Genomic DNA, 56,518 nt, shown 5'->3' with positions numbered 1-56,518 from the left:
TCTGATCAAGCTTGGTAAATAGAGTTCAAAAAAAATCCCCACTAATTACTTAGCAGGGATTTGTGTATAAGAGACAGCCCCGGTGGGTGGCTTTGCTCAGGACTATTTGCCCAGAATGCGGCTTAGTTCATCGTCCGCAGACGATTGACCGCCTTTGATACCGGCTTGCGCCAGGCGTTTTTCCAGGTCGCTGCTGGACTCTTCACTGGCCAGCTCTTCCGCCGCTTCCAGCTCGGCATTACGTAACTTCTGCTTTTCCTGAATACGGCTTAATGACTCGGTCGCCGTTTTCATTTTGCTGTTAGCACCCATATGGCGCGACGATACGGCCACTTGTGCTTTCTGAACACTTTCAGTGGCTTTTACCATATCAACCTGCTGCTCTAAGCGACGCAGGTTGGCTTTCGCCTGTTGAATATTGTGAGACAACTGTTTTTCAGACTGCTTGAACTGGTCGAGGTAGTTTTGCTCCTGTTCGCGCTCTGCTTTCAGTTCAGAGACTTTCTGCGCGCAATCCAGCGCCAACTGGCGGTCGGTATCGGCAGCCTTTCTGGCGTGGTTTTCATATTCAGAGATAGACGCGTTATAGCTGTCTACTTTCTGTTGCGAAAGCTTGCACTTCGCCAGTATTTGCGTGCGTGCATGATCTGATTTTCTCAGTTCTTCCTTCGCTTCACGGATTTCCTGCTCCAGGATCCGAATTGCCTGGCTGTCTACGACAGATTGTGCCGCTTCGTTTGCGCCACCTTTTACTGCAGTCACTAATTTTTTCCAAACTGACATTCGCTTCTCCTTAACCCGATTTATTTAAGATGGGTTTCGTATGCATCCAGAAACGAGGCTACGTTCTGGAACAGGGTTTCAACTTCAATAATAATGCTTTCTGCTTTTGAGTGAGCACTAAGCGCGCCAAACGCGGTGTAGTATTCTTCGCCGTTTATGGTTGATATCCCGACCGTGGTCAGAGGAAATACCATATGCGTCGATAAGATCTCATGATCCAGTGCGGCTTTGTCGGCGACCTGGGTGGAAGAAAACAGCAGGCTTTCTACCAGAATTTGTTCGCCGCTGATTGCCAGCCAGGCGTCAATGCCGTCCTGGTTTGCAATAAGTAAACAACCTTCTTCGCGAGTCACAACATAGTCGTCGTACTCTTTTAACAGGGATTCAAGCTTGTCCAGATCCCAACTCATAGCGTCTCTCCTTTACGTTTGAAGCGAAATTGTCGTGCTCACTGTAACCACAAAATCGTTGCACGCCAATATTCACGCTTGCAGTGTAGAACTATTCTGACATAATCGTCAATAACAAATAAGCTCTTTATGTGTAAAAAAGTGTTTCTTTGTAAATTATACGTCACAAATGGGGTTTTTTAGAATGGGTAAAAATGACTGGCGACAGGTGGTTCAGCGCGTAGTGAAATCTGAAATGTCTATGCGTGGCGTAAAATATCAGGGCCTGAGCGAGCGGCTGGCTGAAATAGGAGTCGATCAAAGCGCAGACAACCTGCGAAATAAAATAAATAAAGGTATCATGGGCGCTGACTTACTTTTGCAGGTAATGATGGTGTTAAATGCCCGTCCGCTCAGCACTGAAACGTTGCGTGAGATACTCAATGACCTTGAATGACGGGCATAAAAAAGCCCAACCAAAGGGTTGGGCCAAAAGGAAAGGGAAATGTTTGGGAGAACATCATCACTATCTGACTAAAGCTTAACCGTTTAAGTTAGGCTTGCCTAGTTTTTGTGCGTATAGAACCTGCGCCGTAGGTATGTAAATTAATACCAGGGTGTTTGTGTCCCGGTTTTTGTTTTTAAGTTTTTGAATTTTAAAGTACATAATGAAATTAAAAGATTTTAGCTTCGAGCTTCCTGAACATCTCATTGCCAAGTATCCAACAGAAAAGCGTGCCGACAGTCGGTTGTTGCATCTTAATGGTATAAGTGGTCGCACCAGTCACCGGCAATTTAAAGACATGGTAGAGCTGGTCGAGCCGGGCGATTTGCTGGTGTTTAACAATACCCGGGTTATGCCGGCGCGTCTGTTAGGAAAAAAAGAAACCGGCGGTCAGGTAGAAGTGCTGGTAGAGCGTATATTGCCAGACGACACCGTACTGGCACATGTGCGGGCGAGCAAAGCCCCAAAACCGGGTACAAGACTGCGTCTTGAAGACGCTATCGACGCCGAGGTGAAGGGCCGTGACGATGCCCTGTTCCTGCTTAACTTTCTTCATGATGAGCCTGTGTTGAGTCTGCTGGAAAAGCACGGCCATATGCCCCTGCCACCGTATATCGACAGGCCGGATGAAAACAGTGACAAAGAGCGTTATCAAACGGTGTATAACGCCAAGCCGGGTGCAGTAGCTGCACCGACGGCCGGCCTGCATTTTGATGATGACATTCTGGCGGTTTTAAAACAGAAGGGAGTAAATCTCGCGTTTGTTACTCTGCACGTGGGAGCCGGCACATTCCAGCCAGTGCGCGTTGATGATATCGAAACGCATAAAATGCACTCAGAGTACGCGGAAGTGCCGCAGGATGTTGTCGATGCGATCCTCGCAACTAAAGCCGCGGGCAAACGCGTGATTGCAGTGGGTACCACATCGGTGCGCTCGCTGGAGTCAGCGGCGGTTGCTGCAGAATCGACGGCAAATATTATTATGCCGTTCTACGCCGACACCGATATTTTTATCTACCCTGGTTTTCGGTTTAAGGTCGTCGATGCCATGTTTACCAACTTTCACTTGCCAGAATCGACACTCATGATGCTGATAAGCGCGTTTGCCGGTCGCGACAATGTGATGAATGCCTATCAGGAAGCCATCGAGAAGGAATACCGTTTCTTCAGCTATGGTGACAGCATGTTTATCGAGAAAGCCTGAGACTTTCGATTCTTCAAAACAGTGTGGTGCGCTGGTAAGAGTGTACTTATAAGATTGGCTCTTTTAGTCACTGTGGCGGATAAATGCGCCAGAGCTTAAGAATCTCGCGATTGAGGGCATGATCTGTCGACGATTACTGGTATAATCGCCGCCAAATTTTTTCTATATCGTCGACCCGACGCGCAAAGCGCATAACGATGGGATCAAACTTACATGCAATTTGAGCTGTTAAATACAGACGGAAACGCCAGACGTGGCCGCCTGGTTTTTGAGCGTGGTGTGGTAGAAACACCCGCCTTCATGCCAGTGGGCACCTACGGGACCGTAAAGGGGATGACCCCGGAAGAGCTTACCGACAGTGGCGCGCACATCTGTCTGGGCAATACGTTTCACCTGATGTTGCGTCCGGGAACGGGCATCATTAAGCAACACGGTGATTTACACGATTTCATGAACTGGGATAAACCTATTCTCACCGACAGCGGTGGCTTTCAGGTGTTCAGTTTAGGCGACTTGCGCAAAATTACAGAGGAAGGCGTGACCTTCCGTTCGCCTATCAATGGTGAAAAAATTCTGCTGACGCCGGAAAAATCGATGGAAGTGCAGCGCGACCTGGGCTCCGACATCGTCATGATTTTCGACGAATGTACGCCATTTCCCGCCACAGAGCAGGAAGCGCGCCTGTCGATGGAGATGTCATTACGCTGGGCTAAGCGCAGTAAAGACGCGCATGGTGATAACCCGTCAGCGCTGTTCGGGATCATTCAGGGCGGTATGTATGAACCGCTACGCGATATTTCGCTTGCCGGCCTGGAAGACATCGGCTTCGATGGTTATGCCATCGGCGGATTGTCTGTGGGTGAGCCGAAAGAAGACATGATCCGCATCATTAATCACACCGCGCCACGAATTCCGGCTGACAAGCCACGTTATCTGATGGGGGTTGGTAAGCCTGAAGATATCGTTGAGGCGGTTCGTCGCGGAATTGATATGTTCGATTGCGTGATGCCAACGCGGAACGCCCGTAATGGCCATTTGTTTGTCACCGAAGGTGTGGTAAAAATCCGCAACGCGAAACATCGCAACGATACCTCACCGCTGGATGAAAATTGTGATTGTTACACTTGTAAAAATTATTCCCGCTCATATCTTCATCATTTAGATAAGTGCAATGAGATATTGGGCGCAAGGCTGAATACCATTCACAACCTGCGTTACTACCAGAGGGTAATGCAGGGGCTTCGCGATGCCATCGCAGCAAATGAGCTGGATGCCTTTGTGAATACTTTCTACGAACAAAAAAACATGCCGGTACCGGCGCTATAACAAACGTTATTTGGGGAGCAACATGAGTTTATTTATTTCTAATGCGTACGCACAAAGTGGTGGTGGACAGCAAGGTGGTGGCTTTGAAATGCTGATCATGCTGGCTGTGTTCGGCCTGATCTTTTATTTCCTGCTTTACCGTCCGCAGGCAAAGCGTGTGAAAGAGCACAAAAATCTGGTGTCATCTTTGAGCAAAGGTGATGAAGTACTTACCCAGGGCGGTCTGGTTGGCCGCATCACAAAGGTGTCTGACGACAAGGATTTTATCGAAGTGGCTCTGAACGATGATAACAACATTGTTGTTCAGAAATCCTCTGTTACTGCTGTGCTGCCAAAAGGCACTATGAAGTCACTGTAACTCACTTCGCGTCGGGGCCGGCAAATCGTCGGCTTTCGGCAAAAAGGAATATTCTGTGTTAAACAAAAATACAATCTGGAGGGTGTTGGTGGCAATCATTGTGATTGGCATGTGCGCACTTTACGCCCTACCAAATATCTATGGCGAAGATCACGCCGTACAAATTTCCGCAGGCCGCGATGCCACTGTGACTGAACAGATGGTGGCGCAGGTCGAGCAAGCGCTTGAAGCAAAAAATATCACACCAAAGCGCATCGAATTTGAAAATGAACAAATTCTGGTTCGTGTTAACAATGGCGATACGCAACTGGTTGCCCGTGAAGTGCTGGAAGAAGCACTAGGGGAAGACTATTTCGTTGCGATGAACCTGGCACCGGATACCCCAGCCTGGCTGGAAGAGTTAGGTGGCACACCCATGAAGCTGGGTCTGGATCTTCGCGGTGGTGTGCACTTCCTGATGGAAGTGGATATGACCGAGGTCATGACAAAGTCTCTGGAAGATGCACAAAGCGATTTCCGAACCGCCCTTCGTGAGGAAGGTCTGCGCTATCGTGCCGTATCGCTGGAAGATGATTACATCGACATTAAATTCCGCGATCAGGAAACGCTGGAGAGCGCAGAATTTTTCCTGCGTAACCGCAACCGCGACCTGACTTTTACTGAAATGGATGACCTGGTTCTGCGTGCGGTATTTTCTGAAGCCAAGCTGGCAGAAATCCGCGATAACGCGGTAAAACAAAACATAACCATCATCCGTAACCGGGTTAACCAACTGGGTGTGGCTGAGCCGGTAGTACAGAAACAGGGTGCCGATCGCATCGTGGTGCAGTTACCTGGTATTCAGGATACTGCACGTGCAAAAGAGATCCTGAACGCGACGGCCACGCTGGAATTTAGAATGGTCGACCAAAAGAATGATATCCGTGATGCGCTGAATGGTCGCGTGCCTCCGGGCTCACAAATTATCGATAACCAGGAAGGCGTGCCGCAGTTGCTGGAAAAACGCATCATGCTGAAAGGTAACCACATCGTGGATGCCAACAGTGGTGTGGACGAGTACGGTTTGCCTAATGTTAATATTTCTCTGGACTCAGAAGGCGGTAATAAGATGTCCCGCGCCACCCGCGGCAACATCGGCAAGCCAATGGCTACCGTGTTTATCGAGTACAAGGCAACCGACGAACGTAACGAAGATGGCAAACTGGTATTTGAAAAATATGAGCAGGTCATCAGCGTCGCGACAATCCGTGCCCAACTGGGCAGTAAGTTCCAGATTACAGGACTGGATTCGCCGAAAGAAGCCCGTGACCTGGCGTTACTGTTGCGTGCTGGTGCGTTGATTGCGCCAATTCAGATTGTTGAAGAGCGTACGGTAGGGCCAAGTCTTGGTCAGGAAAATATTGAACTGGGTATGCAAGCCATTATCTGGGGTCTGGCCGCCGTTCTGGTTTTCATGCTGATTTACTACAAAGCCTTTGGTGTGGTAGCTAACTTTGCGCTTATCACTAACCTGGTGATGATTGTGGGTATCATGTCGATGATCCCGGGCGCTACGCTGACGCTGCCGGGTATGGCTGGTATCGTACTTACTGTAGGTATGGCGGTTGACGCCAACGTACTTATTTTTGAGCGGATTCGTGAAGAGCTGCGCGACGGCAGAAGCCCGCAGCAGGCAATTCACCATGGCTACGACAGCGCTTTTTCTACCATTCTTGATGCGAATATTACTACCTTCATTGCGGGGCTGATTTTGTTCGCTGTGGGTACCGGGCCAATTAAAGGCTTCTCGATTACCCTGATGATTGGTATCGCAACGTCTATGTTTACCGCCATTCTGGTAACGCGTGTGATTGTTAACGCGGTCTGGGGTGGACGTAAACTGAAAAAATTGGCGATTTAAGGAGAACACCATGCAATTATTAAAGTTATCCGAAACCGTCAATTTCATGCGCCTTCGCATGCCTGCGATGGTGCTGTCTACCCTTCTTATTCTTGGCTCACTGGTGTCTTTAGGCATCAACAAGCTGAACTGGGGCCTCGATTTTACCGGCGGTACGCTGATTGAAGTTGGATACCCAGAGGCCGCGAAGCTGGAAAGCATTCGTGATCAATTAAACGCTGCAACCTTTGAAGACGCTATTGTGCAGAACTTTGGTAGCAGTCAGGATGTGCTCATTCGTATTGCACCTCGTGAAGGCGTTAAAGCGGCGACGATTGGCGATCAGGTACTAGCGGCATTGCGTGCCGATGGCACCGACGTCGACATGCGCCGCATCGAGTTCGTTGGTCCGAATGTCGGTGACGAGCTGACGGAGCAGGGCGGTCTTGCAATGTTGGTCGCGCTTATCTGTATTCTGGTTTATGTAGCGATGCGCTTCGAGTGGCGTTTTGCATTAGGCTCGGTCTCTGCATTGGTGCATGACGTGATCCTGACGCTGGGCCTGTTCTCTGTACTGCAAATCGAGTTTGATTTGACCGTATTGGCTGCGGTGTTGGCAGTAATTGGTTACTCGCTTAACGATACGATTGTGGTATCAGACCGTATTCGTGAAAACTTCCGCAAAATCCGTAAAGGTGAGCCAGAAGAGATCGTAAATATCTCGCTGACCCAAACGCTGAATCGTACGATTATCACCTCATTGACCACCGTGCTGGTGTTACTGGCGCTGTTTTACAAAGGTGGTGCATTAATCCACGGTTTCGCCACAGCGTTGCTGTTCGGTGTTATTGTGGGTACGTACTCGTCTATTTATATCGCAAGTTCGGTTGCACTGGCATTAGGTATCAGTAAAGAAGATCTGATGCCGCCGCAGGTGGAAAAAGAAGGCGCGGATTTAGATCCGATGCCTTAACCGCCCTGTGCCACAGTGTTTAAAAAAGCCGCATTTATGCGGCTTTTTTTATGCCTGCGCCTGCGCTGCGTAAAAGGGGAGGGAATACTTTTCCTTACATTCAGGCGTTTGATGTGATTTGTCGCCAGCGACTTTTGCGGTGAAAACTGCAAAGTCCAACCGATGGTGATTATTCACGTTGACAGTGTAAGACGTTGTCATTTTCATACTGCATAGATGTGCGACTCCGCGTACTATTCCACATACAACAATGATGCGTTGTCCGATAGGCTATTAACGCGTCAATGCAGGCGTAAAGCACAGCGCCTGTGTACTCAACAGGTTTGTCTTAACGAAATCATCTTTACTCCACTCAGGTAGCGGGGGATAACGCGGCCTTCAGGGTTGACCTGTATCGACGGGAAACCGGTAGCGTGTTGCCAGAGGTTAACGTAACAGTGCCGTCACCATTTTCCTCATACTGAATGTCACGAATCACACCGGCGTGCGCGGCATACGAGCGATGAATACGGTAAATCAGGTGTTTACCTGCCTGCTCACAAAAGCGTTTCATCGTCATACGTAGAGGGTAAACCCCTTTTTCGGTGTGCAGGTTTACATAATTCCCCGCGGCTTCTACCCAGTGGATGTCTGATACTTTTACCAGGAACTCGCGGTTGAGCTTTTTCACCAGCAGGTTCTCGGGCAGGACTTCCGGATCACTTATTTCGTCTGGATACTCTTTATTCACGGGGAGCGCCTGACCGATAAGTCGGCGGTAGGCGAAACGAACCAGGTAATAGAAAATCACCATGGTAATGTAGCCCCAGAGGTCTTTTCGGTATTCGTAAAAGAATTCCCGTAACAGCGGGCCAAACTCGTAACTCCGCTCTGACATCAGGTAGACCGCTTTGCGAAGCATGACCATCAGAAATACATGACAGACAGAAAACACAGTGGCCAGCGTCAGGTGAATGAGCAGAAGCCTGAAAAGAGGTAACGACGTCACAGAGAGTCTTCTGAAAACCAGCACCAGTGGTATCAGCAAGACTGTGGTACTGACAGCACTGGTGTATTCCCAGACATAAGGCTCCCACAGAGCGTGGGTATTATTTTCAGATCGGGTGAATTCAGTCCAGGTAGATACCGCATTCACAGTGTTGTTTGTCATAAAATACAGAAACGCGAGCCCGATAGCCATCCAGAGGTGGTGCTTTTCAGTTCGTCTCAGAAAATGACTGATTTTTTCGTCCCAACTGCCCACCGCTTATCACCTAATCCCTATTTTTCATCACTTTAGCCTCGCCGTAGTGACGATGCTCGCTGCAAGCTTGCAGTGTCATTCAAGCGGAGTTTTAACGATGGATCAAGATGATTTAGCGGTTGGAAAACAAAAAGAGCGGTTTCATGCGTTGGATAATTTGCGTGTGCTCGCGTTTATGGTGCTGATTTTGTACCACATAGGGATGTTCTACGTGCTTGAGTGGGGCTGGCATATTAAGAGTCAGAATCAGTACGGCTGGCTACAGGATGTCATGCTGCTGACTAATCAGTGGCGAATGTCGTTATTGTTTCTGATATCAGCAATGGTGCTTGGCGTGCTTTTGGGACGCTACTCACCGTGGTCTGTCATCGGTGAGCGTTCGCGTCGGCTGTTGCTTCCGTTACTTTTCGGCATGTTTGTCATTGTGTCGCCGCAGGTATATGTAGAAGGAACGGTGAATGGTATTTTTGATGTGGCTTTCTTTCAGTTTTACGCTGAATATATTAACCCTGCTACGAACTGGCTTCCGGAGCACCAGTCTATCATTGGGCTCTTAACGTGGAATCATCTGTGGTTTTTGCCTTACCTTTTTTGCTACAGCGTTATCATCGCAGTCTGCTACCCGCTACTTGCTAAGATGGTTTCAGCCTGGCCTGCGTTTATGGACAAGCTGCGCTATTTTCTGCCAGTCACCGTGGGCTTAACCATACTGATATGGCTGGCGCTGAGGCAGCAATATCCAACTACCCATGATCTGGTAAACGACTGGTACAGCCATGCAAAGTACTTTTTTGTGATGTTGATCGGCTTTGTTATTGTCCGTCGACCGGCGATCTGGACGCAACTAATGCTACGTCGTCGGGTACTGCTGAGTATTGCTATGGCGATGTATGCGGTGATCATTGCGTATCGGCATGACGCCTTCGGAAGCCTTACAGAGGCTGAGCAAAGTTCCCCCGACTTCCTGTTGATGGTAGCGGTCGTTGTTGTCACAAATCACTGGTGCTGGCTTGCCGCAATTCTTGGTTACGGTAAAAAGTATTTGGGATACTCCGGTGCACTGACGCGTTACCTGAACACCGCGATATTGCCTTACTATCTGCTGCATCAAACGTTAATTGTGGTTTTTGCTTATTGGTTAATGCCGCTGACACTGCCGGTATGGCTGGAGTTTTGTCTAATACTGACGTTCACGGTTGCCGGGTGTGCCGCAGGTTACGAACTCGTGCGCAGACTCTCCTGGTTAAGACCATTTTTTGGTCTTAAAGGTACGGCTACCAAACAGGTAATACAGCCTGACAGTACTCAAACGGCAAACGCGTTGGCTGCCAGTGATGGACGCTCTGCTTAGCCGAAGCGTGTTGAAACTGAATGGTAAGAGTAGTGTGATACGTAATTGATATTGTGAAAGGTGATTACGTGGGAGAGCACACTTTGTTGTGATGCGTACAGAACGAAAAAGAGCGGCTGGTGCCGCTCTTTTTAGAGAGTGTTGACCTTTTTTCATATTTCATGCAGTCGGTCAGTTTTGCATCAGACAATCGCGAATGAGCGTAGTTTAGTGGGTCTAAATAAGCGAATTTGTGAGCAGTATGATGCAAAACTGGCCACTGCCCGAAGGGTTGGGACTAAAATGGCTGCTAACTGCGTTGTCGCTGACTTATTTGGATTGCCAAACGGCGTCAACGACGCCTTGTTTTCAATCATTTTAGTCACCAACATAAATAATGAACAAAGGTCAACACTCTCTGGGAAATGACTTATTTGAGGTGTTTTACCAGGCCCTGAACCACTTTGGCAGAGCCGGCGACAATCTCACCTTTGAATAGTGGGTCGTTACCGCCTTTAAAGTCGGTTACCAGACCGCCTGCCTCGCGAACCAGAAGTTCACCTGCTGCAATGTCCCATGGCTTGATTCCGCGTTCCCAGTATCCGTCATGACGACCGGCAGCAACATAGGCCATATCCAGTGCTGCGCTGCCAGCGCGACGAATATCACCACATTCGTGGAAAATTTTATTCAGGCCTAAGGCAAACTCGCCGAAACGGGCTTTGTCTTTAAACGGCAGTCCAGTTGCCAGCACGGTTTCCGACAAATCTTTCGGCTTGGATGCACGGATACGATAGCCATTTAGCTGCGCGCCTTTACCGCGACTGGCAGTGAACAGCTCACCGCGAATAGGATCGAAAACCACCGCCTGATCGAGACGGCCTTTATACAGAAGTGCAATAGAAACGGCAAAATGAGGGATGCCTTTTACGAAATTGGTGGTACCGTCCAGAGGGTCGATAATCCATTGGAAATCACTGTCTTTGCCTTCCGTCTCGCCACTTTCTTCGCCTAAGAACGAATGATCAGGGAAAGATTGCTGAATTTTATGAATGATGGCTTTTTCAGCCTCTTTATCGATTTGCGTAACGTAATCGTTACTGCCTTTTGATTCAGTTGCTAATTCGCTGCGGTTTTCAAAACCACGGGCAATAAGAGTTCCGGCAACACGCGCAGCGCGCACCGCAATATTCAGCATCGGATGCATAGTCATTCCACCAATTGTCAAAGATCATGAGAAACGGCAACTGTGTGCCTTTCCAAAACGCGCGCAGTGTAACAGACGCGCTTTGATTTGCAACTTAAATAGGGTAGCGTAACGCAAGCCTCAAAAGAGCGGGTAGGGTATGGGAAGACTACTGTTTTTACTGTTTTTGACTGCATTAGGTACTGCTACCTATTTGTTTGCCGGGAAAGAAAACCAATCGGTGTTTTCCTATCTTGTTGAAGACTACCTTGAAAATACAGATGCAAATGGATTACTGCTGGGAAGCTCTACACTTGCTAATATTCACGAGCAATATTTGCCGTCCTGTATTAATTGGTCCAACCGCGCTGTCGGCAACTCAAAAATATCGCATACGACGCGGTATATAACATTTGCGCCGCGCAATAAGAACGTGAGCAGAATTGTTTTGTATGTCGGAGAGAACGATATCGCGTATGGTATATCGGCGGAAGAGACCTATCTCGCGTTTTCTGCTTTAATTGGCCGAATAACGGAGAAATACCCGCGCGCGGATATTTTTGCCATTCTCATAAAGCCTTCCCCTGCCAGAGCTGATCATTTTGAAGCGTTTAATGATTTTAATTCCCGGGTTGCCAGAATGGCCACCGAAGTTCCCTCGCTATCAATACTGAACATTATGACAAATACTCGGGACACAAGACTGTTTGGCAGCGATGGTATCCACCTGAATGTCAGAGGTTATCTGAAGCTTCACTTCGAGCTAAATAAGGTTTGTTATGACTGAGCGGATGCATTATCTCGATACGCTGCGGGCAGCAATGATGGTGATGGGAATTGCGTTCCATGCAGGCCTTATTTACTCTGTAAACAGTAACTGGATTGTTACCGATACATCACAAAGTGAATTAATAACCTGGATTACCTATTGGCTTCATGTTTTCAGAATGCCTGCATTTTTCATCGTTGCGGGATTTTTCTGTGCGTTTCTCTATCACAGAGTTGGTAAGCAGGCATTTATTAAAGCGCGTCTTAGCCGATTAGGTATCCCACTTGTGGCAACGGCAATCACGCTAAATTTGGGGCAGTTTTTTATTGTACGCCAGCTTACCGCTGAAAACGCCTCGGTTATCAGTTTTTTCACTACAGGAGAGTATCTCCAGCATTTGTGGTTTTTGGTAAACCTATTGATATATACGCTGCTGTATCTCACCGCGGCACAAATTTTTAAGGTGGCAGGAAAAAGCATTCTTAAAAAGATAGCAGCACTGACTAGTCACATGCCGGCATATCTTCTTGCGTTACTGTTACCCGTCGCGACACTTGGCATCTATGCTTCGAATAAGGTTGGCTTTCCGCTATATTCCACGGTTTTCTCCGCTGTCAGTGTTTTCATGGTAATGCTTTACCTGCCCTATTTCCTGTTTGGGCTGGCGATATATTATAGTCCTGAAATGTACCGAAGATGGATTACGGCACCTTTGCTACCAGTAGCAATCTTGTGTGTGTGCCTGTTTGCTGCACAATCGGTAATCGAGCGAACTCTGACTGAGGAAACGATGGTTTACGAGGTGCTAAGCGTGTATCTCAGTACATCGCTCAGCTGGTTGATGAGTGCTCTCATTTTTTCCGTCTTTTACCGGTACTTTCAGCATCCTTCTGCGTGGGGACGACGGATATCCGAAGCATCCTACACAATATACCTTTTTCATCATGTTATTGTGATTGCGCTTGGGATCGCATTCCTCAACTGGCAGGTTCCTGCGCTGATAAAATACGTGACAATATGTGTTGCCACTTTTTTCATCACGATAGTGATACACGAAAAAGTGATAAATCAAAACCGGGTACTTAAGTGGACTTTTAGTGGAATTTGGGTAAGTCGCTACCTACGCGCAAGCCATAGGGTGAAACAAAGCAGATAGCCATCTAGACCGCCATATGCTACTATCCGCCACCATTGAAACAAGTAACGTGGCGAAAAAGACCATGCTAGACAATATCCGCATCATACTGGTGAACACTTCTCATACCGGCAACATCGGTTCTGCCGCGCGGGCAATGAAAACCATGGGCCTTAGTAGCCTGTACCTGGTTGACCCGGTACAAGCGCCAGATGGCAAATCCAGTGCGCTCGCAGCAGGCGCCGGCGATGTGCTGGCGAACGCCAAAACTGTGTCGACACTGGAAGAGGCTGTAGCGGATTGCGGTTTGGTCATTGGTACTTCCGCGCGCTCCCGCACGCACTCCTGGCCGATGCTGGAGCCACGGGAATGCGGCGTGAAGCTGATCCAGGAAGTCAGTCAATATCCGGTAGCGCTGGTGTTTGGGCGTGAAAATAACGGTTTGACCAATGAAGAGTTACAGCAGTGTCACTTCCACGTATGTATTCCGGCCAATCCGGAGTACAGTTCGCTGAATCTGGCGGCAGCAGTGCAAACCCTGTGCTATGAAACCCGTATGGCGTTTTTGGAGCAACAGCGAGGTGAAGTCGCAGCCGAAGGTGAATCTGAGTATCCGCTTAACGACGATCTCGAGCGCTTCTATGTACACCTTGAATCGACACTAAAATCTACCGGTTTTATTGTGGAGAATCATCCCGGTGTAGTGTTGACGAAGCTGCGCAGGCTATTTAATCGAGCGCGTCCTGAATCACAGGAGCTGAATATTCTTCGCGGTATTCTATCCTCTGTCGATAAGTCGATTAAAAAAGAGTAGACCATGTTTTCCAGAATCAAAGACGATATACAAGGCGTATTTCATCGTGATCCGGCCGCCAGAAACACCTTTGAGGTACTGACTAACTATCCGGGACTACATGCCGTCTGGTTGCATCGCCTGAGTCATAAGTTATGGAAACTGAACTGGAAATGGCTGGCGCGCTCACTTTCCACCTTCAGCCGCTGGCTTACCGGCATTGAGATTCATCCGGGCGCAACGCTGGGCCGCCGTGTTTTTATCGACCACGGCATGGGGGTGGTTATTGGTGAAACGGCAGAAATTGGTGATGACGTTACCCTTTATCATGGTGTCACCCTTGGCGGCACGAGCTGGAAAGCCGGAAAGCGGCACCCCACATTAAAGAACAATGTGGTAATTGGCGCGGGCGCAAAAGTGCTCGGACCCATTACGATTGGCGAGGGGGGAAAAGTTGGCTCTAACTCTGTGGTAGTGAAAGATACGCCTGCCGGTTCAACGGTAGTGGGCATACCCGGGCGTATCGTGGCAACGGCAGAAAATACTTCCGAAAAAGACAACGACAAACGCAACAAGATAGCGAAAAAATACGGCTTCGATGCGTATGCCGTGGCAGTAGATAACCCCGACCCGGTCGCCAACGCGATGGGGGTAATGCTGGAGCACATGCATATGATGGATTCCAAAGTGGAAGAGCTTTGCAAAGTTATCCAGTCGATGGGTGGAGAAGTGTGTACGGACAACCTGCACTCGATTACTGCTGAAGATTTCGCAGAAACCGGGATTTCGCCGGTGGTGCGCGACAACCTGAAAGACCAGCAGGAAGCATTCGATCCCAAGATTTAGTGTGTGTTCTCAGGTCGTGGACGCCGTGAATTGTGCCTTTCTGACCGTGTAACAGCGCTGTTGCCTGCCATACCTTTTCGATATTTTGTGGCGTCTTAATACTTGACTAGTTTACTGGGGTAAATACTTGACCAATTTACTCAGGAATGGAACAATAACGCCATCTTTAAGAGATGGAGCTACGTGATGAAATTAACCTCTAAAGGACGCTATGCCGTCACCGCAATGCTTGATGTCGCCCTGCATTCTGCGCGGGGGCCGGTGCCGCTGGCTGATATTTCTGAGCGTCAGGAAATCTCCCTGTCTTATCTTGAACAACTCTTTTCCAGGCTGCGTAAAGAAAAGCTGGTCGACAGTGTGCGCGGGCCCGGTGGTGGTTATCTGCTCGGTCGGGATGCCACAAAAATTGCTGTAGGTGAAGTTATCCGTGCAGTGGATGAAAGCGTTGATGCAACACGCTGTCAGGGGCAGTCAGACTGTCAGGGCGGCGAGCGTTGTCTGACACATAGCTTGTGGCAGGACCTAAGCGACCGCATCAGTGTGTTTCTTAACTCAATTACGTTGGGCGAACTGATGGACAAGCGCGATGTGAAAGAAGTCGCGGGTCGTCAGGACAAAAACAAATCTTTAGCCCATCTTACTAACGATATCGAAGTCAGTATTCAACTGTAATGCAAAAACCTATCTATCTGGATTATGCCGCGACGACGCCGGTCGACCCGGTGGTTGCGGAAAAAATGGCGGAATGCCTTACCCTGGAGGGGAATTTTGGTAATCCGGCTTCCCGTACCTATCGCTTTGGCTGGGTAGCTGAGGAGTCTGTGGATATCGCGCGAAATCAGGTGGCCGATCTGGTCAACAGCGATCCCCGTGAAATTGTGTTTACATCGGGCGCGACAGAATCGGACAACCTTGCGATCAAAGGTGTCGCAGAAGCGTATAAGGATAAGGGATGTCACATTATTACGGCTAACACCGAGCATAAGGCTGTGTTAGATACCTGTGACGCGTTAGCTGCGAGAGGGTGGGAAATTACCTATCTCGATGTGGACGAAGATGGATTGATTTCCGCCGAACAGCTTAACGACGCAATTCGCCCGGATACCGTATTAGTCAGTCTGATGCATGTGAACAACGAAACCGGTGTAGTTCATGACATCGAAGCACTGGGCCAGGTTTGTCGCAATCACGACGTTTTCTTTCATGTCGATGCTGCGCAAAGTGCCGGTAAGCTCCCTATCGATCTGTCGGTATTGCCTGTCGATTTGATGTCATTCTCTGCGCATAAGATATATGGACCAAAAGGCATTGGTGCGCTGTACGTTCGTCGTCGCCCGAAAGTCAGGCTGGCTGCGCAAATTCATGGCGGTGGTCACGAGAGAGGCATGCGCTCCGGTACACTGGCGACCCATCAAATTGTCGGCATGGGTGAAGCATTTGCCATCGCCACACAAAAAATGGCTACCGAGTCGCAGCGCATTCAGACCTTGCGCGATAGGCTTTGGACAGGGTTAAGTCAGCTTAATGATATTTATCTCAATGGTCACCCAACAAACCGTGTAGCCGGTATTCTGAATATCAGTTTCGGTGGGGTTGATGGGGAAAGCCTGATCATGGGGCTCAATGATATTGCCGTGTCGTCCGGCTCAGCATGCACCTCAGCAAGTCTGGAGCCGTCTTACGTATTGGCGGCAATAGGACGTAGTGCAGAGCTGGCACATGCAGGTATTCGCATGAGCATCGGCAGGTACACTACAGAAGATGATATAGATTATGTGATTAGTAAAATCACAGATGTCGTCACCCGTTTACGCGCAGCATCAGAACAGCGCGAAACAGCATAATATGCACGTCTGATATAGGGACTATTCAACCTGAGTCGTTGAATAATAATGACGAATGGGGCATCATCCGCCGCGCTTTAAACGTGACCGGAACGCCCTCCACAATAATACGAAGCGTGGCCCGTCTCTTTACAATCCAGAGAGCGGTTAAATACTTGAGCAATTTAGTCAGGTATTTTACAATATACGTTAAGAATTTTATGAACTGCTTTTGTTCCGAAGCCCGAAACACATAGCTTCGGCAATCCTTCCGGCAAGACCGTTACGGCCGGGTTTGAAAAAGCAGTGAACGCAGGCAAAAAAGTGAGATCACAACCATGAGTGAACAGATCGAACAGGCGTTAGAGCGAAAATATGATGCCGGTTTCTATTCAGAGATCGAAGCGGATACGTTTGATATTGGCCTGGACGAATCCGTAATTCGCCGCATTTCAGAAGTGAAAGGGGAGCCTGAGTGGATGCTGGAATGGCGTCTGAAAGCGTATCGCTCCTGGCTTGAAATGGAAGAGCCGGACTGGGCTCATGTGGACTATCCAAAAATCGATTATCAGGCGATCTCTTACTATTCTTCACCGAAAAGTATGAAAGATAAGCCGAAGTCGCTGGATGAAGTCGATCCAGAACTTTTGCGCACCTATGAAAAACTGGGCATTCCGCTGCACGAACAGGAAATGCTGGCGGGAGTGGCAGTAGATGCCGTATTTGATTCGGTGTCTGTGGTAACTACCTTCCGTGAAAAGCTGGAAGAAGCCGGCGTGATTTTCTGCCCGATTTCAGAAGCAGTTCATAAGTATCCCGACCTGGTGAAAAAATACATCGGTTCTGTGGTGCCTCGCACCGATAACTATTTCGCTGCGCTTAATAGCGCGGTATTTACCGACGGCTCTTTTGTTTACATTCCAAAGGGTGTGCGTTGCCCGATGGAACTGTCTACGTACTTTCGAATTAATGAACAAAATACCGGCCAGTTCGAGCGCACCCTGATAGTTGCTGATGAAGGTAGTCATGTCAGCTATCTGGAAGGCTGTACCGCTCCTCAGCGCGATGAAAATCAGCTGCACGCTGCGGTTGTCGAGCTGGTGGCGATGGACGATGCAAAGATTAAATACTCGACCGTACAGAACTGGTACCCCGGTGATGAAAATGGGAAAGGTGGTATTTATAACTTCGTTACCAAACGCGGTATTTGCCACACCAATGCCAAAATATCCTGGACACAGGTTGAAACTGGTTCGGCCGTCACCTGGAAGTACCCGAGTTGTATCCTTAAAGGAGACAACAGTGTTGGCGAGTTTTACTCTGTGGCATTAACCCGAGGCCGTCAGCAGGCGGACACCGGAACGAAGATGATCCACCTGGGCAAAAACACGCGCTCGACCATTATTTCCAAAGGTATTTCTGCAGGAAAGAGTAACAACGCGTATCGCGGCCTGGTGAAAATGGGGCCGAAAGCCGATGGCGCAAGGAACTTTACCGAGTGTGATTCTTTGCTTATTGGTGATCAGTGCGGTGCACACACTTTTCCATATATCGAGAGCCGCAACCCGTCGGCCATTGTTGAACACGAAGCGACCACATCAAAAGTGAGCGACGAGCAGTTGTTCCTGTGTCAGCAACGGGGTTTGGATACTGAAAAAGCAGTATCCATGATTGTTAACGGCTTCTGTAAAGAAGTATTCAAAGAGCTGCCAATGGAATTTGCTGTAGAAGCCGGCAAACTGCTCGAAATTAGTCTTGAAGGTTCAGTGGGGTAATAATGCTTAAAATCAGTAATTTACATGCAAGCGTAGAAGATAAGGTCATCATTAAGGGCCTCGATCTGGAAGTGAATCCAGGTGAAGTACACGCTATCATGGGCCCGAACGGGGCCGGCAAAAGTACTCTTGGCTATGTGTTGTCCGGTCGTGATGGCTACGAGGTCACAGACGGCAACGTTACCCTGAACGATGCGGACCTGCTGGAGTTAGAAGTAGAAGAGCGCGCTCGTGCAGGCCTGTTTCTGGCATTCCAGTACCCGGTAGAAATTCCGGGCGTCAGCAATATGGAATTTATGAAAGAGTCGGTAAACGCCATGCGTGAACAGCGTGGTGAAGAACCCCTGACGGCTGCTGAATTCCTGAAAAAAGCCAAAGCCGCCTGCAAACAAGTGCAGCTGCCGCTTGATTTCCTGAAGCGTGGAGTCAACGAAGGCTTCTCCGGCGGCGAGAAAAAGCGTAATGAAATCATGCAAATGATTTTGCTTGAACCGTCGCTGTGTATTCTTGATGAGTCAGACTCTGGTCTGGATATTGATGCCTTACAGGTAGTTGCGGATGGCGTAAACAGCCAGCGTGACGGCAAGCGTAGTTTCATCGTGGTGACCCACTATCAGCGTCTGCTGGACTATATCAAGCCTGACTTTGTGCATATTCTTGCCGATGGCAAAATTGTAAAAAGCGGTGATGCCTCACTGGCGCTGGAAGTTGAGAAAGGCGGTTACGCATTTCTGGGAAAAGCGTATGAGGAGACCGAAGCATGAGTCAATGGCTAAATCAGGTCATTGAGCAAGCGAAGCAGGTAGATGATTATCTGGCTCCGGTACGTCAACAGGCCTTACAAACGCTTGTCAACGATGGCTGGCCAGGACGACGTGACGAAGCCTGGCGTTTCACACCTCTGACCGCAGTGACCGATCGCGAAAGTCAGTTAGCAGGCGCACAGAAAGCGGCGCAGGCACCAGACGTTGAAGGTCTGAATGCTATCGATCTGGTTTTTGCTAATGGCCAGCTCGTGACAGATCTGAGTGACATCACCTGGCCTGAAGGCGTAAGTGTCAGCACGCTGGCTGAAGCGGGTGAGCATGAGGCCGCGGTTGCCAGTGTATTTGGACAGGTGAAGCCTGCCAGACACTTATTCGGGTTGGTAAATGACGCATTATGCCAGCAGGGTATCTTTATCGACGTGGCAGAGAATGCCAATGTTGAAACGCCCATCCGGATAGTGAATCTGGCTACCGAAAACGTGGATGCGCACACGCGAGTGTTAGTTCGACTTGGGGAATCCTCAAGAGCGACAATTATCGAGCACGGTACTGGCGATACGCAAAGCCTGACAACGGCATTTGCAGAATACGACATCGCGTCGTCGGCGCACCTTGAGCATTATCGATTCGTGATGTTTACCGGCGAGGCAACACAACTCGGTGGCAGTCACTTTAAACTTCACGACAAGTCAGAACTAAACAGTACGTTTGTTGGCTACGGTAGTCAGTTATCGCGGGTTGATGTGGATATTCATCATGCCGGTGAGTTTGCTGACGCCAAAATGAATGCGATCTATCTGCTTGCAGAGGGTGAGTTATTCGATTTACACAGCACGATAGAGCACGCCATGCCAAACGGTACGACAGAAGAAAATGCGCGTGGTGTCATCGGCGACCGCGCGCGCGCCGTTTTCAATGGTCGCATTCATATTCACCGCGATGCGCAGAAGACGTTAGCCGAACTTAACAATCGCAACCTGTTACTGTCGCGTCGTGCACTTATTAATACCAAGCCTGAACTGGAAATTTATGCCGACGATGTGAAATGTGCCCATGGTGCAACGGTGGCAGAAATTGATGAGAGCGCGCTGTATTACCTGCTCACTCGCGGCGTTACCCGTAGCAAAGCTCTGGTTATGCTGAACTTTGGTTTCATACAGGAGCTGGTTAATCAAATGCCAAATGCCGCCTTGCGCGAATGGCTATTGCCGGTTCTTAGTGAGCGCTTCGCCCGGATGGAGGTGAAATGAGTCTGGACGTTCAGGCACTGCGCGCGCAGTTTCCTATTCTTGAGCAACAAGTAGACGGGAAACCTCTGGTTTACCTGGATAACGCGGCGACAACGCAAAAGCCGCAAGCGGTTATTGATGCGATCATGGCGTTTTACACGCAGTGTAATGCCAACGTGCATCGCGGCGCGCATCATCTGTCTGACGAGTCCACACGACGTTATGAAAAAGCCCGCGACAGTGTGGCGTCTTTCATTAACGCAGGAACGCGTGAAGAAGTTATCTGGACCAGCGGCACAACGGAAGCAATCAATATTGTTGCGAATGGCCTGGCGCAAAAGCTTAACGCTGGTGACGAAGTTGTTGCCACAGAGCTTGAACACCATGCGAATTTGGTTACCTGGCAGCAGGCTTGTGAAAAAGCCGGTGCGACGTTAAAAATCGCCCCGATTTTTGACAGTGGTGAATTGGACGTGGATGCGTTTGAGTCATTGCTCACTGAAAATACAAAACTGGTGGCGTTTCCACATGTGTCCAATGCATTGGGCACAGTCAACCCCATCGGTGAACTTACCCGGCTGGCAAAGAAAGTTGGTGCCTGGGTTCTGGTAGACGGTGCTCAGGGTATAGCCCATGGTGGTGTCGACGTTCAGTCTATTGGCTGTGACTTCTATGCGTTCTCCGGCCACAAATTGTTCGGTCCTACCGGCATTGGTGTGCTCTGGGGGAAGAAAGACGTTCTGGAAGACTGGCCAGTCTGGCAGGTCGGTGGTGAGATGATCAGCGATGTGACTTATCAAAGCGCCACCTGGGGGGCATTGCCCAACCGATTAGAGGCCGGAACACCCAATATTGCCGGGGCAATCGGCCTTGGCGCAGCCGTTGAATGGTTTCGCGCTCTGAACACCGATGATGTGCAAGCGCACGAGCAACAGCTACTTGCCGCAGCAACGGAAAGGGCACAGGCGCTGGATGGAATGCGCATTATCGGTACAGCACCGGATAAAGTGGGTGTGCTGTCGTTCATGTTGGGGGGGGCACACCCTGCAGATGTCGGGTTTATTCTTGACCGTCAGGGCGTAGCCATTCGTACCGGCGATAACTGTGCACAGCCGTTAATGAAGCGTTTTGGGATCCCCGGAACCGCACGTGCATCGTTCTCGATATACAATACGCTTGAAGAAGTGGACATGCTGTTCAGCGCACTGAAGAAAGCAAAAATGATGTTGGCCTAAGGAGGTAACATGACAGTTGAAACTTTTACCCCCAGCACGCAGTTGATTACGCTCACTGACAGTGCGGTAAAGCATTTTGAGAGCAAACTGGCTGACAAACCAGGGCAACTTATTCGTTTATCAACCCGCGTGAGTGGCTGTACCGGTTATGCCTATGTGCTTGACTTTGCCGATGCGGCTGAAGACGGCGATGAAGTGTTGAGTGTGTCGGATTCACTCACAGTGGCAGTAGCCGCAGACGCAACAGACTTGCTGCGAAACACAGAAATTGATTATGTCAAAGAAGGCGTCAACGGCATCATCAAATACAATAACCCTAACGTGGTCGACGAGTGCGGCTGTGGCGAAAGCTTTAACGTAGGCTAAACAGTCAGTCTTTATGCAACAGAAAATGGTGGTCACCGAGCGTGACTGTAAAGCGCGACTGGTTCCGGCCGGTGATAAGAAAATTATCCCGGAAGGCGAGTTTGTCAACATCACGCAGGATTTGGGCGGAAATTATACCGTTACCTGGCGTGGTAATATGTATCGAATCGACGGTACAGACGCAGATGCCATAGGTCGTCAGCCACAAAAGCTCGACTTTCCTGCTCCTGAAGATGGCAACATAAGCGAGCAGCAGGTATGGGATGCACTTGAAACGATATTTGACCCGGAAATTCCGATTAATCTGGTTTCGCTGGGGCTTATCTATAAAGTGGAAATTGATCAGTCTGCAAAAGCAGTGAATATCGATATGACACTGACCGCGCCAGGATGTGGCATGGGTCCGGTGTTAGTAGGCGATGTCGAATATCGTGTCGGGTTAGTCCCCCACGTTGATGCCGTAAACGTTGAACTTGTCTTCGACCCACCGTGGTCGCGTGACATGATGAGCGAAGAGGCACAGCTGGAAGCGGGTCTGTTCTTTTAAGTCCCGTTCACGAACTATTACAATAGCCTGGTTCGAATTACAGGAAAGAGTATGCAAATACCAAGCAGCGAAGAAATCATTGACGATTTAGCCTTTTTTGACGATTGGGAGCAGCGCTACCAGTACATCATTGATCTCGGGAAAGGTATTCCTGGCCTGAGCGAAGACCAGCGCACGCCTGACCGCCTGGTAAAAGGGTGCCAAAGCAACGTCTGGTTAATTTCCGAAACCAAAGACGGCAAGATTGTGTTTGATGTAGACAGTGATGCAGTGATTGTTCAGGGATTGCTGGCCCTGGTGCTGGCCGCGTATAACGATAAATCGCCTAAGCAAATCCTGGACTTTGACATCAATGGCTATTTTGAAGCGCTGGATTTAGAGCGTCACATTACGCCAACACGCGGTAACGGACTTCGCGCTATCGTGGCGAAGATCCAGGAACAGGCGCGACAAGCAATTCACTGAGTCTGTCAGGCGTAGGGCTGAAAACAAATAGTATCAGAGACTTGTCTGGTGAAAGGCAAGCCTGCCTTACGTTACTAAACAGACTGACTCTGGTCTTAAACCCGAATCTGCGGGCTGTTCACAAGAGTAGCAGCCCGGTTTACCAGCCTCGTCATTCGCGCCATTGTCATCGGTTTGACACAAATATCATGTTATAAACAACTGCTTACGAGGGAAGGCACAATCGGCGCTGGTCAAGTGGATGAGAATTGCCTATAATTCGCGGCCAAAAATTTTTACACGACTTATTGAGGACAGAAAAGCATGGCTCTAGAGCGTACTTTTTCGATTATCAAGCCTGATGCGGTAGCAAAAAACGTAATCGGTGCAATCTATAACCGTTTTGAATCTGCGGGCCTTCGCATCGTAGCGTCTAAAATGATCCACATGAGCAAAGAACAGGCTGAAGGTTTTTATGCAGAGCATAAAGAGCGTCCTTTCTTTGGTGCGCTGGTTGATTTCATGACGTCTGGTCCGGTAATGGTTCAGGTTCTTGAAGGCGAAAATGCGGTTGTGAAAAACCGTGAAATCATGGGCGCAACTAACCCGGCAGACGCTGCTGCGGGAACACTTCGTTCTGATTACGCTGAATCAATCGACGAAAATGCAGTTCACGGTTCTGATGCACCAGAATCTGCAGCTCGTGAAATTGCTTACTTCTTCTCTGAAGAAGAAATCTGCCCTCGCACGCGTTAATTCGCCAGGCTAAGCAGATGAAAAAGGAGCCAACGGCTCCTTTTTTTGTGCCCGCGGTTTTGTTTACGTTCACGCTCGCTTCATCGAGCTTGAATATCGCGCTGGAGAAAACTGTGGTGGGGAGTCTTACCTGGCTTGTGATATTGCCAGAGCCTGTTTTCCTGCTTTCTCTGTTACGCGTGCTGTGATAGAATTTGCGACCAATTTTTGAGCAGTAACAAAGACGCATCGAGCCTTTCTGGGTCGAACGGACAGTCGTCACTCAGGTACAGCGTAACCTGATGATGCGCTCACGTATTTTCGGTTGCCACTGATTTTCTTTATGAGCATCAGCAAATCAGACTGAAACTAAAAAGGGGCTACACTTGTCACAATATCCACAGTCGTAGTGACGTTGTGGCGTGCGTCGTGAATCCATTTTTCGGACAATGTGCTATTACGTTGTCAACTAAGGTAAAGGTAAGGTCATCCAGACAATGTCGAAGACAAACTTGTTAAATTTAAATCGTGAAGGGTTGCGAAAGTTCTTCAAAGACATCGGCGAAAAACCGTTTCGAGCTGATCAGCTTATGAAATGGATTTATCAGCAGGGTGTCAGTGATTTCGACGAGATGACCAACCTGAATAAAGGGCTTCGCGAAAAGCTGAAAGCTGAATGCGAAATCGTGGCACCGGAAATTGCGTATTTCCAGGAAGCCAGCGACGGCACGATTAAATATGCTCTGACGTTGCAGGGTGGCCAAGAGGTAGAAGCCGTGTGGATCCCGGAAACCGACCGCGCCACGTTGTGCGTATCTTCGCAGGTTGGCTGTGCACTGGAATGCACGTTTTGCTCGACTGCGCAGCAAGGCTTCAACCGCAACCTGTCGGTAAGTGAGATCATCGGTCAGGTCTGGCGGGTTGCTACCCACCGCGGTTTGTCTAAAGACTCGAGTAAGCGTCCGGTTACTAATGTCGTCATGATGGGGATGGGAGAGCCGCTGCTTAACCTGAAAAACGTGGTGCCTGCGATGGACATCATGTTGGACGATTTTGGCTTTGGTTTGTCCAAGCGTCGGGTAACCTTAAGTACTTCAGGCGTCGTACCGGCACTGGATATGCTTGGCGACCAGATAGATGTGGCACTGGCAATTTCACTGCATGCACCAAATGATGAGCTGCGAAACGAAATTGTTCCAATCAATAAAAAGTACAATATTGAGACGTTCCTTGCCGGCGTCCGTCGCTATCTTGAAAAATCCCGCGCAAATCAGGGCAAAGTCACGATAGAGTATGTTATGTTGTCTCACATTAATGACAGCACAGATCAGGCGCATGAACTGGCGAAAGTGCTGAAAGAGACGCCATGTAAAATAAACCTGATCCCGTTTAATCCGTATCCGGGATCGCCTTACACCTGTTCGAGCAACTCGCGTATCGACCGCTTCGCTAAAGTACTAATGGAGCATGGTTATACGGTGATGGTGCGTAAAACCCGTGGCGATGATATTGATGCAGCGTGTGGTCAATTAGTCGGTGATGTGGTCGACCGTACCAAAAGAATGTTGAAAAAACAGATGAAGGGCGAAGCGATATCGGTAAAAATGGCACAATAATCAATAAGAACCGAGGAGTAGGTGTCGTATGCGAATAGCATTGCTGACGCTAGTGATATTCATGGCGGGCTGCGTGAGCCAATCGCAGCCTGGGAATCGATACAACGATAATTTTGACCGACAGGAAGCGGCAAAAACCCGGATCTCCCTCGGACTCACCTATCTTAAAAATGGCAGCTACTCCCAAGCCAAAGCGAATCTGGATAAAGCGCTGGAGTTTGCCCCACGCATGGCTGATGCACATTACTCGCTGGCGTATTACTACCAGTTGGTCGGGGAAAACCAGCGCGCTGAAGATGCATACCAAAGTGCAATGGATCTGGCACCGCGCAATGCTGATATCGCCAACAGTTACGGTGCGTTTTTATGTCAGACCGGCCGCTACGATGATGCGAAATCGTACTTTCTGAAGGCGGTCAACAGCCAACGCTACTCAAACAGTGCTGAAACCTACGAAAATATGGCGCTGTGCGCGCAAGGTCAGGGCGAAACTGACGATGCGATTGAATACCTCAATACTGCGCTGAACTATCAGCCCACACGGGCAAAAAGCTTATTTCTTCTGACAGAACTCTATGTTGGCTTAAATCAATGGGACGAAGCCAAAGCATCACTGCGCAAGTTGGAAAAAGTCGGTCGTGTCAGTCCGGAGTCCCTGTGGTTAGCAGTGAAAATTGCTCAGGGGCAGGGCGATCTGGAAACGTCGAAAGGCTACGGTGATATGCTGATGACCATGTACCCTACCAGTTCGCAGGCAAAGGCATACCAACAACAAAAACTGACATTGCCCGCGCCGGTCGTGAACCGTAAATCGAAAAACCGGGTTGTGGTTGTGGATGCTGAGCCAGACATGGATAAAACTGTTGAGGACGCTCAGGACGCTCAGGACGCTCAGGACGCTCAGGACGCTCAGGACGCTCAGGACGCTCAGGACGCTCAGGACGACGCTGCGCGCGCCGAGGCTGACGGCGGCAAGCAACAATCTGAAACCGCGAGTGACGCGCCAGCAATGACAGATACCTCAGACGAGGCCGGGTCAAAACAGCCAGCTGAAACCGCGCGGGTGACAGAACAGACACCGCCGGCAAAACCGAAAACTAGCCAGCAACGTGTCGCAAACGAAACGACGGGCTCTCCGGAAGAAGCAGAAGCGCAGCAAACGCGTTTTCATATTGTGCAGAGAAAAGAGAATTTGTACCGTATCTCGCTGAGATATAACCTGAAAATGGACACGTTAAAGGAATGGAACAACCTTGATGATTCTGGCGCGATTTTTGCCGGAATGAAGCTTTGGTTAATCCCACCAGAGCAGCAGGAGGAAGAATAAGTCTGATGGTGTCAGAACAAGAACAAAATACAGACGTACAGGAAACCAGCGACGCGCCACAGGCAAGTCCTGGAAAGTTATTACGAGAAGGGCGCGAGGCCCAGGGACTGAGTCAGCAGGATATTGCGAGTAAGCTGTTTTTAAAGGCCTCGCAGATTGACGATATCGAAAATGACCGCCTTGATGACAGCATGTCAGTCACCTTTACCAAAGGCTACGTGCGTAATTATGCCAAGCAACTGGGCTTAGACTCTCAGCACGTGGTGGACGAATTCGAGCGGTGTCATAACACCCCGAAATCGTCTGCCAAATTGCAAAGCTTTTCCCGACGTGTCGCTAAACAGGCACACGATGATCGCTGGATGATGGTCACCTGGGTTATCGCCTTACTATTACTGGGCGGCGTGGTAGCCTGGTGGTATCAGCAGTCAGGTGATGAATCGCTAACGCAGGAATCGGTATCTCAGAGTGAAAACACGGCTGATGTGTATGAAGATGACGATGCTACGCCTCTGGGCGGAGATAATACGGTAAGTGATGATGGCTTGGGCGGTATCGAGCCGCTTGGTGGCTCTGGTACCATGAATACGAGTCCGGCGGAAATCGATGAACCGGATGAGTTGGTGAATCCGGTTGATGACGCTGCCGGGGCTGATAGTACTCCAAGCGCGCCAGAATCAGGCGAGCAAGCCGCGGCATCAGATTCTGCTGCTACAGACACTAACCAGACCGTGGTGGACGCGTCTGCCGCTACCGACGCTCAGGACGCAGAAGCCGACACATTATCAGCAACTAGCGCACCAATCAGCATGGTATTTACCTTCGGCTCAGACTGTTGGGTGAATATCGAGGATGCTACTGGCGAGGCGATTGCCTACGGCGTTAAACAAGCTGGCCGGGTGATGTCGATACAGGGCGTACCACCGGTTGAAGTTACTCTTGGCGCACCGGATAATGTGCAAATAACCGTTGATGGCGAGCCGGTCGACATGTCTTCGTATCAAAATGGTCGAACCGCCAGGCTCTCGCTTCCCACGCAGGAATAAAGATGTTTTCAGAAAGTCCTATCAAGCGTAGAAAATCTACCCGCATTAACGTTGGCAGTGTGCCTATTGGTGATGGCGCACCTATTGCCGTTCAGTCAATGACAAATACACAGACCACGGATGTTAAAGCGACAGTCGATCAAATTAATCGGATCGTTGCCGTTGGTGGTGAGATTGTTCGTGTTTCTGTACCTACCATGGATGCCGCAGAAGCGTTCAAACAGATCCGGGAGCAGGTCTCTGTGCCTCTGGTTGCTGATATCCACTTTGATTACCGTATTGCCCTGAAAGTAGCGGAATACGGTGTGGATTGTCTGCGAATTAATCCCGGCAATATCGGCAACATGGAAAGGGTGCGTGCCGTCGTCGACTGTGCTCGCGACAAAAACATCCCTATTCGCATTGGTGTGAATGGCGGGTCGTTAGAAAAAGACCTCCAGGAAAAGTATGGCGAACCCACACCGGAAGCATTGGTAGAATCTGCCATGCGCCATGTTGATATTCTCGACAAACTTAACTTCGATCAGTTTAAAGTCAGCGTAAAGGCTTCTGATGTATTTTTAGCCGTTGGCGCATATCGTCTTCTGGCCAGTAAAATTGACCAGCCCTTGCATCTTGGTATTACCGAGGCCGGTGGCCAGCGCGCTGGTGCCGTCAAAAGTGCCGTGGGCTTAGGCATGCTACTTTCTGAAGGGATTGGAGACACGCTACGGGTATCGCTGGCAGCCGATCCGGTAGAGGAAATCAAAGTTGGTTTCGATATTTTGAAATCACTTCGCATTCGCTCGCGAGGCATTAATTTTATTGCCTGTCCCAGCTGTTCACGTCAGGAATTTGATGTCATTGGTACCGTGAATGCGTTAGAGCAGCGCCTTGAAGACATTCTGACACCCATGGATGTGTCGATTATCGGCTGCGTAGTGAATGGACCGGGTGAAGCGGAAGTGTCAGACCTTGGACTTACCGGTGCCAGAAATATGAGCGGTTACTATGTTGATGGCAAACGCCAGAAAGAAAGACTGAGCAACGATGATCTGGTAGACCAGCTGGAAAGCCGGATCCGGGCGAAAGCCGCCAGGTTAGATGAAGCCAATAAAATTGCGGTTTCGGTTAAAGAATAAACGAATGTAACCTTGCGCCGCAGGATCCTCACCTTAGAGGGCGGCGGCGATTGTTGTTTGTGCGTAATGCCCCTATAATGCGGGGCTTTTATTTATATGCGGTATGAGATTTTTACGTGGCTAAAACTATCCAGGCTATTCGTGGAATGAATGACTGCCTGCCGGAGATTTCCGGCACATGGCAGAAAGTAGAATCTGTATTGAGACAGGTTGTCGCTAGCTATGGCTATCAGGAAATTCGCACTCCGATCGTCGAGAGCACCGATCTTTTCAAGCGCTCAATTGGTGAAGTTACCGACATCGTCGAAAAAGAGATGTACACCTTTGAGGATCGCAATGGCGATAGCCTGACGCTACGTCCGGAAGGAACGGCCAGCTGTGTGCGTGCGGGAAACGAACACGGCCTGCTTTATAACCAGCAGCAACGCCTGTGGTATCTTGGGCCTATGTTTCGTCACGAGCGTCCTCAGAAAGGGCGCTATCGTCAGTTCCACCAGTTTGGTGTAGAGGCCTACGGTTTAGGCGGCCCGGATATCGATCTGGAAGTCATTTTACTGAGTGCACGCCTGTGGAAGGCATTTGGTATCAGCGACAGTGTCACGTTGCAAATCAATACGCTGGGCTCAAATGAAGCGCGTCAGGATTATCGTGATGCTCTCGTGGACTATTTGAAGGCCCGCGCTGATAAGCTGGACGACGATTCGTTGCGCCGGCTTGAAACCAATCCTCTGCGTGTACTGGACAGCAAAAATCCGCAGGTACAGGAAGCGATAGCGGATGCCCCGTCGCTGATGGATTACCTGGATGACGAATCGAAGACGCATTTCGAGACGCTTTGTTCACAGCTGACTGCAGCCGGCATTGCTTATGAAGTCAACCCTCGTCTGGTGCGCGGGCTGGACTACTATAATCGCACCGTGTTTGAATGGGTAACCGACAGTCTCGGCGCTCAGGGTACCGTGTGTGCCGGCGGTCGCTATGATGGTCTGGTTGAGCAACTAGGCGGTAAAGCGACACCAGCGGTGGGATTTGCGATGGGTATGGAGCGTTTGGTGCTGCTGCTTACCACCCTCTACCCACAAGCGCAGGATGATTCGGCAGCTGATGTGTATGTCACCGCGTTAGGCGAAGACGCACAGGCTTACGCTGTGACGGTGTCTGAGGCGCTTCGCGATAAGCACCCGGAGGTGCGTGTAATGATGCATTGTGGTGGCGGCAATCTGAAAAAGCAGCTGAAGCGTGCGGATAAAACAGGCGCCAAACTGGCTTTGATTCTGGGCAGTGAAGAAGCAGAACAGCAAACGGTAGTGGTAAAGCCACTGCGTGACGGCAATGAACAGGAAACGGTGGCGCTTGAGAATATCGGCAGCGCACTGGCAACGATTTTAAATTAATACGTCTTTCGCCAGCGACAGGCTGGTCAGGAATTTCGAGAGGAAAAGATGGAACAATTCGCGACAGAAGAACAACAGGTAGAAGCGATTAAGCGATTCTGGAAAGAGCACGGTACCGCAATTATTGTGGGTGCGGTGCTTGGTCTGGGTGGCCTGTGGGGTTGGCGTTGGTATACCGACAGCCAACTGGAGGCACAGGAAGCGGCTTCTGCCGAGTATCAGACAACGGTAGAAAAGCTGGGGCAGGAAGGCGCTAACGCAGAACTGGACGCGTTTATTAAAGCGAATACTGACAGCGGCTATGCCGGTATCGCCTCACTGCTGGCTGCACGCCAGTCAGTAGAAGACGGTGATTTGGATGCCGCAGCATCACACCTGAATATGGTTATCACCAATGCTGATGATCCACAGATGAAGTCTATTGCTGGTATTCGTCTTGCCCGCGTGCAATTAGAAATGAACCAACTGGATGCGGCGCTGTCGACATTGAATGATATTAACGACGACGCATTCGCTGCGCAGATCGCTGAAGTAAAAGGTGACGTGTACGTTCGCCAGAATAAAATGGACGACGCACGGATGGCTTACACTTCTGCACTGGAAGAAAATGCGAATAACCCACTGCTGCAAATGAAGCTGGATAATCTGGCTGTTGCAGCGGGTTCATAATAATAACGGAGTAATCGAATTGTCTCTGAAATCGTGTGACCGTAAGGGTCGACTTACACGCGCTATCGGCATGGCAGCAGCCATGTCGTTTACCTTGTCAGGCTGTACCACTATCTCAAACTGGTTCGCTGACGATGAAGAACTGGAAATTCGAATTTTAAAGCCTATCGAGGCGCAGTTCTCTCCAAAAGTAGAGTGGGATACTGACATCGGGAGTGGGGTGGATTATTACTTTTCACGTCTGCGTCCGGTGTACGCGTATGACAAACTGTTTGTTGCTGACCGTCATGGCGATATCCGCGCATTAGAGCTTGAAACCGGTGATACGATCTGGGAAAAGGACCTGGCGATATTCCGTGACACGGGCTTCTTTTCCGGCATAAGTAAGATCTGGAGCAGTGGTGAGTCAGCCAAAATCGGTGGTATTGCCGTTGGTGACAACAAAATGTTTGTGGGAACCGAAGATGGACTGGTTCTCGCTCTGAATGCTGAGACCGGCGAGCCGTTGTGGAATGCCTCTATTCCCGGCGAAGTCCTGGCGCCGCCTGCACTGGAGGAAGGCATTCTGGTAGTGAACACCGGTGCCGGTGTGCTGTTTGGTTTCAACGCTGAAACCGGTGAAGAGCTGTGGCGTCATGAAGGTGATACGCCGCCGCTGACGCTGCGTGGCATTTCTGCGCCGGTAGCTGCGAATGGTGGCGCACTGATAGGAACCTCTACCGGTAAGTTGCAGGTCACTATTCTTGAGTCCGGTGTGCTTGCCTGGGAGACGCAAATTGCGACACCGTCAGGTGCCACAGAGCTTGAGCGTATCGTCGATATTGATACCACACCGTTAATGTATGGCGGAATTGTATACACGATTTCCTACAACGGTACGCTGGCTGCAGTAGAGCTTCGCAGCGGCCGCATTATCTGGAAGCGTGAGTACGGCGCTTACCGCAATGTGTCGTTGCAGGGCAACGAGCTTTTTGTGGTCGATAATAATTCCAACGTCTATGCGCTTGATCGCAGAAACGGCGTAGAGCTGTGGTCGCAAAGCGCGCTGAAAGGACGCTCACTGACGTCTGCTGAGCCGGTTGGCGATTATGTTGTGGTAGGGGATAACTGGGGTTATCTGCACTGGATTAATGCTGAGAATGGTAAAATCGTTGCGCGTCTGGAATTAGGCGGAGACGACGAAGATGAAGCTGTCTTCACTACGCCCCTCAAGGTGGGCGAGCGTCTTATCGCAGTTACCCGCGATGGCGTAATCGCTTCCATTAAAACCCCGCAATAACCTGAATCGTTTGCGCTGCTGACGAAGCAGCGTGAAGCAGGTATAATTTTATTCAATTCGGACTGGCCGCGTAGAAGTACGCGGCCAGTTTGTTCATTTTTGTATTAGGATCTTTCAATGTTACCCGTAGTGGCTCTGGTAGGCCGCCCCAATGTGGGCAAGTCCACCTTATTTAACCGACTCACCAATACCCGCGATGCGCTGGTGGCCGATTTTCCGGGATTAACCCGGGACAGAAAATACGGTCAGGCGACCTTCGAGCAACGCCAGTTTATCGTGGTAGATACCGGCGGTATCACTGGTGACGAAGAGGGTATCGATGCACACATGGCTCAGCAGTCGCTGCTGGCGATCGAAGAGGCAGACGTGGTGTTATTTCTGGTTGATGCCCGTGCCGGTATGCTGCCTGCGGATCAGGGAATTGCCGACCATCTGCGCCGGATGGACAAAGAGGTGTTTCTGGTTGCCAACAAAGTGGATGGTATCGACGGTGACAGTGAAAGCGCTGAGTTCTATTCGCTGGGTCTGGGGAATATACATCAGATAGCGGCAGCACATGGTCGCGGTGTGAGTCAGCTGATGACCAATGCACTACAGCCGCTGTCCGAGCATTTCCCAGAAATGCACGTGAAACCTAAGGGCGAAGAGCCGGAAGAAGACGCAGAGTCACAGCTTGAACGCCTGCAAAAATTGCCGATTAAACTAGCCATTGTTGGCAAGCCAAATGTTGGCAAGTCGACGCTGACAAACCGCATTCTCGGTGAAGAGCGTGTGGTGGTTTACGATATGCCCGGGACCACGCGCGACAGTGTATATATTCCCATGTCCCGCGATGACCGTGAATACATCCTGATTGATACCGCAGGGGTGCGAAAGCGTCGGAAAATTACCGAGGCAGTGGAAAAATTTTCTATTGTGAAAACACTGCAGGCCATTGAAGAGGCAAATGTGGTGTTGCTCGTGGTGGATGCGCGGGAAGGCATCTCCGATCAGGATCTCAGCCTGCTGGGCTTTATCCTCAACTCTGGTCGCTCACTGGTGCTGGCCGTGAATAAATGGGATGGCCTGAACACGGATATTAAAGATGAGCTCAAGCGAGAGCTGGACCGTCGCCTGGGCTTCATTGATTTTGCCCGGCTGCATTTTATCTCGGCACTGCACGGTTCAGGGGTAGGGAATTTATTTGAGTCGGTGCAGGAAGCTTACAACAGTGCCACGAAACGAATAAATACCTCCATGCTGACACAAATCATGGAGATGGCGCAGGAAGACCATCAACCGCCGCTGGTACGTGGTCGTCGCGTTAAAATGAAGTATGCTCACGCCGGCGGCTATAATCCACCGGTTATTGTGATCCACGGTAATCAGGTAAATGATCTCTCTGCGTCTTATAAGCGCTACCTGATGAACTACTTCCGTAAAGCCCTGGATGTGATGGGCACGCCAATCCGGATTGAATTCCGCGAAGGGGCCAACCCGTTTGAAGGCAAAAAGAACCAGCTCACGCTGGCCCAGCAGCGTAAACGCCGCCGGATGATGGACTACCACAAGAAGAAATAATACGACCGGATTTATCACTACGAACTGGAAAGGGCGAAGTAAGTGTGTAGGTATTTCGACTCGCACTTCGATACAGTCTTTTCCCGACATTTTTCCGAATGTTGGTTTCGTAACAAAGACGGTGTGAAAAGCGGACAAAACCTGTCCGCTTTTTTGTTTTTATCTGCAAGAGAATCGGTCTGGTTGCCTCAAACCCAATGCGTAAAAGTGTGAGCACACATCTTGATAGCCTGAACAAATGATGAGGTGCCTTGCAGAGGGTGTGTTAGGACAACTACAAAAGATGACATGGCAAGGTAAACGCGCAGGCTTAAATGGCAGAATATGAACAGATTTTGGTGTGCGTAGCTACTGTACGGCCGTCTGCTGAGAAGCCTGCATTTCCCTTATCGCTGCCATCAGTTTTGATGGCTCAGGGACGATAATTGACGGCATGGCTTGCTGTACCAGCGAGTCAGAGACGCGCCGGGGAAATGTTGTGGTGATTTTTATGATCTTATCCTGCTGACGAAAAACATAAGTACTGGCAAACAAACTTTCTGCGTTCTCTGATGTGGCGGTTAACGCCATGACTTTACCTTCCGCTATCCGGTCAGAACCGGCTATCGAAAAAGGCGTGATGCCACCATCATCATCCAGCGTCATGTCTCGCGCTGAGGCAACGTCTTTCGCCTGGGCCAGATCTTGTTGTAATTCTGAATGCAGTAACGTGTCATCCGATTGGCTTAACGGCGATAAGATAGGATAGACACTGATATCCAGTAACGCATTCTCATATTGTGGGTGCAGATAGCGGCTGATAACACCTTTAAAGGGATCATGATAAAGCTGCGTGTCATCTTTAATGAAGTCACCAATCTGGGCTGGCAACTGCATATTATCGAAGTAGTTGCTGGCATCCAGCGCACTGTAAAGGTAGCGGGCACTGAACACGTCATTGTCGCTGACGTCCTGCCACCATCGCGTAAGCGCGGTTCTGGCGATGTCCTGGGCGTTCTGCTCGGTCAGCGCAGGCACGGTGATGTCAAGCAGCCGGGTATCAATTTCAACGCCACGCCACTGGACTGTAACTTCGGTAAAGTTGCGTACATAGACCGGTGTAGACACGGTGCCCATAGATAGGGCGCTGATTGTACTTTGCCATGGCGTGCCGTCAGCAACCGTTGCTGACTGATTCGAGATGAGCAGCTCGTAGTCACTCCCAGAGGATGATGGTAGCACAGCGGTAAACCAGTCCTGCTCTGACAGAACATCTAAAAACTGTTGCGGGGAAATCGGGTCGTCTATACAGGCTTGCTTTTGCCTGTTAACGATGCGGCAGGTTTCAGACGCGTTGTTGCTGGGATAAGTCGAGAAAAAGGCAACAGGCGCCCGGACTTTATGTCCGGTTTGCTGATTGGCAGTAATAAGCTCATCGCCCACGAAAGACGGCGCACTTAACTGACATCCTGTTAGCGCGACTATTCCTGCTAAAACCCAAAACGCTTTCACTGCTGTTGCCTGCTTAACGACACGTGTTTACTCCATTCGTTAGTGTGAACTAAATCACCGGGACTAACAATCTGCCCGGGTGAATTATTTTTCATCTTCCTGTCACGCGCCACGGCATACTCTGTTGATGCAGTAATTATGCGTGCAAGCGCTTTTTTTGGCTGTTGAATTACATAACGTTCGCAATCGCTTAGCTATGACCGTCTTTGACATCGGTACCCGGAGGTGCGGGTTCTGTACGCTCAACAATACTGATGATGTCGCCATTCGCCACACGGGTGCGAATTTCATCGCCCTGAGATAACGCGGCAGTATCGGTAACCGCCCGTTCGTCTTTTAGCGTGATGCTGTAACCTCGTGCGAGCGTAGACAATGGACTGACTGAATTAAGTAAATGGACGGTGTTTGCAAATTGATGTCTGGCCTGTTTCAGCTGCTGCTGCATGGCGCGCTGATTTCGCTGCGAAAGATCATGCAGACGTTCATTATGCACACTGAGTTTTCGCTGCGGATTTTGCTGCGACAGTCTGGCTACGGTATGTTGCGTTCGCTGCTGTAGCTGTGACAGCTTTCTCTGCATTGCCTGAGTCAATGCCAGCTGCATGCGGTCCAGCGTTTGTGCCTGATGAGCAATACGCGTTGCCGGATGTTGCACGGTTAAGCGCTGATGTTGCTGTTGCCAGCGATGCCGTGAAGCGTCCCGGTGTCTTTGCCAGGCGCGGAGTAATCGCTGACGCGTCTGAAGAATGTGCTGGGTAAGCCCGGAAACGTCCTGACTGAGTTGCTCGGCGGCGGCCGAGGGGGTAGGGGCTCGCATGTCAGCAACGAAATCAGAAATCGTCACGTCGACTTCGTGTCCCACGGCACTGACGATTGGAAGCTGCGACTCTGCGATAGTGCGAGCCAGCGTTTCGTCGTTAAAGCACCATAAATCTTCAAGCGAACCGCCTCCGCGGGTAAGCAGGATTACATCCACCTCCTGTCGGCGGTTAGCAGTATGGATTGCGTTGATTAACTGTTGCGGCGCCGTCTCTCCCTGCACCATGGACGGATACACGATGACCCGCGTGGCCGGACTTCTCCGCCTAAGTACCGATAACACATCGTGCAGCGCGGCCCCACTGGCGGACGTAATAACACCAATGGTATTAATATTTTCCGGCAGCGCTCGTTTGCGGGCAGGGTTAAAGAGTCCTTCACCATGCAGTTTCATTTTCAGCGCATCAAATGCCTGTTTGAGTCGGCCCTCACCGTCGCTTTCCATGTGCTCAACGACAAGCTGGTAGTCGCCGCGGGGTTCATACAACCCAACAGAAGCGCGCACCAGAATTTTGTCGCCTTCTTTCGGGCGCTGCTGCACTCGCCGGTTGGCACCTTTGAACATCGCTGCGCGTACCTGCGCTTTATTATCTTTCAGTGTGAAGTACCAGTGGCCGGATGCGGCGGCCACAAAATTAGAGACTTCAGCGGATAACCAAACCAGTCCAATCTCGCTCTCCAGTATCGTTCGGGACAGGCGATTGAGTTTAGAAACGGTGAGAATTTGTCTTGTTGTACCGGGGTTTGTCGTAATCATTCGAAAAAAAGCTCGTGATCCATGGAAATAGAGTTTACCTGAATTATAAAAAACACTACAATTGCGCCGCAATTAACCCTCAACTCAACAGGTGTTGTTGCATGCTCCGAATCGTCCAAGAAGCCCTTACTTTTGATGATGTGTTGCTGGTTCCTGGCCACTCATCCGTTCTCCCTCACACTGCCAGCCTGAAAACGCGCCTGACGCGCGAAGTGACGCTGAACATTCCTATGGTATCCGCTGCGATGGATACGGTATCTGAAGCCCGTTTGGCAATAGCCCTTGCTCAGGAAGGCGGTATTGGATTCATTCACAAAAATATGCGCCCGGAAGACCAGGCTGCCCATGTACTGGAAGTGAAGAAGTACGAAAGCGGGGTAGTGTCAGATCCGGTTACTGTGAGCAAGGATGCAACTATCGGCGAAGTGCTTAGCCTGAGTAAAAAGCTTGGCTATTCAGGTTTCCCGGTGACTGATAAAGACAATAACCTTATTGGTATTGTAACCGGCCGTGACCTGCGGTTTGAGAAACGTCTTGAACTGACTATCGATCGCGTGATGACCAAAAAGGACGATTTGGTAACGGTAAAAGAAGGCGCCAGCTCTGAAGAAGTGCTTGAACTGATGCACGAGCACCGCATTGAGAAAATTCTGGTTGTTGACGACGCCTTTAAGCTGTCTGGCCTAATCACGGTTAAAGACTTCCAGAAAGCTGAAAACAAACCTAACGCATGTAAAGACTCTCTGGGTCGTTTGCGCGTAGGTGCTGCAGTTGGCGTTGGCCCGGGTACTGATGAGCGTATCGCACTGTTAGTCGAAGCTGGCGTGGATGTGCTGCTAATTGACACGTCGCACGGTCACTCTGAAGGCGTAATCGAGCGGGTAAAAACAGTTCGTAAAAACTATCCTGATTTACAAATCATTGCAGGTAACGTTGCCACTGCAGCAGGTGCTAAGGCACTGGCAGATGCAGGCGTGGATGCGGTGAAAGTGGGCATTGGCCCCGGCTCAATTTGTACTACCCGTATTGTTACCGGTTGTGGTGTGCCTCAGATCTCTGCGGTCGCTGATGCGGTTGATGCACTGGAAGGTACCGGCATTCCGGTTATCGCCGATGGCGGTATTCGTTTCTCCGGTGATATCGCCAAAGCACTGGCAGCAGGCGCGGCCTGCGTGATGGTGGGCAGCATGCTGGCCGGAACTGAAGAAGCGCCAGGTGAAGTCGAGCTTTATCAGGGACGCTATTATAAATCGTACCGCGGTATGGGCTCGTTGGGCGCAATGAATCAAAATCACGGTTCATCCGATCGCTATTTCCAGGAGTCTAACAACGCCGAAAAGCTGGTGCCGGAAGGTATTGAAGGCCGCGTGGCCTATAAAGGCCCTATCGCGACGATCATTCATCAGCAAATGGGCGGCCTGCGTTCGGCCATGGGGCTGACCGGTTGCGCTACTATTGAAGAGATGAACACCAAAGCACAGTTTGTGCGTGTGACCTCGGCAGGCATGGGTGAATCTCACGTTCACGACGTGAGCATCACCAAAGAAGCGCCTAACTACCGACTGGGCTAAACGCTCAACCTCTTACCTTTAGCAGGCTGGTTTTCACCAGCCTCTTTTGTTTATTTATTTACAGGTAACGCCATGACCACAAATATTCATGAACAACGTATTCTAATTCTGGACTTTGGTTCTCAATACACTCAATTGATTGCCCGCCGCGTGCGTGAAATTGGTGTGTACTGTGAGCTGTGGGCATGGGATGTCACAGAAGCACAAATTCGCGAATTTAATCCTCAGGGCATCATTCTTTCAGGTGGTCCGGAGTCGGTACCGGAAGAAGGCTCACCGCGAGCACCTGAATACGTATTTGAAGCAGGTGTGCCGGTGCTGGGTGTATGCTATGGCATGCAAACCATGGCGCACCAGCTGGGTGGCGGCGTGCTGGGCTCTGACAAACGCGAGTTCGGTTATGCGCAGGTAGAAGTGATTAAGCCAAGCCCGCTGCTTACCCATATCGAAGATGCCATTGGCGAGAATGGTAATGCCTTGCTGGACGTGTGGATGAGCCACGGTGATAAGGTATCAGCTATTCCGGAAGGGTTTGTAACCATCGCACAGACGGCATCCTGCCCGCATGCGGCTATGTACAATGAAGAGAAGCAATTCTACGGCGTACAGTTCCACCCTGAAGTGACGCACACCCGTCAGGGCCAGCGCTTACTGACCCATTTTGTAATGGATATCTGTGGCTGCGAAAAGCTGTGGACGCCAGGTGCGATTATTGAAGACGCGATTGCCCGCATTAAAGAGCAGGTCGGTGATGAAGAAGTGGTACTTGGCTTATCCGGCGGCGTTGACTCCTCAGTGACGGCAATGCTGCTGCATCAGGCGATTGGCAAAAACCTCACCTGCGTGTTCGTGGACAACGGCTTACTGCGCTTAAATGAAGGTGAGCAGGTGATGGAAATGTTCGGCGACCATTTCGGGCTGAATATTATTAAGATTGACGCGGAAGAGCGTTTTCTTGCCAAACTGGCAGGTGTTGAAGATCCGGAAGCCAAGCGTAAAGTCATCGGCAATGAGTTTGTTCACGTGTTTGACGAAGAAGCCACTAAACTTACCAACGCTAAGTGGCTTGCTCAGGGCACCATTTACCCGGATGTCATCGAGTCAGCAGGCTCTGCTACCGGTAAAGCCCACGTGATTAAATCGCACCACAATGTAGGTGGTCTGCCAGAAGAAATGAACTTAGGTCTGGTTGAGCCGCTGCGCGAATTGTTTAAAGACGAAGTGCGCAAAATTGGTCTGGAGCTTGGCCTGCCTTACGACATGCTGTACCGCCACCCGTTCCCGGGACCGGGTCTGGGCGTACGCGTTCTGGGTGAAATCAAAAAAGAATATTGCGACTTGCTACGCCGTGCAGACGCTATCTTCATTGAAGAGTTACACAATGCCGACCTGTATCACAAAGTCAGTCAGGCGTTTACCGTATTCTTGCCAGTTCGTTCGGTTGGTGTCATGGGTGACGCCCGTAAATACGACTGGGTAGTGTCACTGCGCGCTGTAGAAACCATCGACTTTATGACAGCCCACTGGGCGCATCTGCCTTATGACTTCTTAGGCAAAGTGTCTAACCGCATCATCAATGAGATCGACGGGATTTCCCGCGTGGTTTACGACATATCCGGTAAGCCACCCGCGACGATAGAGTGGGAATAGTTTTCACTCTTAGCTGCACGTACTAGGTCAATGGGGAGTCGATATGACTCCCTTTTTATTTGAAGAAAAAGTCGTCCGGTCTTTCTCTGACTTTCCACTTCTACTTCTTACTTTCCACTTCCACCTCTTACTTTCCACCTTTACTTAGATGAGAGTCGACAACTCCGCTTTATTGTTGAGTGTTCTGCCGCACAGGGCGATCATTTTGTGGCCCTAACATGTATAACAATCATCACTATTCCTATCTCTGATCACTTTTTCTGACACTGTAAGGAGTTATACATGCTCGCAGTAGGCTACAAACAGGCATCTCCTGAGCTACGACAGGATTCATTTCAGTCTTTTAATATTGCCAAACCGGCGCCGGCCGGGCGTGATTTGCTGGTAAAAATCAATGCTGTCTCCGTGAATCCGGTGGATACGAAGGTACGTAAGTCTGCAAACCCTGACGCGGATGAATTTAAAGTACTCGGGTGGGACGCGGTGGGCACCGTGGAAGCCACGGGCAACGATGCGTCTTTGTTTAAACCCGGTGACAGGGTGTATTACGCCGGCGATATCTCCCGTCAGGGAAGTAACGCAGAATATCAGCTGGTAGACGAACGTATTGTGGGGCATGCGCCGGCGAAGCTGTCCGATGCAGAGGTAGCAGCGCTGCCATTAACGACTATCACCGCCTGGGAATTGTTGTTTTCGCGTCTGGAAGTGTCGCAGGATAAAAATGCGCCGTCTAAAACGCTTTTAGTGGTGGCCGGCGCCGGTGGCGTTGGTTCGATGCTTATCCAGCTGGCACGTCAGCTTACCTCATTGACCATCATTGCCACCGCATCGCGACCTGAAACTCAGCGTTGGGTAAAGGACATGGGCGCGCATCACGTTATCGATCATTCGAAACCTGTTGATGAGGAAATTGAAAAGGCCGGAATGGGCCCGGTAGATTACGTTGCCAGCCTCAGTCATACCGACCAGCACTTTGAAGCCAGTGTTAATGCACTGCGTCCACAAGGGCGTTTCGCGCTGATTGATGACCCTGGCGTGTTAGATATCAGCCTGATGAAGAAAAAGAGTCTGTCGCTGCACTGGGAGTTTATGTACACGCGACCGCTTTTTAATACCGAAGATATCCAGACTCAACATGACATCTTAAATCAGGTTGCGAAGCTTGCTGATAACGGCACCATCAAAACGACGCTGCAGCAACGCATTGGTAAGCTCTCACCCGAAACGCTGTATGAAGCGCATCGTATTCTCGAATCCGGAAAGGCAATCGGTAAGCTGGTACTGACGGGGCTTCACGACTAACCGGTTATGCTTGCGCAATGGGATGTTTGTCGGAAATGAGATAAGCGATGAAGTCCAGAAACAAACAGTGAAGCGCGTGCGTAGCGGACGTGATTGAATATCAGACAAAGTAAACCATACTAAATAAGCGCCATCTGATGTGTTGCTATTCAATCTGGCTCACATTCGTTGGCGTTTTTTGTGTGTGGCGCGCGTAAGTATAGGTTGTAATAAGTGCGTATCTCTTTTGATACGTTCAGTGTCATGGTGCCGTCACAAAAATATCATTTACTATGTACGTTATTCTATCTGCTTACTGCTAAGGTTATTTTTCGTGAATTACACCAGCATCAGCAAACTGGTCATGACGCCGGTTTTGGCCAGTTTGTTTATTCTTGTACTACTCAATGCCGCATCCATTTCCAAAGCCTTCTCACTGCTAAATCATTTTGATGAGCTGGAAAATACCCTGGTGCAGGCCGAGCGTGATGTTAATGATGTGCTAAGTACGTTTAAAACACAGGTTCAGGAGTGGAAGAATGTTTTGCTGCGTGGTCATGACGAGAAAGACCGCAATAAATACTGGTCTCGATTTCAGGAGCGTGAGGCAGAAATCACCCGTGCCATCAATGCATTGCTTGCTAATGAAAGTGTCAGCGATAAAGCGAAACAGGATATTCGCGCGTTTCTGAAAGCCCATGCGGTAATGGCTGAAAAGTACCGCGAAGGGTATCAGGCTTTTATTGACGCTGGATTTGACCCTAAAGTCGGCGACAGTTTTGTAAGGGGGATTGACCGCGAACCAGCAGAACTTTTGAGTGAAATTGCCAATGAAATTGCAGGCCAGGCTACGGGGGCGTTCGACGCATTGCGAGATGATACCCGAAGTACATTATGGATGATTTTACTGGCAGCTATCGCCTTATCAGTACTGTCGGTGGTGTATGTTGTCTACCGTCTGCGTTCTCAGGTTATCGCTCCTATCAAGCAAATTGCCTCAGGAATTTCTGATTTGTCTAAAAGCCGGTATGAAACGCCAATCACGTATCAGAGCCATCATGAACTTGGTGTGTTGGCAGATTCTGCTCGCTCATTATAAACCAAATTGCAAAATTCGGTGCATCAGTTGCGTGAGGCCGAGCGTGAGATGGGCACCGCGGTAACCACCCTTGGCGAAGTGAGCCAGTCGATACAGGGTGGGGCCGATGATCAACGAGAAGCGTCTCAGGCGCTTGATACCAGTACTGACAAACTCCGTGAAATTGTGCAAAGCCTGGTTGCGATAACTGACCAGGTGGCGGTAGCTACCAATAATTCGGAAAAGAATGTCGACAGTTGCTATGTCACCTTTGAAAAAGCCAATCAGGGCTTTAAGCAACTGGAAAAAACGGTTTCTAGCTCCAGTGAGATCGTAAACGCGCTGCAGAGCCGAAGTGCAAACATTCTGAAAGTGGTGAATGTGATTAACGAAATTGCTGACCAGACCAATTTGCTGGCGCTAAACGCGGCGATAGAGGCAGCCAGAGCCGGTGAACATGGCAGAGGCTTTGCGGTTGTAGCTGACGAAGTTCGCGCACTGGCGGCGAAAACACAGCAGTCGACAAAAGAAATCAATAATATTTTAAGCAGCTTTGAGCAAGAGGCGCGCGGCGCAGTAAGTGCGATGGATGAAGGTAAGCGTCTTTCAGAAACCAACGCAGCAGAAGCCCAGACTGCGCTTGCTACGCTGAATCAAGTGGTAAAAGATATTCAGGAAACGGCCAGCGTGGTTGTGGCCCTGAACCGCGCTGCGGATGAGCAGGAAACGGTACTCGGCGATGTACAGGCAATTATCCGCAATGTTGTGGCGTCCTCTGAGCGATACCACGCCTTGTCTCAGCGCGATGATATTTCTGTTTCTATGCGCAACATGGCACAGAATGTCGAAAAAGTGGTGCACAGCTTGACCCGCTAACGCGGCATTGAGAGTATTCATAACGGTCTGGCATAACAGGCCGTTTTTTTTACCTAATGCAGCAGGTGTCATGATACCACTGGTCTTTCATCCCATTTACAGTCAACTGAGTCTGCCCGTACGGCACCGGTTTCCCATCGAAAAATATCAGGGGATCCGCGATGCGCTAAGCGCCCGTGGTATACCGGATAACTGGTTTCATCAGCCTCAGCCTATCGACACTCAGTTGCTGACGACGGCGTATGATCCTGACTATGTAATGCCTTTACTTGAAGGGACGCTGGATAAGAAAGCAATGCGCCGGATTGGTTTTCCCTGGTCGCAACAACTTATCGACAGAAGCCTGACGGCGGTGGGGGGAACCTGTCTGACCGCGGAGCTGGCAGTCAGGCATGGGCTTGCGCTAAACCTGACCGGCGGATATCACCACGCCTTTGATACCTTTGGGTCGGGCTTTTGCCTGTTCAACGATCTGTATCTGGCGGCCAACAGGATGCTGGCAGAGCCTGATATCGACCGTGTGCTCATCATCGACTGCGATGTACATCAGGGAGACGGAACCGCGTGGCTGGCCAGAGAAGATGACCGCATTATTACGTTGTCATTACACGGCGAGAAAAATTTCCCTCACCGTAAACAGCACTCCGATATTGATATTCCTTTGGAAAAAGGCACCGGCGATGCCGATTATCTTGAGGCGCTGGATGCGGCGCTGACGCTGGCCTGGCGATACCGGCCTGATGCCGTTATTTACGATGCCGGAGTGGATATTCACGTGAATGACGATCTCGGGCATTTGCAGATCACGACATCTGGCATCTTGCAAAGAGATAACATGGTATTGTCGCTATGCCGCGAGGCCGGCGTGCCCACTGCCTGTGTGATTGGTGGCGGTTACCAGCGCGATATTCCCGCGCTGGTGGATGTGCATCTACAGTTGTATCGCGCCGCGGGTGTGATTGCGTAGGTGAATCACCTGTAACCGACTGGCCTACAGGAACATCAACTGGAAACCCAGTCCAATACGTTCCTGTGAACGGTTGTAATCGATAAGCGAATCGCCATAGCCATTAAAATACTGAAGCAGTACCTCGTAGCGGTCTGACAGAGGATAAGTAAGATTCAGCTGAATACTGCCACGGTTATGGCCAAAGTTGAGATTATTACGCATGAGCGCGAGTAGCTTAAAATTACCGACTTTCGTGCCATAGCCAAACTCCAGTCGGCCGTAATAATCCAGAATGTCGGGATTGTCATCGCCGGTCGGGTCGGCGGGGTCGATTTTTTCATCTTCCTGGATACGGTACCAGGTTTTCAGGTAATACAGGTCATCGTCGTCACTAAACAGTACCGATGCGAAAAGACGATTCCAGCTTCGCGAGCGTATGCCACTCTGGCCGTTGGACATGTGGTTAAAGCCAACCTGCAACGCGTTAAAATCGTAGCCAAGAAACGTGATATCGGCTTCCTGTTGCCAGAATACCTCGGGTTCGTAATTGGTCTCGCGAAAGGGTTTGGAAACTTCACTGTTATATAACTGCCAGAAGGATGTCAGAGTAAACCCGAAATACAGTCCATCAGCCTGTTCACGCAGATAAAGGGGAAGTTTCACACTTAGCTGGAACTTTGCTTCCCGGTTATCTACTGACTCTGGCGTGAGTTCGCTATTTCCCAGAGAATTAGGATTTGTCACATAACTGATGGGAAGAACATAGTTCTGGCGATGTTGTGTAATCGAAAACAAATTATTTAATGATTCACGATCGGCTTCAAAACGTGAGCTGAGGATCCCCGGCGCCTTTTGCTGTTCAGCCTGCGTGTCTGTGCGATTGGTGGTTTCCTGCGCCGATACACAAAGCGGCAGACACAGGAACGCGGTGCAGGCGCACCATTGAAAAAAATGGCTCACTGAAAACTCCATGGTAAAGCATAAGTAATTAAAACTGCAGCGTTTGTCCCTCGGCCGCTGCAATCAGGGTGAGTGATGATTCTGCAACCTGAATAAACTGATTGCAATGCTCTACAACGGCGTCAATATCATCGTCGGTACGTTCCGGATCATGGCTGTAAAGCGCAAGGCACTTAGCATTGCAGGCCATCGCCAGTTTTACTGCTTCTTCTGCGACGCTGTGGCCCCAGCCTGATTTTGCCGGCATGTCTGCCACCATATACTGTGCATCATGAATAATAACGTCAGCGTCTCTGGCAAAATCGACAAAAGTCATAAAATCCGTTTCTTTTTTGTAAGGGGGGTAGAGCTCATTGTCGGTGATATAGGCAATTTTGCAGTTGCCGTCGTTAATGCAGTAAGCGCTGCCTTTGCCGGGATGATTCATCGGCAGTCGGCGTATAGTCGCGTTACCAATTTTCCAGCTATCCTGGCCGTCGGGAACAACGTGTAAAGAGATATCTGAGGTCAGTGCTTTGGCAGGTACCGGAAACACAGACCCCTGCATCTGCTGTAAAATCTGATCGTGTTCGGGAAGCGCCGTTTGCCCCGGATAAATAATAATCTCGCGGTCTTTTTGATAGATGGGGGCAAAAAAAGGAAAGCCCTGAATATGATCCCAGTGGTTGTGGGTGAGCAGCAAATGAATAGGGCTGGTTTTTTTAACCAGCTGATTGCCCAGTAATCTGATGCCGGTACCGGCATCTAAAATGATGTCGGTACCATCAGTCAGGCTGATATGAACACAGGCAGTGTTACCACCGTAACGGACGAAATCTGCACCCGGCGTGGGGATAGAACCTCTCACACCGTAAAACGTTAACTGCATGTCTCCTCCGTTACTTCCTGTTATCGGATAGGACGTCGTTTACTCAGAGCGAACCAATATGCTCACAAACTGCGTCAATATCCAAGAGTTGTTTATCACCCGTTCGGCGATTCTTATATTCCACCTGCTGATTGTCCAGGTTTCTTTCCCCGATCACGATGCTGTGCGGTATGCCGATGAGTTCCATATCGTTGAACATCACACCCGGACGCTCTTTACGGTCATCAAACAGCACTTCCACACCCATTTCGGTCAGCTTTTGATACAGGGCTTCAGCGGTATCTTTAATACGCTGGGACTTGTGCATGTTCATTGGAATTAGCGCAACTTTGAAAGGCGCGATCGGATCCGGCCAGATGATCCCGAATTTATCGTGGTTCTGCTCAATTGCTGCAGCGACAATGCGCGATACACCGATTCCATAGCAGCCCATGGTCAGTGTCTGATGTTTTCCACTCTCACTCAATACTCCGCAGTTCATGGCTTTAGAGTACTTGTCACCCAACTGGAAGATATGACCCACTTCGATGCCGCGTTTGATTTCAATGGTACCATTGCCATCCGGAGCCGCATCTCCGGCAACCACGTTGCGGATATCGACAGACTCTGGTGTGTTGTCCCAGTTTGCATTGATACGGAAGGTGTTCGCTTCACCTGCTCCGCAGATAAAATCTGTCAGTGCAGCAGCACTGTGATCGACGATAACCGGTAGGTTACAGGCCATTGGGTCAGCAGAGACCGGGCTACATCCTAATAACTGCGTGGCTTTTTCTTCACCGGCTTCCATAAGCGGGGAAGCAACTAAAGGGTGCTTCTCGGCTTTGATATCATTAAGTGTATGGTCAGCGCGTAGAACCAGCGCTACCCATTTTTCTTCCTCTTCTTCCGATGCACCTTTCACCACGATGAGCTTTACTGCATCAGACGCTGATTGACCTTGCGCAGCGTAGAAATCATCCATTGAGCCACTTTCTTTCGTTACCGTTTTCGCAGCCACGCCTGACGGTGTTTGTTGTTCAGGTGCAATGGCTTCTGCCATTTCCACGTTGGCTGCGTAGTCTGAGCTGTCTGAGAAGGCGATGGCGTCTTCCCCCGATGCTGCTAAGACATGAAATTCGTGAGAAACGCTACCGCCGATAGCGCCGGAATCAGCGATAACAGCGCGAAAATCCAGACCCATACGCTCGAATATACGGCTGTATGCACCGTACATATTGTCATAGGTTTTACCCAGGCACTCATCGTCCAAATGGAAGCTATAAGCGTCTTTCATGGTAAATTCACGGCCACGCATGATGCCAAACCGCGGACGTACTTCATCCCGGAACTTGGTCTGAATTTGATAAAGGTTTAAAGGAAGTTGTTTGTAACTGCTGACTTCATTGCGCACCAGAGAGGTAATGACCTCCTCATGGGTCGGGCCTAAAACAAAATCGCGGTTATGGCGATCTTTTACGCGCAGTAACTCCGGACCGTATTCATCCCAGCGACCTGACTCTTCCCACAGGTCAGCAGGCTGTACCACCGGCATCAATACTTCAACGCCACCCGCGCGGTTCATCTCTTCGCGCACGATATTGGCAACTTTGTTAAGCACACGCAGCCCGGACGGCAACCAGGTGTAAAGTCCTGAAGCCAGTTTGCGGATCATTCCCGCGCGAAGCATCAGCTGATGACTGATGACTTCCGCTTCGGCTGGCGTTTCTTTTTGCGTCGACAGTAAGTATTGACTCGTGCGCATTACAACTAGCTTCCTTTATTCGAATTTTTTAAACCCGCGTATTCTAGCGGTTGTCGGCGGTCAACAAAAGCGAAAAACAATGTGTAAATTCCCTGTTTTCGTTTCTCTGCATATCGAACTGACGGTTGGGGTCACATTCGCAGTTTACACCCGTAAACAGATAAGCACATGCCATAGCACAAAGCGATAACGTTTCAGCCTCATGATTTCGCTATACCGACTGGCCAAGATCCGGCGTGGCCGACGACTTGAAGGAGCGCTAATCAGCGATTGATACCAGTGCCGTCACCTCTACCGTGCCGTCACGTACCTGCCAGCTGATATCGTAAGTATAGAGCATAACTTTATACGTTTTATCATCATTATCATGGTGCTGGCGATAGGCAGGGCGGGGATCCTGAGAAAGGATGTTTTTGGTAAGAGACTCAAAGTCCGGGTATCGGGTTAGTGCTTCTTTCAACGCCGGGATGGTGCTTTTGCAAAACGTAACGTCACGGTCTGGTATCGGCACGTAGGATGCCAGAGGGTCGTTGGCGTTGTCGCGGCTGTCTGCATAATTGAGGTAGGGTTTTATATCAATAATGGGGGTCTGGTCTAGCAGGTCGACCCCGGCGACATGCAATCGCAGTTGGCCCTGCTGTTGATCCCAGCCACAGTTTTCCACCAGTGACATGCCAATACCATTCGGTCGGTGGGTGCTGCGGGTAGCAAAAACGCCAAGGGTATCGTTTCCCCCCAATCGCGGCGCTTTTACTGCTGGCTTCCATCCTCTGGGCAGAGTTTCATGGAACATAAACAGCAGCCAGAGGTGTGAAAACCCATCCAGACCTTTAAACACAGCGTCGCTGGTAAATTCCGGCGTCAGGGTAATAACGCCTTTCGCCCGGGCCAGAGAAGACTGTCTTGGAATGGCAAACTTCTGCCTGAACGGCGTGGAGATATGCCCTATGGCACTGACCGTAAAACTTGTGCTGTTCATCCTGAATCAAAATGTAAGTGTATCGTTGTAATAATTGTCTCACATTTCTCACGTAACTTACCCGTACAAGTTTTTTACTTGTCCATCCCAGGCCTCTCCGTGTGCCTTGATGGTTCCCTGGATTAACCCATTTCGGCCCGCTTATTTTTGCGGGCTTTTTTCTTTTTTGCGCATACCACATATTTTGTGAGGCGGGCTGAAGCGGTTGCAGAAAAACGTCGCAGAAAGACGATCTCCTGATGATTGAAATTCATCCATGTGTCACTATATCCACATCACCAGCGTTGTGAGTGCGTGTGTCATTTTTGTGAAGTCATGGGTAGCTTTGCTGCTTTCGGTTCAAACAGGCTTTTTAGTGGCAAGACTACGGCCAGAAAGTTTTTCGCCAGGCTTCAGTATGTCGTGAATGTATAAAGCACAGATACCGCTTACAACGAACAGTTTGTTTTATGTTGCGGGCAGCTATCCACTCTGCACTGCGTAAACAGAATTCTCGCGGAGAGACAAAGGAATAATCCCTGAATTCCCGCATTCGCTATTATTGATGATCGTAATAGGAACACTATGATCGCTGTTAAAAATCTTTCACGGTACTTTGATAAGTTCAAAGCCGTAGATGGCCTGTCCTTCGATATAAAAGCCGGAGATATCGTCGGCTTTTTAGGGCCAAACGGAGCGGGCAAGTCGACAACGATGAAAATGTTGACGGGCTTTTTACCCGCATCAGAAGGCACTATTCATATTAATGACGCTGATATCAGCAAGCACAGTAAGTCAGTGCAGAAAATCATAGGATATCTGCCAGAAGGCGCCCCGGCTTACGGTGATATGACGGTGTATCAGTTTTTGCTTTTCATTGCGCAAATACGCGAACTGAAAGGAAAACGAAAACACGAGAGAATTGCTGAAGTTGTCGCGCAGCTAGAGTTACAGGCTGTGCTCGACAGGCCAATCGATAACTTATCAAAAGGATTCAAGCGGCGAGTGGGCCTGGCCCAGGCGATTATTCACGACCCGAAAATTCTGATCCTGGACGAGCCAACGGACGGGTTGGATCCTAATCAAAAGCATCAGGTCAGAAAGCTTATCCAGGGCCTTAGCGAAGACAAAATTGTTATTATCTCCACACATATTCTTGAAGAAGTCGCGGCGGTATGCAACCGGGTAATGATCATTGCTGACGGCGCACTGAAATTTGATGATACGCCACTCGCGCTACAGCAGAAATCTCGCTTTTATCAGTCAGTGAGTCTGACGATGAGTTACGCGGCGGACATATCCGGGTTAGCTGAGCTTGATGGCGTTGATGATATGGAAGTGGATCGCAAAACCGGCCGCGTTACGCTGTTCCCTGAGCCTGGTGCACACATCCTGCCGCAGGTGGCGGAACATATTCAGTTACGCCGGCTGCCGGTAGAAGACTTACATGTTGACCAGGGAAGACTGGATGATGTTTTCAGAGAAATCACAGCATCAAAGGAGTCGGTGTGATGAGAAATATCTGGATAATAACCAAACGTGAATTCAGCAGCTTTTTTGCCACCCCGGTGGCTTATGTGTTTATCGCCATTTTTCTAATGTTAAGCAGTATTTTTACTTTTTTCATCGGCAATCTGTTTGAGCGTGGTCAGGCTGACTTACTGCCGTTTTTCAACTTTCATCCGTGGCTTTACCTGTTTCTGGTGCCGGCAATTGCTATGCGTACCTGGGCGGAAGAACGTAAATCCGGCAGCATCGAGCTGTTAATGACACTGCCGGTGAGCGTCGGCGAAGCGGTAATGGGCAAGTTTTTCGCTGCCTGGGGCGTGCTGGCTCTGGCGCTTGCGTTAACATTCCCGCTGTGGCTGACGGTGAGTTATCTTGGTGCGCCGGACAATGGAATTATTATTGCCGCTTATGTTGGCAGCTGGTTAATGGCCGGGGCGTTTCTGGCTATCAGCATGTGTATGTCTGCTATGACAAAAAATCAGGTGGTTGCTTTTATTCTGGCCATTGTCGTGTGTTTTTTGTTTGTGGTCAGCGGCTCCGGCATCGTGCTGGACGCGTTTCAGCACTGGGCCGACAACGCCGTTATCGATACTGTGGCCTCATTCAGTTTTCTCACCCATTTTGAATCGATGGCAAAGGGAGTACTTGCGCTCAACGACGTGGGGTATTTCCTCATTACGATGGGTGTCTGGCTTTATGCTAGCCTGGTGATTATCGAACAGAAGAAGGCGGATTAACCATGAGAAAGTTGTCAGTATTTTTAAGTCTTTCTTTGTTGGTACTTCTGTTTGTCGCGCTGGTGGTACTTAATAACCAACTGTTAGGCAAATACCGTGCAGATCTCACAGAGAACGCGGTGTATTCATTGTCTGACGGCAGCAAAGCGGTGCTCGGCGAGTTAGATGAACCCGTTACCCTCTATTTCTTCTACTCCGATACCGCATCAAAAGGCATGACCAGCCTGAGAAACTATGCCAATAGGGTACTGAGTTTACTGGAAGAGTATGAACAGGCCTCAAACGGCAAGGTACGCCTGAAGGTGATTGATCCCGAACCGTTTTCCGAGGCGGAAGATCAGGCGTCGCAGTTTGGTCTGACAGGCGCGTCGATAGGCAGCATCGGGGAAGCGGTCTATTTTGGACTGGCGGGAACCAATACACTGGATGACCAGTTCACAATCAACTTTTTCGATCCACAGAAAGAGCAGTTTCTGGAGTACGACATCAGTAAGCTTATCTATCAGTTAAGCGACCCTGAACCCGTGAAACTTACGCTTATCTCGTCGCTTCCGGTGACGGGGGGTCAAAACCCAATGACCGGGCAATACAGTCAGGCGATGGTGTTTTATGAGCAACTTTCGCAACTCTACGATGTGGAATTACTGAATCCTGAAGCCGAGTCGTTACCGCAGGATACAGACGTAATCATGTTGGCGCATGCCACGTCATTGAGCGAGCCACTTAGTTTTGCTATTGACCAGTTCGTGATGAATCAGGGACGCCTGCTGGCGTTTGTCGATCCACACTTTGAATCTGACCAGATGGCGATGATGGGAGCTATGCAGGCTAACCCGTCAGACATGTCATTACTGGAGAAGTGGGGAATTTCACTGGATGAAGGCGGTGTGCTTCTCGATGAACAGCTGGGACTAGAGATCCGAAGTCAGGATGGGGGCATCGTCAGGCATCCGGGGATCTTAGGTCTTACTGCTGAAAACCTGGATCGCGCTGATGTCACCACAGCAAATCTGGAAATGATCAACGGGGCATCTTTCGGCGCGCTGATTCTGGATAAGAGCAGTGCGCTAAAGCAGGAAGCGCTGATGCAGACATCTGACAACGCTATGTTGATTGATGCGCAGGAGTATGCGCTTAACCGAGAGCCCTCATCATTATTCATGGGGCAACCGGACGCACGTGACAGGTTCACGCTGGCGGCGCGTTTTACCGGTGAACTGGCCTCAGCATATACACAGGCACCGGCAGACAGCGAGGGCACGTTTAAAGCGTCCACCGCCGGCGCTAATATCGTGGTCGTGGCGGATGCTGATATGTTGGTAGATCAGTTTTGGGTGCAGCAGAGCAGCTTTTTCGGACAAACTCTGTATACGCCGTTTGCGAATAACGGCGACTTCATTACCAACGCGACCGAGAATCTGGCCGGTAGTGATGCCCTTATCAGTGTCCGCAGTCGCGGAACTTTTGCCCGTCCGTTCACCCGGGTACAGGCCATTGAAATGAAAGCGGAAGCGAAATTCCGGGAGCAGGAAGAACGTTTACAAAGCCAGCTAGAGCAGACCGAAGCACAGCTTGCACAACTGCAGTCCCAACAGGCTCAGGGGGGCGCACTGGTGATGACGGATGAGCAGCAGACCGCTATTGATGAGTTCGTTGAGCAGCGTGTCGCAATCCGAAAAGCACTCAGAGATGTTCGCTACCAGTTAGAACGCGATATTGATGCGTTAGGCAACTGGCTGAAGTTACTCAATGTCGCCGCCGCGCCTGTGGCACTGGTATTTTTGTTGTTTCTTATCTTCTGGATTGGTAAACGGCGTGCGCCTGCTGCAGTGAAGGAGGCATCCTCATGAGTATACGTGTACTGGTATTGACCACATTGGTGGCGCTATCAGGCTCAGTCGCATACTGGCTTGGTTCGGAGCGAGATGAAGAGTCGGGTCAGATCCAGTCACAGGCATGGATGAAAGGCTTTTCTGAACAGGCGTCTGCAATAAACAGTGTGACAATCAGCAACCCGCAGGGCGTGATTTTTAAGGCGTCTCAACAAAATGGGGAGTGGATGGCCAATCATCTGGATACCATGCAAAGCTTTCCGGTTGACCGCCAGGCATTGGGAGAGCTGGTGGGAGCCTTGCGGAACGCGCAGGTTCTTGAACCGAAAACTGCCAACCCTGATAATTACACACGTCTGGGACTGGAAGCCCTTGATGTACCCGATGCGCAGAGTGTGCTGCTTGAGTTAGCGACCGGCAAGCAGAAGTGGTCTTTAATTGTGGGTGATTCAGCCAGCAGCGGACTGGGGCAGTACGTGCGTGAGCAAGGTCGTGCTGTCAGTTACCTGATAGATACCACGTTGTCATTGCCGCGTTCTTCCATTGACTGGCTGGAAAACGAGGTATTGCCGTTTTCCGATCAGGATATCGAGAAGGTCGTGGTGGCATTTAACCGTCAACCGGAAATGACACTAACCCGCAGTGAGGGAGATGTTGCAGAGCCCTGGATATGGGAGCAACAGCCACGCGACAGCAGTTTGGCGTTTCCCGGTGTTATTGCCCAGACCATCGGGCAAATGACGCCTCTGCAATTTACTGATGTGGCCCCTTATGTACAACATCAGTGGGAGCAGCAGGTACTGATAGGCGATATTGTTTTTACGCTGGGGGATGGCAGTGAAATTTTTGCCTATATGACTGAGGCGGACGATGAAGGGTTGCACAAGATCTGGTTTAGTACACCAGACAGCCCGCACTGGGTGAGTGACTGGGTGTTTACTCTGAACGAATATCAGGCGTCCGTGTTTCAGATTACCAGTGAGCAGCTGCTGCAGCCTGAAGGCTGAATGTGATGTTGGCGATAAGCGCTGGTACCTGTTACACCAATCCGTATTAAGCCTGGCTAAGCATGCGTCAGACTTATTTACATTACTGATATCTGCTGTCGCCGGCTTTCAGAACAAGCTCTGGTATTTCCGCTCTGTCTTTGGCGAGACAGACGTTACTCTTTTTGGGCGTGTTTACAGGCTGCCAGTAGGGTCTGGAAGTGCGCTTCGCCTTTTTCCGTTGTGGTATCGATATTATCGCGGTAAATCTTTTCCGGATCGCCGAAATCCGCCAGAACTCTCTCAATGTCATCTTCACGGATAAGATGAAGTACCGGGTACGGCGAGCGATTGGTAAAGTGTGTGGGTGAGTCTGGCGACTCGCCTTCAAATACATAGTCAGGATGGAAACTGGCGAGTTGATACACACCACGGAACCCCCAGTCGTCGATGAGCCTGTCTGCCATCGACAGAATATCCAGAAAGCCATCAAAAGACTGCACGTCTTCGTTATCGAGGATCAGAAGTGTTGTAGCGATGCTGTCATCACCATCCAGCAACTGGCATTCCTGAAACAGCGACTCCAGTAATTCGCCGGCGTCACCGGTGGCAACGCAATAGCGAATTTTCTCAGGGTGTCGCACAAATCGCGCAAACGGACAGAAATTATGGGCGATAACGACATCGTCGACCCATTGTCTGGTTGCGGCGATTTGTTGTAAGGCTTTCACGAATGAAATTTTACGTAAGCTTCGAGGGTATTTTCAATCAGGCTGGCTACCGTCATGGGTCCAACGCCCCCTGGTACCGGTGTGATCCATCCGGCCCGTTCTTTGGCTTTTTCGAACTCGACATCGCCTACCAGGCTGCCATCGGCCACGCGGTTAATACCGACATCGATCACAATAGCACCTGGCTTGATCCAGTCGCCAGGAATAAAGTTTGGTTTCCCAACTGCGACGACCAGTAAATCAGCGCGGGTTACGTGAGCGCGAAGATCCTTGGTAAATTTGTGGCATGTGGTAACGGTGCAGCCGGCCAGCAACAATTCCAGCCCCATGGGACGACCGACGATATTCGACGCGCCAACAATGACTGCATCCAAGCCTTTAACCGGTCGCTTAGTGGCTTCAATCATCGTCATGATGCCTTTGGGCGTACAGGGCCTGAGTGCCGGTATGCGCTGCGCTAACCGGCCAATATTGTAAGGGTGAAATCCATCGACATCTTTATGCGGATGAATACGTTCCAGCACTTTCTCGGCATTCAGGCCGGCAGGTAAGGGGAGCTGTACCAGAATGCCGTCGATTGTGGCATCAGTATTTAATTCATCAACCAGTGAGAGTAGTTCCTCTTCAGAGGTATCCGCCGGCAAATCAAACGACTTTGAAACAAAGCCCACTTCTTCACAGGCTTTGCGTTTATTGGAGACATAAACCTGCGATGCGGCATCGCTACCCACTAACACAACTGCCAGCCCGGGCTGTCTTTTCTTCGCTTCAATCAAAGAGGATACATAAGAGGCGACATCCTGACGGACTTGTTTGGCAATTTTTTTGCCATCGATCAAATGGGCAGTCATAGTTTGTAAAATCCACGGTCTTTTAAACGGCGCTATATTGTTTCATAAAAGCGGATGTGGCTACCAGCGCAAAGTGAGCTTTGAAGTGTGGTTTTTATCGACAACGTATTACTTAAGTTTTGAGATGACAGAAAAAGCGAACTTTCTTAATTGTTCAAACAGCACTTCAGAATTTGCATTGGGTACGTGAGCGACAGCGTTTTCTCTATTTGAAGATATGTGCCGTAAAAGTGATGGTCTTATGCTCAATTTGAACAAAAAAAGACAGTATTGGGCGCTTTGTGAGCGGTTGTGCATTTTGTCGAAAAAAGTGTTTGACGAGGTCAGGGGTAGTCGGTAATATGCGCCCCCCGTAGCGGTAGTGAAGTTCACAACCTCTACACAGTCGGTGAGTGGCGCAGCTTGGTAGCGCACTTGGTTTGGGTCCAAGGGGTCGCAGGTTCAAATCCTGTCTCACCGACCACTTTTGCAAGCGATGATTCGTCGGGCGCCCGTAGCTCAGCTGGATAGAGCAACGGCCTTCTAAGCCGTGGGTCGCAGGTTCGAATCCTGCCGGGCGCGCCATTGGCGGTCAGGTGGGCAATCAACCTGACTTAATGGAAAGAATCGTCAACGTAAAAAACAGATGGTATACTTTACCGGAAGTTAATTACGACTTGCAGCACCTCTATGGTGGGCGTAGCTCAGTTGGTAGAGCCCCGGATTGTGATTCCGGTTGTCGTGGGTTCAAATCCCATCGTCCACCCCACTTTTTCGCGGAAGTGGTGGAATTGGTAGACACGCTGGATTTAGGTTCCAGTGCTTCACGGCGTGAGAGTTCAAGTCTCTCCTTCCGCACCATATACAATGTATATCCCTATCGTTCGGTGAGTGGCGCAGCTTGGTAGCGCACTTGGTTTGGGTCCAAGGGGTCGCAGGTTCAAATCCTGTCTCACCGACCACTTTTCTAGAAAGTCATCCCAGAAATATTCGAAGAAAGCCAAGACCCCATGGCGGCGAAGCCACGGGTCGCAGTAATCAGCAGAAGTTTTTTCACGACGTCACGAAATGGCTTGTTGAGCGCGATTTAACGAGATCTTTTCCTGATTTTCTCTGTTTCGTTCCGGAAACGCTCATAAAAACGCCAGTAAAGCCCCAAAGGTGTGCTTTAGCCCTCGACTCTGCAATTTGCTGGCTGTATACTACCGCGTCTTTTTTTAACCAATGCGTTAGGCCGTTGGC

49 protein-coding genes, 5 tRNA genes and 1 pseudogene are annotated in these 56,518 nt (G+C 49.9%); 43 read left to right on the top strand and 12 right to left on the bottom strand.

Annotated features, from left to right (window positions below; translation table 11 throughout):
- Positions 1–102 precede the first annotated feature (102 nt).
- Positions 103–783, bottom strand: coding sequence for a PspA/IM30 family protein (locus JKP77_RS14895; protein WP_218311952.1), 681 nt, complete (start codon positions 781–783; stop codon positions 103–105).
- Positions 784–803: 20 nt separating this feature from the next.
- Positions 804–1,193, bottom strand: a complete 390-nt coding sequence (locus JKP77_RS14890; RefSeq protein ID WP_218311951.1) for a DUF2170 family protein — start codon at positions 1,191–1,193, stop codon at positions 804–806.
- Positions 1,194–1,377: 184 nt separating this feature from the next.
- On the opposite strand from JKP77_RS14890, the gene JKP77_RS14885 reads away from it, so the two are divergent.
- The 6 genes from JKP77_RS14885 to secF all read left to right on the top strand — a co-directional run bounded on the left by JKP77_RS14885 (position 1,378) and on the right by secF (position 7,417).
- Positions 1,378–1,629: a DUF6471 domain-containing protein gene (locus tag JKP77_RS14885; protein ID WP_246601224.1), complete on the top strand. Its 252-nt coding sequence runs from the start codon at positions 1,378–1,380 to the stop codon at positions 1,627–1,629.
- Between the two features lie 211 nt (positions 1,630–1,840).
- Complete coding sequence (gene queA, locus JKP77_RS14880) at positions 1,841–2,881, top strand: tRNA preQ1(34) S-adenosylmethionine ribosyltransferase-isomerase QueA (protein ID WP_218311949.1); 1,041 nt, start codon at positions 1,841–1,843, stop codon at positions 2,879–2,881.
- A gap of 213 nt (positions 2,882–3,094) precedes the next feature.
- A complete protein-coding gene (tgt, locus tag JKP77_RS14875) occupies positions 3,095–4,207 on the top strand; it encodes a tRNA guanosine(34) transglycosylase Tgt (protein ID WP_218311948.1) in 1,113 nt (370 codons plus the stop codon).
- Positions 4,208–4,229: 22 nt separating this feature from the next.
- Entirely contained in the window at positions 4,230–4,565 is a 336-nt protein-coding gene (gene yajC / locus JKP77_RS14870) for a preprotein translocase subunit YajC (RefSeq protein WP_218311947.1), read from the top strand.
- Positions 4,566–4,620: 55 nt separating this feature from the next.
- On the top strand, positions 4,621–6,465 hold the full coding sequence (gene secD / locus JKP77_RS14865; RefSeq protein ID WP_218311946.1) for a protein translocase subunit SecD: 1,845 nt from the start codon (positions 4,621–4,623) through the stop codon (positions 6,463–6,465).
- A 10-nt stretch (positions 6,466–6,475) separates the two neighbouring features.
- Positions 6,476–7,417, top strand: coding sequence for a protein translocase subunit SecF (gene secF, locus JKP77_RS14860; RefSeq protein ID WP_218311945.1), 942 nt, complete (start codon positions 6,476–6,478; stop codon positions 7,415–7,417).
- A 352-nt stretch (positions 7,418–7,769) separates the two neighbouring features.
- Here secF and JKP77_RS14855 read toward each other — a convergent pair whose 3' ends face one another.
- Entirely contained in the window at positions 7,770–8,660 is an 891-nt protein-coding gene (locus tag JKP77_RS14855; RefSeq protein ID WP_218311944.1) for a LytR/AlgR family response regulator transcription factor, read from the bottom strand.
- A gap of 97 nt (positions 8,661–8,757) precedes the next feature.
- Between JKP77_RS14855 and JKP77_RS14850 the strand changes: the two genes are divergently transcribed.
- Complete coding sequence (locus tag JKP77_RS14850) at positions 8,758–10,011, top strand: acyltransferase family protein (RefSeq protein WP_218311943.1); 1,254 nt, start codon at positions 8,758–8,760, stop codon at positions 10,009–10,011.
- Between the two features lie 409 nt (positions 10,012–10,420).
- On the opposite strand, the gene suhB is transcribed toward JKP77_RS14850, so the two are convergent.
- Positions 10,421–11,197 (bottom strand): inositol-1-monophosphatase, encoded by a 777-nt coding sequence (gene suhB / locus JKP77_RS14845; RefSeq protein WP_218311942.1) that lies wholly within the window; start codon positions 11,195–11,197, stop codon positions 10,421–10,423.
- A gap of 139 nt (positions 11,198–11,336) precedes the next feature.
- On the opposite strand from suhB, the gene JKP77_RS14840 reads away from it, so the two are divergent.
- The 22 genes from JKP77_RS14840 (at position 11,337) to der (ending at position 33,652) form a co-directional block, all read left to right on the top strand.
- Positions 11,337–11,963: a GDSL-type esterase/lipase family protein gene (locus tag JKP77_RS14840; RefSeq protein ID WP_218311941.1), complete on the top strand. Its 627-nt coding sequence runs from the start codon at positions 11,337–11,339 to the stop codon at positions 11,961–11,963.
- Positions 11,956–13,101, top strand: coding sequence for an acyltransferase family protein (locus JKP77_RS14835; protein ID WP_218311940.1), 1,146 nt, complete (start codon positions 11,956–11,958; stop codon positions 13,099–13,101). Before JKP77_RS14840 ends, JKP77_RS14835 begins: the two co-directional genes overlap by 8 nt.
- 64 nt (positions 13,102–13,165) lie before the next feature.
- Positions 13,166–13,894, top strand: coding sequence for a tRNA (cytosine(32)/uridine(32)-2'-O)-methyltransferase TrmJ (trmJ, locus tag JKP77_RS14830; RefSeq protein ID WP_218311955.1), 729 nt, complete (start codon positions 13,166–13,168; stop codon positions 13,892–13,894).
- A 3-nt stretch (positions 13,895–13,897) separates the two neighbouring features.
- Positions 13,898–14,719 carry a serine O-acetyltransferase gene (cysE, locus tag JKP77_RS14825; RefSeq protein ID WP_218311939.1) on the top strand — a complete coding sequence of 274 codons (822 nt, stop codon included), beginning with the start codon at positions 13,898–13,900 and terminating at the stop codon, positions 14,717–14,719.
- Positions 14,720–14,905: 186 nt separating this feature from the next.
- The gene (gene iscR, locus JKP77_RS14820) at positions 14,906–15,391 is read left to right on the top strand and encodes a Fe-S cluster assembly transcriptional regulator IscR (protein ID WP_218311938.1); all 486 of its coding nucleotides are present in this window, start codon (positions 14,906–14,908) and stop codon (positions 15,389–15,391) included.
- Positions 15,391–16,563: an IscS subfamily cysteine desulfurase gene (locus JKP77_RS14815; RefSeq protein ID WP_218311937.1), complete on the top strand. Its 1,173-nt coding sequence runs from the start codon at positions 15,391–15,393 to the stop codon at positions 16,561–16,563. The genes iscR and JKP77_RS14815 overlap by 1 nt, the downstream gene beginning before the upstream one ends.
- 317 nt (positions 16,564–16,880) lie before the next feature.
- Positions 16,881–18,317 (top strand): Fe-S cluster assembly protein SufB, encoded by a 1,437-nt coding sequence (gene sufB / locus JKP77_RS14810; RefSeq protein WP_218311936.1) that lies wholly within the window; start codon positions 16,881–16,883, stop codon positions 18,315–18,317.
- Positions 18,318–18,319: 2 nt separating this feature from the next.
- A complete protein-coding gene (gene sufC / locus JKP77_RS14805; RefSeq protein WP_218311935.1) occupies positions 18,320–19,081 on the top strand; it encodes a Fe-S cluster assembly ATPase SufC in 762 nt (253 codons plus the stop codon).
- Complete coding sequence (gene sufD / locus JKP77_RS14800) at positions 19,078–20,334, top strand: Fe-S cluster assembly protein SufD (protein WP_218311934.1); 1,257 nt, start codon at positions 19,078–19,080, stop codon at positions 20,332–20,334. The genes sufC and sufD overlap by 4 nt, the downstream gene beginning before the upstream one ends.
- Complete coding sequence (locus JKP77_RS14795) at positions 20,331–21,548, top strand: aminotransferase class V-fold PLP-dependent enzyme (RefSeq protein WP_218311933.1); 1,218 nt, start codon at positions 20,331–20,333, stop codon at positions 21,546–21,548. The genes sufD and JKP77_RS14795 overlap by 4 nt, the downstream gene beginning before the upstream one ends.
- 9 nt (positions 21,549–21,557) lie before the next feature.
- Positions 21,558–21,914, top strand: coding sequence for a HesB/IscA family protein (locus JKP77_RS14790; protein WP_218311932.1), 357 nt, complete (start codon positions 21,558–21,560; stop codon positions 21,912–21,914).
- A gap of 13 nt (positions 21,915–21,927) precedes the next feature.
- Positions 21,928–22,461, top strand: a complete 534-nt coding sequence (gene sufT, locus JKP77_RS14785; protein ID WP_218311931.1) for a putative Fe-S cluster assembly protein SufT — start codon at positions 21,928–21,930, stop codon at positions 22,459–22,461.
- A gap of 51 nt (positions 22,462–22,512) precedes the next feature.
- Positions 22,513–22,926 carry a SufE family protein gene (locus JKP77_RS14780; RefSeq protein WP_218311930.1) on the top strand — a complete coding sequence of 138 codons (414 nt, stop codon included), beginning with the start codon at positions 22,513–22,515 and terminating at the stop codon, positions 22,924–22,926.
- Between the two features lie 303 nt (positions 22,927–23,229).
- Entirely contained in the window at positions 23,230–23,661 is a 432-nt protein-coding gene (gene ndk, locus JKP77_RS14775; protein WP_218311929.1) for a nucleoside-diphosphate kinase, read from the top strand.
- Between the two features lie 476 nt (positions 23,662–24,137).
- Positions 24,138–25,256: a dual-specificity RNA methyltransferase RlmN gene (gene rlmN, locus JKP77_RS14770; protein WP_218311928.1), complete on the top strand. Its 1,119-nt coding sequence runs from the start codon at positions 24,138–24,140 to the stop codon at positions 25,254–25,256.
- A gap of 28 nt (positions 25,257–25,284) precedes the next feature.
- Positions 25,285–26,583: a type IV pilus biogenesis/stability protein PilW gene (gene pilW, locus JKP77_RS14765; RefSeq protein WP_218311927.1), complete on the top strand. Its 1,299-nt coding sequence runs from the start codon at positions 25,285–25,287 to the stop codon at positions 26,581–26,583.
- A gap of 5 nt (positions 26,584–26,588) precedes the next feature.
- Positions 26,589–27,629 carry a RodZ domain-containing protein gene (locus JKP77_RS14760; RefSeq protein ID WP_218311926.1) on the top strand — a complete coding sequence of 347 codons (1,041 nt, stop codon included), beginning with the start codon at positions 26,589–26,591 and terminating at the stop codon, positions 27,627–27,629.
- Between the two features lie 2 nt (positions 27,630–27,631).
- On the top strand, positions 27,632–28,750 hold the full coding sequence (gene ispG / locus JKP77_RS14755; RefSeq protein WP_218311925.1) for a flavodoxin-dependent (E)-4-hydroxy-3-methylbut-2-enyl-diphosphate synthase: 1,119 nt from the start codon (positions 27,632–27,634) through the stop codon (positions 28,748–28,750).
- A gap of 116 nt (positions 28,751–28,866) precedes the next feature.
- Positions 28,867–30,144 carry a histidine--tRNA ligase gene (hisS, locus tag JKP77_RS14750; protein WP_218311924.1) on the top strand — a complete coding sequence of 426 codons (1,278 nt, stop codon included), beginning with the start codon at positions 28,867–28,869 and terminating at the stop codon, positions 30,142–30,144.
- A gap of 48 nt (positions 30,145–30,192) precedes the next feature.
- Positions 30,193–30,813 (top strand): YfgM family protein, encoded by a 621-nt coding sequence (locus JKP77_RS14745; RefSeq protein WP_218311923.1) that lies wholly within the window; start codon positions 30,193–30,195, stop codon positions 30,811–30,813.
- A 70-nt stretch (positions 30,814–30,883) separates the two neighbouring features.
- The gene (gene bamB / locus JKP77_RS14740) at positions 30,884–32,092 is read left to right on the top strand and encodes an outer membrane protein assembly factor BamB (RefSeq protein WP_420840069.1); all 1,209 of its coding nucleotides are present in this window, start codon (positions 30,884–30,886) and stop codon (positions 32,090–32,092) included.
- 117 nt (positions 32,093–32,209) lie between these two features.
- Entirely contained in the window at positions 32,210–33,652 is a 1,443-nt protein-coding gene (gene der / locus JKP77_RS14735; protein WP_218311921.1) for a ribosome biogenesis GTPase Der, read from the top strand.
- A 348-nt stretch (positions 33,653–34,000) separates the two neighbouring features.
- Here the strand turns inward: der and JKP77_RS14730 are convergent, their stop codons facing one another.
- Both JKP77_RS14730 and xseA read right to left on the bottom strand, forming a co-directional pair.
- Complete coding sequence (locus JKP77_RS14730; protein ID WP_218311920.1) at positions 34,001–35,143, bottom strand: hypothetical protein; 1,143 nt, start codon at positions 35,141–35,143, stop codon at positions 34,001–34,003.
- Between the two features lie 190 nt (positions 35,144–35,333).
- Complete coding sequence (gene xseA / locus JKP77_RS14725; protein ID WP_218311919.1) at positions 35,334–36,719, bottom strand: exodeoxyribonuclease VII large subunit; 1,386 nt, start codon at positions 36,717–36,719, stop codon at positions 35,334–35,336.
- A gap of 101 nt (positions 36,720–36,820) precedes the next feature.
- Here xseA and guaB point away from each other — a divergent pair, with 101 nt between their 5' ends.
- The 5 genes and pseudogenes from guaB to JKP77_RS14700 all read left to right on the top strand — a co-directional run bounded on the left by guaB (position 36,821) and on the right by JKP77_RS14700 (position 44,142).
- Positions 36,821–38,290 (top strand): IMP dehydrogenase, encoded by a 1,470-nt coding sequence (gene guaB / locus JKP77_RS14720; protein WP_218311918.1) that lies wholly within the window; start codon positions 36,821–36,823, stop codon positions 38,288–38,290.
- 72 nt (positions 38,291–38,362) lie between these two features.
- Positions 38,363–39,940 carry a glutamine-hydrolyzing GMP synthase gene (gene guaA, locus JKP77_RS14715; protein ID WP_218311917.1) on the top strand — a complete coding sequence of 526 codons (1,578 nt, stop codon included), beginning with the start codon at positions 38,363–38,365 and terminating at the stop codon, positions 39,938–39,940.
- Between the two features lie 282 nt (positions 39,941–40,222).
- Positions 40,223–41,242 (top strand): zinc-binding alcohol dehydrogenase family protein, encoded by a 1,020-nt coding sequence (locus JKP77_RS14710; protein WP_218311916.1) that lies wholly within the window; start codon positions 40,223–40,225, stop codon positions 41,240–41,242.
- Between the two features lie 343 nt (positions 41,243–41,585).
- Positions 41,586–43,175: pseudogene (locus JKP77_RS22770) on the top strand (methyl-accepting chemotaxis protein).
- Positions 43,176–43,245: 70 nt separating this feature from the next.
- The gene (locus tag JKP77_RS14700; RefSeq protein WP_218311915.1) at positions 43,246–44,142 is read left to right on the top strand and encodes a histone deacetylase family protein; all 897 of its coding nucleotides are present in this window, start codon (positions 43,246–43,248) and stop codon (positions 44,140–44,142) included.
- Positions 44,143–44,166: 24 nt separating this feature from the next.
- On the opposite strand, the gene JKP77_RS14695 is transcribed toward JKP77_RS14700, so the two are convergent.
- The 4 genes from JKP77_RS14695 to tsaA form a co-directional block, all read right to left on the bottom strand.
- A complete protein-coding gene (locus JKP77_RS14695) occupies positions 44,167–45,096 on the bottom strand; it encodes a phospholipase A (RefSeq protein WP_218311914.1) in 930 nt (309 codons plus the stop codon).
- Positions 45,097–45,112: 16 nt separating this feature from the next.
- Entirely contained in the window at positions 45,113–45,952 is an 840-nt protein-coding gene (locus JKP77_RS14690) for an MBL fold metallo-hydrolase (RefSeq protein ID WP_218311913.1), read from the bottom strand.
- A gap of 43 nt (positions 45,953–45,995) precedes the next feature.
- Positions 45,996–47,693 (bottom strand): proline--tRNA ligase, encoded by a 1,698-nt coding sequence (locus JKP77_RS14685; RefSeq protein ID WP_218311912.1) that lies wholly within the window; start codon positions 47,691–47,693, stop codon positions 45,996–45,998.
- Between the two features lie 259 nt (positions 47,694–47,952).
- Positions 47,953–48,672, bottom strand: a complete 720-nt coding sequence (tsaA, locus tag JKP77_RS14680) for a tRNA (N6-threonylcarbamoyladenosine(37)-N6)-methyltransferase TrmO (RefSeq protein WP_218311911.1) — start codon at positions 48,670–48,672, stop codon at positions 47,953–47,955.
- Between the two features lie 564 nt (positions 48,673–49,236).
- Between tsaA and JKP77_RS14675 the strand changes: the two genes are divergently transcribed.
- From JKP77_RS14675 to JKP77_RS14660, 4 genes are read left to right on the top strand one after another with little or no spacing between them, the layout of a single operon-like run.
- Entirely contained in the window at positions 49,237–50,163 is a 927-nt protein-coding gene (locus JKP77_RS14675; protein ID WP_218311910.1) for an ABC transporter ATP-binding protein, read from the top strand.
- Positions 50,163–50,897 (top strand): ABC transporter permease subunit, encoded by a 735-nt coding sequence (locus tag JKP77_RS14670; protein ID WP_218311954.1) that lies wholly within the window; start codon positions 50,163–50,165, stop codon positions 50,895–50,897. The genes JKP77_RS14675 and JKP77_RS14670 overlap by 1 nt, the downstream gene beginning before the upstream one ends.
- Positions 50,898–50,899: 2 nt before the next feature.
- Complete coding sequence (locus JKP77_RS14665) at positions 50,900–52,747, top strand: GldG family protein (RefSeq protein ID WP_218311909.1); 1,848 nt, start codon at positions 50,900–50,902, stop codon at positions 52,745–52,747.
- Positions 52,744–53,736 carry a DUF4340 domain-containing protein gene (locus JKP77_RS14660; protein ID WP_218311908.1) on the top strand — a complete coding sequence of 331 codons (993 nt, stop codon included), beginning with the start codon at positions 52,744–52,746 and terminating at the stop codon, positions 53,734–53,736. The genes JKP77_RS14665 and JKP77_RS14660 overlap by 4 nt, the downstream gene beginning before the upstream one ends.
- Positions 53,737–53,891: 155 nt before the next feature.
- Here the strand turns inward: JKP77_RS14660 and JKP77_RS14655 are convergent, their stop codons facing one another.
- The gene (locus JKP77_RS14655; RefSeq protein ID WP_218311907.1) at positions 53,892–54,446 is read right to left on the bottom strand and encodes a DUF1415 domain-containing protein; all 555 of its coding nucleotides are present in this window, start codon (positions 54,444–54,446) and stop codon (positions 53,892–53,894) included.
- A complete protein-coding gene (gene folD, locus JKP77_RS14650; protein ID WP_218311906.1) occupies positions 54,443–55,297 on the bottom strand; it encodes a bifunctional methylenetetrahydrofolate dehydrogenase/methenyltetrahydrofolate cyclohydrolase FolD in 855 nt (284 codons plus the stop codon). Before folD ends, JKP77_RS14655 begins: the two co-directional genes overlap by 4 nt.
- Positions 55,298–55,683: 386 nt before the next feature.
- Here folD and JKP77_RS14645 point away from each other — a divergent pair.
- From JKP77_RS14645 to JKP77_RS14625, 5 genes are all read left to right on the top strand, one after another.
- A tRNA-Pro gene (locus JKP77_RS14645) sits at positions 55,684–55,760 on the top strand.
- 24 nt (positions 55,761–55,784) lie between these two features.
- A tRNA-Arg gene (locus JKP77_RS14640) sits at positions 55,785–55,861 on the top strand.
- A 108-nt stretch (positions 55,862–55,969) separates the two neighbouring features.
- A tRNA-His gene (locus tag JKP77_RS14635) sits at positions 55,970–56,045 on the top strand.
- A 7-nt stretch (positions 56,046–56,052) separates the two neighbouring features.
- A tRNA-Leu gene (locus JKP77_RS14630) sits at positions 56,053–56,137 on the top strand.
- A gap of 24 nt (positions 56,138–56,161) precedes the next feature.
- Positions 56,162–56,238, top strand: a tRNA-Pro gene (locus JKP77_RS14625).
- Positions 56,239–56,518 lie beyond the last annotated feature (280 nt).

Source organism: Alteromonas antoniana (assembly GCF_019249295.1).
Classification (GTDB): Bacteria; Pseudomonadota; Gammaproteobacteria; order Enterobacterales; family Alteromonadaceae; genus Alteromonas; species Alteromonas antoniana.
This window is presented reverse-complemented; position numbering and strand designations above follow the sequence as displayed.

What these genes read in the sequence shown, in the direction of transcription:
- JKP77_RS14895 (WP_218311952.1), bottom strand. Translation starts at nt 783, where the DNA reads ATGTCAGTTTGGAAAAAATTAGTGACTGCAGTAAAAGGTGGCGCAAAC.
- JKP77_RS14890 (WP_218311951.1), bottom strand. Translation starts at nt 1,193, where the DNA reads ATGAGTTGGGATCTGGACAAGCTTGAATCCCTGTTAAAAGAGTACGAC.
- JKP77_RS14885 (WP_246601224.1), top strand. Translation starts at nt 1,378, where the DNA reads ATGGGTAAAAATGACTGGCGACAGGTGGTTCAGCGCGTAGTGAAATCT.
- queA (WP_218311949.1), top strand. Translation starts at nt 1,841, where the DNA reads ATGAAATTAAAAGATTTTAGCTTCGAGCTTCCTGAACATCTCATTGCC.
- tgt (WP_218311948.1), top strand. Translation starts at nt 3,095, where the DNA reads ATGCAATTTGAGCTGTTAAATACAGACGGAAACGCCAGACGTGGCCGC.
- yajC (WP_218311947.1), top strand. Translation starts at nt 4,230, where the DNA reads ATGAGTTTATTTATTTCTAATGCGTACGCACAAAGTGGTGGTGGACAG.
- secF (WP_218311945.1), top strand. Translation starts at nt 6,476, where the DNA reads ATGCAATTATTAAAGTTATCCGAAACCGTCAATTTCATGCGCCTTCGC.
- JKP77_RS14850 (WP_218311943.1), top strand. Translation starts at nt 8,758, where the DNA reads ATGGATCAAGATGATTTAGCGGTTGGAAAACAAAAAGAGCGGTTTCAT.
- suhB (WP_218311942.1), bottom strand. Translation starts at nt 11,197, where the DNA reads ATGCATCCGATGCTGAATATTGCGGTGCGCGCTGCGCGTGTTGCCGGA.
- JKP77_RS14840 (WP_218311941.1), top strand. Translation starts at nt 11,337, where the DNA reads ATGGGAAGACTACTGTTTTTACTGTTTTTGACTGCATTAGGTACTGCT.
- JKP77_RS14835 (WP_218311940.1), top strand. Translation starts at nt 11,956, where the DNA reads ATGACTGAGCGGATGCATTATCTCGATACGCTGCGGGCAGCAATGATG.
- trmJ (WP_218311955.1), top strand. Translation starts at nt 13,166, where the DNA reads ATGCTAGACAATATCCGCATCATACTGGTGAACACTTCTCATACCGGC.
- cysE (WP_218311939.1), top strand. Translation starts at nt 13,898, where the DNA reads ATGTTTTCCAGAATCAAAGACGATATACAAGGCGTATTTCATCGTGAT.
- iscR (WP_218311938.1), top strand. Translation starts at nt 14,906, where the DNA reads ATGAAATTAACCTCTAAAGGACGCTATGCCGTCACCGCAATGCTTGAT.
- JKP77_RS14815 (WP_218311937.1), top strand. Translation starts at nt 15,391, where the DNA reads ATGCAAAAACCTATCTATCTGGATTATGCCGCGACGACGCCGGTCGAC.
- sufB (WP_218311936.1), top strand. Translation starts at nt 16,881, where the DNA reads ATGAGTGAACAGATCGAACAGGCGTTAGAGCGAAAATATGATGCCGGT.
- sufC (WP_218311935.1), top strand. Translation starts at nt 18,320, where the DNA reads ATGCTTAAAATCAGTAATTTACATGCAAGCGTAGAAGATAAGGTCATC.
- sufD (WP_218311934.1), top strand. Translation starts at nt 19,078, where the DNA reads ATGAGTCAATGGCTAAATCAGGTCATTGAGCAAGCGAAGCAGGTAGAT.
- JKP77_RS14795 (WP_218311933.1), top strand. Translation starts at nt 20,331, where the DNA reads ATGAGTCTGGACGTTCAGGCACTGCGCGCGCAGTTTCCTATTCTTGAG.
- JKP77_RS14790 (WP_218311932.1), top strand. Translation starts at nt 21,558, where the DNA reads ATGACAGTTGAAACTTTTACCCCCAGCACGCAGTTGATTACGCTCACT.
- sufT (WP_218311931.1), top strand. Translation starts at nt 21,928, where the DNA reads ATGCAACAGAAAATGGTGGTCACCGAGCGTGACTGTAAAGCGCGACTG.
- JKP77_RS14780 (WP_218311930.1), top strand. Translation starts at nt 22,513, where the DNA reads ATGCAAATACCAAGCAGCGAAGAAATCATTGACGATTTAGCCTTTTTT.
- ndk (WP_218311929.1), top strand. Translation starts at nt 23,230, where the DNA reads ATGGCTCTAGAGCGTACTTTTTCGATTATCAAGCCTGATGCGGTAGCA.
- rlmN (WP_218311928.1), top strand. Translation starts at nt 24,138, where the DNA reads ATGTCGAAGACAAACTTGTTAAATTTAAATCGTGAAGGGTTGCGAAAG.
- pilW (WP_218311927.1), top strand. Translation starts at nt 25,285, where the DNA reads ATGCGAATAGCATTGCTGACGCTAGTGATATTCATGGCGGGCTGCGTG.
- JKP77_RS14760 (WP_218311926.1), top strand. Translation starts at nt 26,589, where the DNA reads ATGGTGTCAGAACAAGAACAAAATACAGACGTACAGGAAACCAGCGAC.
- ispG (WP_218311925.1), top strand. Translation starts at nt 27,632, where the DNA reads ATGTTTTCAGAAAGTCCTATCAAGCGTAGAAAATCTACCCGCATTAAC.
- JKP77_RS14745 (WP_218311923.1), top strand. Translation starts at nt 30,193, where the DNA reads ATGGAACAATTCGCGACAGAAGAACAACAGGTAGAAGCGATTAAGCGA.
- bamB (WP_420840069.1), top strand. Translation starts at nt 30,884, where the DNA reads ATGGCAGCAGCCATGTCGTTTACCTTGTCAGGCTGTACCACTATCTCA.
- der (WP_218311921.1), top strand. Translation starts at nt 32,210, where the DNA reads ATGTTACCCGTAGTGGCTCTGGTAGGCCGCCCCAATGTGGGCAAGTCC.
- xseA (WP_218311919.1), bottom strand. Translation starts at nt 36,719, where the DNA reads ATGATTACGACAAACCCCGGTACAACAAGACAAATTCTCACCGTTTCT.
- guaB (WP_218311918.1), top strand. Translation starts at nt 36,821, where the DNA reads ATGCTCCGAATCGTCCAAGAAGCCCTTACTTTTGATGATGTGTTGCTG.
- guaA (WP_218311917.1), top strand. Translation starts at nt 38,363, where the DNA reads ATGACCACAAATATTCATGAACAACGTATTCTAATTCTGGACTTTGGT.
- JKP77_RS14710 (WP_218311916.1), top strand. Translation starts at nt 40,223, where the DNA reads ATGCTCGCAGTAGGCTACAAACAGGCATCTCCTGAGCTACGACAGGAT.
- JKP77_RS14700 (WP_218311915.1), top strand. Translation starts at nt 43,246, where the DNA reads ATGATACCACTGGTCTTTCATCCCATTTACAGTCAACTGAGTCTGCCC.
- JKP77_RS14695 (WP_218311914.1), bottom strand. Translation starts at nt 45,096, where the DNA reads ATGGAGTTTTCAGTGAGCCATTTTTTTCAATGGTGCGCCTGCACCGCG.
- JKP77_RS14690 (WP_218311913.1), bottom strand. Translation starts at nt 45,952, where the DNA reads ATGCAGTTAACGTTTTACGGTGTGAGAGGTTCTATCCCCACGCCGGGT.
- JKP77_RS14685 (WP_218311912.1), bottom strand. Translation starts at nt 47,693, where the DNA reads ATGCGCACGAGTCAATACTTACTGTCGACGCAAAAAGAAACGCCAGCC.
- tsaA (WP_218311911.1), bottom strand. Translation starts at nt 48,672, where the DNA reads ATGAACAGCACAAGTTTTACGGTCAGTGCCATAGGGCATATCTCCACG.
- JKP77_RS14675 (WP_218311910.1), top strand. Translation starts at nt 49,237, where the DNA reads ATGATCGCTGTTAAAAATCTTTCACGGTACTTTGATAAGTTCAAAGCC.
- JKP77_RS14670 (WP_218311954.1), top strand. Translation starts at nt 50,163, where the DNA reads ATGAGAAATATCTGGATAATAACCAAACGTGAATTCAGCAGCTTTTTT.
- JKP77_RS14665 (WP_218311909.1), top strand. Translation starts at nt 50,900, where the DNA reads ATGAGAAAGTTGTCAGTATTTTTAAGTCTTTCTTTGTTGGTACTTCTG.
- JKP77_RS14660 (WP_218311908.1), top strand. Translation starts at nt 52,744, where the DNA reads ATGAGTATACGTGTACTGGTATTGACCACATTGGTGGCGCTATCAGGC.
- folD (WP_218311906.1), bottom strand. Translation starts at nt 55,297, where the DNA reads ATGACTGCCCATTTGATCGATGGCAAAAAAATTGCCAAACAAGTCCGT.